Origin of the sequence: Nocardioides albus (genome assembly GCF_014648255.1) — a bacterium.
In the GTDB taxonomy this organism is placed as follows: domain Bacteria; phylum Actinomycetota; class Actinomycetes; order Propionibacteriales; family Nocardioidaceae; genus Nocardioides; species Nocardioides albus.
On sequence record NZ_BMQT01000005.1, the window covers coordinates 1 to 56,544 of the forward strand.

The 56,544-nt window shown below is 69.0% G+C and carries 55 protein-coding genes and 1 riboswitch (1 of these 56 only partly in view); of the genes, 36 read left to right on the forward strand and 19 right to left on the reverse strand.

The window, feature by feature from the left end; genetic code table 11:
- Window positions 1-106: 106 nt before the first annotated feature.
- Entirely contained in the window at window positions 107-1,570 is a 1,464-nt protein-coding gene (gene mqo / locus IEY84_RS11375) for a malate dehydrogenase (quinone) (protein WP_183547159.1), read from the reverse strand.
- A gap of 185 nt (window positions 1,571-1,755) precedes the next feature.
- Between mqo and cds1 the strand changes: the two genes are divergently transcribed.
- Entirely contained in the window at window positions 1,756-2,856 is a 1,101-nt protein-coding gene (cds1, locus tag IEY84_RS11380) for an L-cysteine desulfhydrase Cds1 (RefSeq protein ID WP_183547161.1), read from the forward strand.
- On the opposite strand, the gene IEY84_RS11385 is transcribed toward cds1, so the two are convergent.
- Together IEY84_RS11385 and IEY84_RS11390 are read right to left on the reverse strand one after the other, a co-directional pair.
- Window positions 2,820-3,518 carry a YwaF family protein gene (locus tag IEY84_RS11385; protein ID WP_183547163.1) on the reverse strand — a complete coding sequence of 233 codons (699 nt, stop codon included), beginning with the start codon at window positions 3,516-3,518 and terminating at the stop codon, window positions 2,820-2,822. The two genes, cds1 and IEY84_RS11385, sit on opposite strands and share 37 nt — an antisense overlap.
- A gap of 192 nt (window positions 3,519-3,710) precedes the next feature.
- Window positions 3,711-4,499, reverse strand: a complete 789-nt coding sequence (locus tag IEY84_RS11390; protein ID WP_183547166.1) for a putative protein N(5)-glutamine methyltransferase — start codon at window positions 4,497-4,499, stop codon at window positions 3,711-3,713.
- Between the two features lie 16 nt (window positions 4,500-4,515).
- Here IEY84_RS11390 and IEY84_RS11395 point away from each other — a divergent pair, with 16 nt between their 5' ends.
- The 3 genes from IEY84_RS11395 to IEY84_RS11405 are packed head-to-tail and all read left to right on the forward strand — an operon-like array spanning window position 4,516 to window position 6,327.
- Window positions 4,516-4,872: a hypothetical protein gene (locus tag IEY84_RS11395; protein WP_183547168.1), complete on the forward strand. Its 357-nt coding sequence runs from the start codon at window positions 4,516-4,518 to the stop codon at window positions 4,870-4,872.
- Complete coding sequence (locus IEY84_RS11400; protein ID WP_183547171.1) at window positions 4,869-5,312, forward strand: hypothetical protein; 444 nt, start codon at window positions 4,869-4,871, stop codon at window positions 5,310-5,312. The genes IEY84_RS11395 and IEY84_RS11400 overlap by 4 nt, the downstream gene beginning before the upstream one ends.
- The gene (locus IEY84_RS11405; protein ID WP_183547173.1) at window positions 5,278-6,327 is read left to right on the forward strand and encodes an MBL fold metallo-hydrolase; all 1,050 of its coding nucleotides are present in this window, start codon (window positions 5,278-5,280) and stop codon (window positions 6,325-6,327) included. Before IEY84_RS11400 ends, IEY84_RS11405 begins: the two co-directional genes overlap by 35 nt.
- On the opposite strand, the gene IEY84_RS11410 is transcribed toward IEY84_RS11405, so the two are convergent.
- Entirely contained in the window at window positions 6,317-6,745 is a 429-nt protein-coding gene (locus tag IEY84_RS11410; RefSeq protein WP_183547175.1) for a GNAT family N-acetyltransferase, read from the reverse strand. The genes IEY84_RS11405 and IEY84_RS11410 overlap by 11 nt on opposite strands.
- 17 nt (window positions 6,746-6,762) lie before the next feature.
- Between IEY84_RS11410 and IEY84_RS11415 the strand changes: the two genes are divergently transcribed.
- From IEY84_RS11415 to IEY84_RS11450, 8 genes are all read left to right on the forward strand, one after another.
- Window positions 6,763-6,999: a FitA-like ribbon-helix-helix domain-containing protein gene (locus tag IEY84_RS11415; RefSeq protein WP_183548112.1), complete on the forward strand. Its 237-nt coding sequence runs from the start codon at window positions 6,763-6,765 to the stop codon at window positions 6,997-6,999.
- Window positions 6,999-7,400: a type II toxin-antitoxin system VapC family toxin gene (locus IEY84_RS11420; protein ID WP_183547177.1), complete on the forward strand. Its 402-nt coding sequence runs from the start codon at window positions 6,999-7,001 to the stop codon at window positions 7,398-7,400. The genes IEY84_RS11415 and IEY84_RS11420 overlap by 1 nt, the downstream gene beginning before the upstream one ends.
- 31 nt (window positions 7,401-7,431) lie before the next feature.
- A riboswitch (TPP riboswitch) is annotated at window positions 7,432-7,540 on the forward strand.
- Complete coding sequence (locus tag IEY84_RS11425; RefSeq protein WP_229788597.1) at window positions 7,538-8,599, forward strand: thiamine ABC transporter substrate-binding protein; 1,062 nt, start codon at window positions 7,538-7,540, stop codon at window positions 8,597-8,599. (Overlaps the previous riboswitch by 3 nt.)
- Window positions 8,596-10,275 (forward strand): ABC transporter permease, encoded by a 1,680-nt coding sequence (locus IEY84_RS11430; protein WP_229788599.1) that lies wholly within the window; start codon window positions 8,596-8,598, stop codon window positions 10,273-10,275. Before IEY84_RS11425 ends, IEY84_RS11430 begins: the two co-directional genes overlap by 4 nt.
- A gap of 177 nt (window positions 10,276-10,452) precedes the next feature.
- Complete coding sequence (locus IEY84_RS11435; RefSeq protein ID WP_183547181.1) at window positions 10,453-11,496, forward strand: ABC transporter ATP-binding protein; 1,044 nt, start codon at window positions 10,453-10,455, stop codon at window positions 11,494-11,496.
- A gap of 11 nt (window positions 11,497-11,507) precedes the next feature.
- Complete coding sequence (locus IEY84_RS11440; protein ID WP_183547184.1) at window positions 11,508-12,575, forward strand: phosphatase PAP2 family protein; 1,068 nt, start codon at window positions 11,508-11,510, stop codon at window positions 12,573-12,575.
- Window positions 12,576-12,605: 30 nt separating this feature from the next.
- Window positions 12,606-14,519: an acyl-CoA dehydrogenase family protein gene (locus IEY84_RS11445; protein WP_183547186.1), complete on the forward strand. Its 1,914-nt coding sequence runs from the start codon at window positions 12,606-12,608 to the stop codon at window positions 14,517-14,519.
- 216 nt (window positions 14,520-14,735) lie between these two features.
- Window positions 14,736-15,287, forward strand: a complete 552-nt coding sequence (locus IEY84_RS11450; protein WP_183547188.1) for an AAA family ATPase — start codon at window positions 14,736-14,738, stop codon at window positions 15,285-15,287.
- 124 nt (window positions 15,288-15,411) lie between these two features.
- Here IEY84_RS11450 and IEY84_RS11455 read toward each other — a convergent pair whose 3' ends face one another.
- Window positions 15,412-15,903 (reverse strand): inorganic diphosphatase, encoded by a 492-nt coding sequence (locus IEY84_RS11455; RefSeq protein WP_183547190.1) that lies wholly within the window; start codon window positions 15,901-15,903, stop codon window positions 15,412-15,414.
- 85 nt (window positions 15,904-15,988) lie between these two features.
- Here IEY84_RS11455 and dacB point away from each other — a divergent pair, with 85 nt between their 5' ends.
- The 15 genes from dacB (at window position 15,989) to IEY84_RS11530 (ending at window position 30,511) form a co-directional block, all read left to right on the forward strand.
- Window positions 15,989-17,365, forward strand: coding sequence for a D-alanyl-D-alanine carboxypeptidase/D-alanyl-D-alanine endopeptidase (gene dacB / locus IEY84_RS11460; protein WP_183547192.1), 1,377 nt, complete (start codon window positions 15,989-15,991; stop codon window positions 17,363-17,365).
- Window positions 17,366-17,402: 37 nt separating this feature from the next.
- Window positions 17,403-18,452: an Rv3626c family coenzyme F420 biosynthesis-associated protein gene (locus IEY84_RS11465; protein WP_229788600.1), complete on the forward strand. Its 1,050-nt coding sequence runs from the start codon at window positions 17,403-17,405 to the stop codon at window positions 18,450-18,452.
- 128 nt (window positions 18,453-18,580) lie between these two features.
- Window positions 18,581-19,564 (forward strand): tRNA lysidine(34) synthetase TilS, encoded by a 984-nt coding sequence (tilS, locus tag IEY84_RS11470; RefSeq protein WP_183547194.1) that lies wholly within the window; start codon window positions 18,581-18,583, stop codon window positions 19,562-19,564.
- A gap of 10 nt (window positions 19,565-19,574) precedes the next feature.
- Window positions 19,575-20,126, forward strand: coding sequence for a hypoxanthine phosphoribosyltransferase (hpt, locus tag IEY84_RS11475; protein WP_183547195.1), 552 nt, complete (start codon window positions 19,575-19,577; stop codon window positions 20,124-20,126).
- A gap of 138 nt (window positions 20,127-20,264) precedes the next feature.
- Window positions 20,265-22,331: an ATP-dependent zinc metalloprotease FtsH gene (ftsH, locus tag IEY84_RS11480; RefSeq protein WP_183547197.1), complete on the forward strand. Its 2,067-nt coding sequence runs from the start codon at window positions 20,265-20,267 to the stop codon at window positions 22,329-22,331.
- A gap of 10 nt (window positions 22,332-22,341) precedes the next feature.
- Window positions 22,342-22,980, forward strand: a complete 639-nt coding sequence (gene folE, locus IEY84_RS11485) for a GTP cyclohydrolase I FolE (RefSeq protein WP_221208998.1) — start codon at window positions 22,342-22,344, stop codon at window positions 22,978-22,980.
- A 77-nt stretch (window positions 22,981-23,057) separates the two neighbouring features.
- Entirely contained in the window at window positions 23,058-24,029 is a 972-nt protein-coding gene (locus IEY84_RS11490; RefSeq protein WP_183547200.1) for a hypothetical protein, read from the forward strand.
- Between the two features lie 9 nt (window positions 24,030-24,038).
- A complete protein-coding gene (gene folP / locus IEY84_RS11495; protein WP_221208999.1) occupies window positions 24,039-24,875 on the forward strand; it encodes a dihydropteroate synthase in 837 nt (278 codons plus the stop codon).
- On the forward strand, window positions 24,872-25,252 hold the full coding sequence (folB, locus tag IEY84_RS11500; RefSeq protein WP_183547203.1) for a dihydroneopterin aldolase: 381 nt from the start codon (window positions 24,872-24,874) through the stop codon (window positions 25,250-25,252). The genes folP and folB overlap by 4 nt, the downstream gene beginning before the upstream one ends.
- Window positions 25,249-25,815, forward strand: a complete 567-nt coding sequence (gene folK / locus IEY84_RS11505; RefSeq protein ID WP_183547206.1) for a 2-amino-4-hydroxy-6-hydroxymethyldihydropteridine diphosphokinase — start codon at window positions 25,249-25,251, stop codon at window positions 25,813-25,815. The genes folB and folK overlap by 4 nt, the downstream gene beginning before the upstream one ends.
- Before the next feature lie 112 nt (window positions 25,816-25,927).
- The gene (locus IEY84_RS11510) at window positions 25,928-26,335 is read left to right on the forward strand and encodes a DUF3180 domain-containing protein (protein WP_229788602.1); all 408 of its coding nucleotides are present in this window, start codon (window positions 25,928-25,930) and stop codon (window positions 26,333-26,335) included.
- 15 nt (window positions 26,336-26,350) lie between these two features.
- Window positions 26,351-26,944, forward strand: a complete 594-nt coding sequence (locus IEY84_RS11515) for a hypothetical protein (protein ID WP_183547212.1) — start codon at window positions 26,351-26,353, stop codon at window positions 26,942-26,944.
- Between the two features lie 225 nt (window positions 26,945-27,169).
- Window positions 27,170-27,850 carry a glycosyltransferase family 29 protein gene (locus tag IEY84_RS11520; protein WP_221209000.1) on the forward strand — a complete coding sequence of 227 codons (681 nt, stop codon included), beginning with the start codon at window positions 27,170-27,172 and terminating at the stop codon, window positions 27,848-27,850.
- Window positions 27,841-28,215: a hypothetical protein gene (locus IEY84_RS11525; RefSeq protein ID WP_183547215.1), complete on the forward strand. Its 375-nt coding sequence runs from the start codon at window positions 27,841-27,843 to the stop codon at window positions 28,213-28,215. Before IEY84_RS11520 ends, IEY84_RS11525 begins: the two co-directional genes overlap by 10 nt.
- A complete protein-coding gene (locus tag IEY84_RS11530; protein ID WP_183547218.1) occupies window positions 28,208-30,511 on the forward strand; it encodes a glycosyltransferase family 2 protein in 2,304 nt (767 codons plus the stop codon). Before IEY84_RS11525 ends, IEY84_RS11530 begins: the two co-directional genes overlap by 8 nt.
- Before the next feature lie 179 nt (window positions 30,512-30,690).
- Here the strand turns inward: IEY84_RS11530 and IEY84_RS11535 are convergent, their stop codons facing one another.
- The 5 genes from IEY84_RS11535 to IEY84_RS11555 are packed head-to-tail and all read right to left on the reverse strand — an operon-like array spanning window position 30,691 to window position 35,953.
- Complete coding sequence (locus IEY84_RS11535) at window positions 30,691-32,325, reverse strand: hypothetical protein (protein WP_183547221.1); 1,635 nt, start codon at window positions 32,323-32,325, stop codon at window positions 30,691-30,693.
- A complete protein-coding gene (locus tag IEY84_RS11540) occupies window positions 32,322-33,161 on the reverse strand; it encodes a hypothetical protein (RefSeq protein ID WP_183547224.1) in 840 nt (279 codons plus the stop codon). Before IEY84_RS11540 ends, IEY84_RS11535 begins: the two co-directional genes overlap by 4 nt.
- Window positions 33,162-33,198: 37 nt before the next feature.
- Window positions 33,199-33,951: a class I SAM-dependent methyltransferase gene (locus IEY84_RS11545; protein ID WP_183547227.1), complete on the reverse strand. Its 753-nt coding sequence runs from the start codon at window positions 33,949-33,951 to the stop codon at window positions 33,199-33,201.
- Window positions 33,948-34,958: an NAD-dependent epimerase/dehydratase family protein gene (locus IEY84_RS11550; protein WP_183547230.1), complete on the reverse strand. Its 1,011-nt coding sequence runs from the start codon at window positions 34,956-34,958 to the stop codon at window positions 33,948-33,950. The genes IEY84_RS11545 and IEY84_RS11550 overlap by 4 nt, the downstream gene beginning before the upstream one ends.
- Window positions 34,955-35,953 carry a glycosyltransferase gene (locus IEY84_RS11555; protein ID WP_183547233.1) on the reverse strand — a complete coding sequence of 333 codons (999 nt, stop codon included), beginning with the start codon at window positions 35,951-35,953 and terminating at the stop codon, window positions 34,955-34,957. Before IEY84_RS11555 ends, IEY84_RS11550 begins: the two co-directional genes overlap by 4 nt.
- Before the next feature lie 73 nt (window positions 35,954-36,026).
- On the opposite strand from IEY84_RS11555, the gene IEY84_RS11560 reads away from it, so the two are divergent.
- Complete coding sequence (locus IEY84_RS11560) at window positions 36,027-38,339, forward strand: hypothetical protein (protein WP_183547236.1); 2,313 nt, start codon at window positions 36,027-36,029, stop codon at window positions 38,337-38,339.
- A gap of 19 nt (window positions 38,340-38,358) precedes the next feature.
- On the opposite strand, the gene IEY84_RS11565 is transcribed toward IEY84_RS11560, so the two are convergent.
- The 4 genes from IEY84_RS11565 to pseB are packed head-to-tail and all read right to left on the reverse strand — an operon-like array spanning window position 38,359 to window position 42,454.
- Window positions 38,359-39,504, reverse strand: coding sequence for a hypothetical protein (locus tag IEY84_RS11565; RefSeq protein ID WP_183547239.1), 1,146 nt, complete (start codon window positions 39,502-39,504; stop codon window positions 38,359-38,361).
- 60 nt (window positions 39,505-39,564) lie between these two features.
- Window positions 39,565-40,299, reverse strand: a complete 735-nt coding sequence (locus IEY84_RS11570; RefSeq protein ID WP_268244444.1) for a cytidylyltransferase domain-containing protein — start codon at window positions 40,297-40,299, stop codon at window positions 39,565-39,567.
- Window positions 40,296-41,417, reverse strand: coding sequence for an aminotransferase class I/II-fold pyridoxal phosphate-dependent enzyme (locus tag IEY84_RS11575; RefSeq protein ID WP_183547244.1), 1,122 nt, complete (start codon window positions 41,415-41,417; stop codon window positions 40,296-40,298). Before IEY84_RS11575 ends, IEY84_RS11570 begins: the two co-directional genes overlap by 4 nt.
- A 2-nt stretch (window positions 41,418-41,419) precedes the next feature.
- Window positions 41,420-42,454 (reverse strand): UDP-N-acetylglucosamine 4,6-dehydratase (inverting), encoded by a 1,035-nt coding sequence (gene pseB / locus IEY84_RS11580; RefSeq protein ID WP_229788603.1) that lies wholly within the window; start codon window positions 42,452-42,454, stop codon window positions 41,420-41,422.
- A gap of 111 nt (window positions 42,455-42,565) precedes the next feature.
- Here pseB and IEY84_RS11585 point away from each other — a divergent pair, with 111 nt between their 5' ends.
- From IEY84_RS11585 to IEY84_RS11595, 3 genes are all read left to right on the forward strand, one after another.
- Window positions 42,566-43,639 (forward strand): PseG/SpsG family protein, encoded by a 1,074-nt coding sequence (locus IEY84_RS11585; protein WP_183547247.1) that lies wholly within the window; start codon window positions 42,566-42,568, stop codon window positions 43,637-43,639.
- 238 nt (window positions 43,640-43,877) lie between these two features.
- On the forward strand, window positions 43,878-44,201 hold the full coding sequence (locus tag IEY84_RS11590; protein ID WP_183548114.1) for a hypothetical protein: 324 nt from the start codon (window positions 43,878-43,880) through the stop codon (window positions 44,199-44,201).
- A gap of 37 nt (window positions 44,202-44,238) precedes the next feature.
- Entirely contained in the window at window positions 44,239-44,511 is a 273-nt protein-coding gene (locus tag IEY84_RS11595; protein ID WP_183547250.1) for a hypothetical protein, read from the forward strand.
- Between the two features lie 61 nt (window positions 44,512-44,572).
- Here IEY84_RS11595 and pseI read toward each other — a convergent pair whose 3' ends face one another.
- Together pseI and IEY84_RS11605 are read right to left on the reverse strand one after the other, a co-directional pair.
- A complete protein-coding gene (gene pseI, locus IEY84_RS11600; RefSeq protein ID WP_183547253.1) occupies window positions 44,573-45,628 on the reverse strand; it encodes a pseudaminic acid synthase in 1,056 nt (351 codons plus the stop codon).
- Window positions 45,628-46,164 carry a GNAT family N-acetyltransferase gene (locus IEY84_RS11605; protein WP_183547256.1) on the reverse strand — a complete coding sequence of 179 codons (537 nt, stop codon included), beginning with the start codon at window positions 46,162-46,164 and terminating at the stop codon, window positions 45,628-45,630. The genes pseI and IEY84_RS11605 overlap by 1 nt, the downstream gene beginning before the upstream one ends.
- Window positions 46,165-46,264: 100 nt before the next feature.
- Here IEY84_RS11605 and IEY84_RS11610 point away from each other — a divergent pair, with 100 nt between their 5' ends.
- The 5 genes from IEY84_RS11610 to IEY84_RS11630 are packed head-to-tail and all read left to right on the forward strand — an operon-like array spanning window position 46,265 to window position 50,927.
- Window positions 46,265-46,516, forward strand: coding sequence for a phosphopantetheine-binding protein (locus IEY84_RS11610; protein WP_183547259.1), 252 nt, complete (start codon window positions 46,265-46,267; stop codon window positions 46,514-46,516).
- A complete protein-coding gene (locus IEY84_RS11615; RefSeq protein WP_183547263.1) occupies window positions 46,513-47,739 on the forward strand; it encodes an AMP-binding protein in 1,227 nt (408 codons plus the stop codon). Before IEY84_RS11610 ends, IEY84_RS11615 begins: the two co-directional genes overlap by 4 nt.
- A complete protein-coding gene (locus IEY84_RS11620; protein WP_183547266.1) occupies window positions 47,732-48,478 on the forward strand; it encodes an SDR family NAD(P)-dependent oxidoreductase in 747 nt (248 codons plus the stop codon). Before IEY84_RS11615 ends, IEY84_RS11620 begins: the two co-directional genes overlap by 8 nt.
- On the forward strand, window positions 48,478-48,873 hold the full coding sequence (locus tag IEY84_RS11625; protein ID WP_183547269.1) for a 4'-phosphopantetheinyl transferase family protein: 396 nt from the start codon (window positions 48,478-48,480) through the stop codon (window positions 48,871-48,873). The genes IEY84_RS11620 and IEY84_RS11625 overlap by 1 nt, the downstream gene beginning before the upstream one ends.
- Before the next feature lie 8 nt (window positions 48,874-48,881).
- Window positions 48,882-50,927: an acyltransferase family protein gene (locus IEY84_RS11630; RefSeq protein WP_183547272.1), complete on the forward strand. Its 2,046-nt coding sequence runs from the start codon at window positions 48,882-48,884 to the stop codon at window positions 50,925-50,927.
- Between the two features lie 90 nt (window positions 50,928-51,017).
- Here IEY84_RS11630 and IEY84_RS11635 read toward each other — a convergent pair whose 3' ends face one another.
- The 3 genes from IEY84_RS11635 to IEY84_RS11645 form a co-directional block, all read right to left on the reverse strand.
- The gene (locus tag IEY84_RS11635) at window positions 51,018-53,423 is read right to left on the reverse strand and encodes a polysaccharide pyruvyl transferase family protein (RefSeq protein WP_189129302.1); all 2,406 of its coding nucleotides are present in this window, start codon (window positions 53,421-53,423) and stop codon (window positions 51,018-51,020) included.
- 114 nt (window positions 53,424-53,537) lie between these two features.
- Window positions 53,538-54,635: a glycosyltransferase family 2 protein gene (locus IEY84_RS11640; protein WP_183547278.1), complete on the reverse strand. Its 1,098-nt coding sequence runs from the start codon at window positions 54,633-54,635 to the stop codon at window positions 53,538-53,540.
- Window positions 54,626-56,544, reverse strand: the 3' portion of a protein-coding gene (locus IEY84_RS11645) for a bifunctional glycosyltransferase/CDP-glycerol:glycerophosphate glycerophosphotransferase (protein ID WP_183547281.1). It continues 1,627 nt past the right edge of the window; only the last 1,919 of its 3,546 coding nucleotides appear in the window; its start codon lies beyond the right edge, outside the window — the gene reads right to left on this strand; the stop codon is at window positions 54,626-54,628. The genes IEY84_RS11640 and IEY84_RS11645 overlap by 10 nt, the downstream gene beginning before the upstream one ends.

A 56,544-nucleotide genomic window follows, 5' to 3' on the forward strand; every position in this document is an offset into this window, starting at 1 on the left:
GGAGGTCTTCGCTAGGTCAACAACCGACCCGGAGTGTCACCAACCTCTTGGCTGAGTACACCTAGCGGCTCCGGCGGCTCGACCAGCGGAGGCAGGCGGGGCGGGGTCAGCCGAGGTGGAGCTGGCGGTCCGTACGCGCGAAGGTCTCGGCAGCGAGCTCGGGGTCGGCGCTGAGCTCGGGACCGGTGGCCGGGATCATCGTCTTGAGCTGGGGCTGCCAGGCGTCCCAGCGGTCGGGGAAGCAGCGGCGCAGGACGTTGACCATGATCCCCGGGGCGGTCGAGGCGCCGGGGGAGGCGCCGAGGAGGCCCGCGATGGTGCCGTCCTCGGCGGTGATGACCTCGGTGCCGAACTGGAGCACGCCGTCGGGGCGGATGACCTGCACCCGCTGGCCAGCGATGATCCGGTCCCAGTCCTTGCGGTCGGCGGCGGGGAAGAAGTCCAAGAGGTCGTCGAACTTCTTGCGCGGCGAGCGCAGCAGCTCCTTGACCAGGTAGACGGTGAGGTCCATGTTGGTCAGCCCGGCCCGCAGCATCGGCACCAGGTTGTGGGGGCGGACCGAGAGGAACAGGTCGGTGAGCGACCCGGACTTGAGGAAGCGCGGGCTCCACCCTGCGTACGGACCGAACATCAGGTGGGTCTTGCCCTCGACATAGCGGGTGTCGAGGTGGGGCACCGACATCGGCGGAGCGCCGACGGCGGCCTTGCCGTAGGCCTTGGCGCGGTGCTGGGCGACGAGCTCCGGCTTGGACGTACGCAGGAACTCACCGGAGACCGGGAAGCCGCCGAAGCCGCGGATCTCCGGGATCGCGGCCTTCTGCAGCAGCGGCAGCGCGTAGCCGCCGGCGCCGACGAAGACGAACCGTGAGCGCAGGTGGTATTTGCCGGTTTCGTTGCGGCCGTAGATGTGCCAGAAGCCGTCCATGGTCTGGTGCAGGTCGGTGACCTCGGACCCGGTCTCCAGGTCGGCGCCCTTGTCCACGAGCGTGCGGGTCAGCATCGAGGTCAGCGAGCCGAAGTCGACGTCGGTGCCGGCGTTGGTCCAGGTCGCCGCGACGGGCTCCTCGGCGAGCGACTTGGCGGAACGACCCTCGAGCAGCAGCGGCGCCCAGCCCCGGATGACCTCGGGGTCGGTGGAGAACTCCATCCCGGCGAAGAGCGGGTGGACCGACAGCGCCTCGTAGCGCTTGCGCAGGTAGTCGACGTTGTCCGCGCCCCAGACGAAGGACATGTGCGGGACGGTGTGGATGAACTTGTCGGGGTCCGGGATGCGGCCGTTCTCGACCAGGAAGGACCACAGCTGCCGGGAGAGCTGGAACTGCTCGTTGACGTTGACGGCCTTGGAGATGTCGACCGAGCCGTCGGGCTTCTGCGGGCTGTAGTTGAGCTCGCACAGCGCGGAGTGACCGGTGCCGGCGTTGTTCCACGGGCCGGAGGACTCGACGGCGAGCGAGTCGAGCCGCTCGATCATCTTGATGGACCAGCTGGGTTCCAGCTCCTGGAGGAGCACGCCCAGGGTGGCGCTCATGATGCCGCCGCCGATCAGCACTACGTCAAGAGGTTCGTCCACAGGTCTTTTGTCTCGCTTTTAGGGCCGCAATGGTTAATCGGGGTCCTTAGATCGGTCTAACTTGTGGGCAACTTCACTGCCCGCCACCCACCGGCATCCGATGGTCGAGCTGGTCGAGACCCCGGCTTTCATTGTGGCGCACCGCACATGTCGGGGGTAGTTCAGGGTGGAGTTACGCTCTGGCCGTGCCCCGCCTCTCTGACTCCCATCGCGCCTGGATCGACGAAGCCGTACGCCGCGTCGAGGCCGATGCTCAACGCTCGGCCGACACCCACCTGCATGCCGTGCCGCTCCCGGTCCGCGACGGTGCGAGCAGCGGGATCGATCTCTATCTGAAGGACGAGTCGGTCCATCCCACCGGCTCGCTGAAGCACCGCCTGGCCCGGTCGCTGTTCCTCTACGCGGTCTGCAACGGCTGGCTCCACGAGGGCTCGACGGTCGTCGAGGCGTCCTCCGGATCCACGGCGGTCTCGGAGGCTTACTTCGCCGGCCTTCTCGGACTGCCGTTCGTCGCGGTCATGCCGCGCTCGACCTCGGCGGAGAAGGTGCGCCTGATCGAGTGGCACGGCGGCCGCTGCCACTTCGTCGACCGCGCCCCCGACGTGTACGCAGAGGCTGAGCGCCTCGCCCGCGAGTGCGGAGGCCACTACATGGACCAGTTCACCTACGCCGAGCGGGCCACCGACTGGCGCGGCAACAACAACATCGCCGAGTCGATCTTCGACCAGATGTCGCAGGAGCGACACCCGGTGCCGACCTGGATCGTCGTCTCGGCAGGCACCGGCGGCACCTCGGCGACGATCGGCCGCTACCTCCACTACCGCCGCCACCCCACCAGGCTGATGGTCGCCGACCCGGAGAACTCCGCCTTCTACGGCGGCTGGGAGACGGACACCTCCGACTACGCCACCGGCATGCCGTCGCGCATCGAGGGGATCGGCCGGCCGCGCGTCGAGCCGTCCTTCGTCGGCGGGGTCGTCGACGACATGGTCCAGGTCCCCGACGCGGCGTCGATCGCGACGATGCGCTGGCTCTCGGCCCGGATGGGCCGCTCCGTCGGCCCCTCGACGGGCACCAACGTGTGGGCATCGCTGGGTGTCGTACGCGAGATGTCCGAGGCCGACACCGAGGGCAGCGTCGTCTCGCTGCTGTGCGACTCCGGGGAGCGCTACCGCTCCTCCTACTACGACGACGCCTGGGTGGCCGAGAAGGGCATCGACCTCGCTCCGTACGCCGCGGCCCTGGCCGACTACGAGCGCACCGGTGTCCTCGTCGACCCGTCGTGACGCGCCCAGGTCCGTAGCCCGAGCGTGAGCAACGCCCAGATCCCTGCGACCAGCAGGATCTCGTTGAGGATGTAGACGGGCCACGGACCGAGGAGATCGAGCATCGAGGCCGATTCCGGCTTGTAGCGCAGGTAGCCGTAGTTGGCGTCGACGACGAGATTGAGGACGTACGCCGCGGCGGCCCACCCCGCCGTGGTCGCGACCACCCGGCCGTAGTCGGCCCAGGTCGGAAGCAGCTTGAGCCCGAAGACCAGGTAGACCGCGGCGAGCACGATCATCAGGTGCAGCCCCCAGAACGTGAAGTAGCTGACGTCCGGGATGTCCTTCACGTCCGGTGTGAGCACGCCCTGGGTGGTCAGCGTCAGGCCCCAGAAGCAGGTCAGCGCGGTCGGGTAGGGGTGGTGGGTCCACAGCGCGATCGCGGCGGCGATCGCAGCCAGGTCGCACAGATGGATCGGCAGATCGATGAAGAGATCGAAGTCGGTGACCCACTCGTGGGCCTGCAGCGGGATCGTCGTGAGCGGGATCGTGAGCGCGAAACCCCGGGAGAATCTCGACGGCTTCACCTCGGACCGCTGCTGCCTGCCCAGCCAGAGCATGGCCACGATCCCCGCTGTGAGCAGGGACAACGGCACCAGATGGGTCAGACCGTAAGCCTGCATATCGGAAGTCTGACGGGGTTCTCGAAAAAATTCTTCTGAACCCGCGTCATGGATCCGGGGGTGGCCCGTTTCATCGGCGTGAAGGTCGTCCACCGGTGGGGGGTGGACGACCTCACAGGATCGCGGATGTCCCTCTGAATGCGCACTGCGGGGGTGGTGTGCAAGCAGGGGGACGCCTCGCTTTTCGGCGCATCAGCGGGCGGTCCCGGTCACAGCGGTCGCGTAGAGGTCGTCGTCGTGATGGATCTCCGCGATGAGCCCTTGCGCCCGCATCAGGTCTGCCGTGACAGGCGCCTGTTCCTGGCTGGCCTCGATGACGAGTACGCCGCCGGGGGCCAGATGCTTCGGCGCCTGCTCGATGACGCGGCGCTGGATGTCGAGCCCGTCCACGCCGCCGTCGAGCGCCACCCGGTGCTCGTGGTCGCGCGCCTCCGGTGGCATGTCCGCGATCCGCTCGGTAGGGACGTACGGCGCGTTCGCCACCACGACGTCAAACGCGAGCCCCTGCGGTAGCGGCGAGAAGAGATCGCCGAGCAGAACGTTCGAAGACAAGTTGGCCTGAGCACATTCCACCGCAGCCGGATCGATATCAGTAGCCCAAACCTCAGCAGGCCCGACTCGTAGAGCAAGCGCGGCCGCAAGCGCCCCAGTCCCACACCCGATATCCACGATCCGGGGTGTGCTGCCAGGAGTGCGCTGGAGCGCACTCTCGGCAGCACACGACGCCAGTTCCAACAACAACCTCGAGCGTTGTCTTGGGACGAATACGCCGGGGGCCACCTTGATTCTCATGCCGTCGAACTCGGCCCAGCCCAGGATCAGCTCCAGTGGCTCACCGGCCTCGCGGCGTACGACCATCTCCTCTCGCTCCTGCGCGGAGACGGGCTCGGCCTCGAGCAGGGCGGCCTCGTCCTCGGCGAAGACACAGCCGGCGGCGCGGAGGCGGGCGACGAGCCCCGGATCGGGAGATGTGGAGGTCATTGGAGAAGATTGGCACGTGGACGCCGTGACTCTGATCGGATTTATCGTGGCCGGGTATGCCGCGTTCGTCACGATCGCGGCCGTGCTCGGTGTGGCGCTCAGGGCGCCGCGGCCGAAGTGGCTGGACCAGGTGGCGTGGATGCTGGAGATCCTGGCGGTCGTGCTCGCCATCGGGGCGCTGGCGGCCTGGTCGGGGGGACGCAAGCCGGAGTCGCTGTCGACTTTCCTGGGCTACCTCGGCGCACTGGTGTGCCTGATGCCGCTGGCGCTGCAGACGATGCGCGAGGACCGCTCGACGTGGTCCTCGGGGGTGGTCGCGGCGGCTGCCCTGGCGACCGGGGTCGTGGCCGTACGCGTCATGATGGTCCGGTGATCGCGACCGCACCTGCCAAGACTCGTTCCGGTCCGCATCTGGTCCTGCTGACGGTCTACGCGATCTTCGCGCTCGCCGCCGGCGCTCGATCGCTGGTGCAGGTCTTCACCCGTTTCAACGAGGCCCCGATCGCCTACTCGCTCTCGGTGGTCGCCGCGGCGACGTACGTGGCGGGCTGGTTCGCGATCCGCCGCGCGGCTGCTGGGTCGGAGGGCTTCGCGAAGATCATGCTCTGGCTCGAGCTGGCCGGCGTGGTCGTCGTCGGTGTCCTGTCCTTGGCCGTGCCGTCCTGGTTCCCGGATGACTCGGTATGGTCGAAGTTCGGGAGCGGATACGGATTCGTTCCTGCCCTGTTGCCGATCCTGGGCCTGCTCTGGCTCTGGAAGGTCAACCCGAAGGAGACGGATGAGTCAGTCGACAGCCACCGCGATCTCGCCTGACTCGGGGGAGCACTGGTCCGCTCCGGGCGCGTGGACGGTCGCCGACGGCGTGCACCGGATCCCGCTGCCGCTGCCGATGGACGGGCTCAAGGCGGTCAACATCTACGTCCTCGAGGGCGACGACGGGCTCTCGCTGGTCGACGGTGGCTGGGCGATCACCGAGGGACGTACGGCGCTCGAGGCCGGACTGAAGAAGCTGGGCTTCGAGTTCGGCGACATCCGGCGTTTCCTGGTCACCCACGTGCATCGTGACCACTACACGCTCGCCTCGGTGCTCGGTCAGGAGTTCGGCGCGGACGTGCTGCTCGGCGCCGGCGACCGCCCCACCCTCGAGCTCACCAACGGCGACCTCGACGGCTGGGTCTCGACCGACCGGCTGCTCGCCTACGCGGGCGCCCACGACTTGGCGGCGAAGTGGGCTGCCAACCCGCCGCCCGCGCCCGATCTGTCTCACTGGCGGATGCCCGACCGCTGGCTCGAGGGCGACGTACGCCTGGACGTGGCCGGCCGCGATCTCGACGCGGTGCACACGCCTGGGCACACCCAGGGCCACTACGTCTATGCCGATCTGGCCGGCTCGGTCCTGTTCGCCGGCGACCATGTGCTGCCGACGATCACGCCGTCGATCGGCTTCGAGCCGGTGCCGGTCATCGACCCGCTGGGCGACTTCATGGCCTCCCTGACCAAGGTCCGGACCCTGCCTGACCTGCGGCTTCTCCCCGCTCACGGGCCGGTCGCCTCGTCGTCGCACACCCGCGTCGACGAGCTCCTGGCCCATCACGAGTCGCGCCTGGCCCAGTCGCTGGCGTCCTTGCGCGCCGGTCGGCGCTCAGCGCTCGAGGTCGCCAACGACCTCGGCTGGACCCGTCACGAGCGCGCCTTCGCCGAGCTCGACTACTTCAACGCCGGCCTCGCGGTCATGGAGACCAAGGCTCACCTCGAGCTGCTGGTCGCCCGCGGTCAGGCGACCCGCGAGGAGACCGAGGCGTGCGTGCTCTTCGCCGCTATCGGCTGAGGCGCATCGGGGTGTGCGGGATGCCGTCCTCGAGGAACTCCTCGCCGTCCTTCACGAACCCGAACTTGGCGTACCAGCCGGCCAGGGGGGACTGAGCGTCGAGGACGATGTCGCGGTCGGTGACGGCCTCGACGGCGGCCTTCATGATCACGTCGGCCAGGCCCTGGCCACGGTGGGAGGGGGCGAGGACGACGCGGCCGATCCGCCACACGTCACCGTCGTCGAGGATGCGGGCGGTCCCGGCGAGATCGTCGCTGTCGGTCAGTACCACGTGACGCGTCCCGGGCTCGAGGTCGCGGCCGTCCAGGTCTAGGTAGGGGCAGTCCTGCTCGACGACGAACACCTGCTGGCGCAGCCGCCACAAGGCGTACGCGGTCTTCGGGGGGAGTTGATCGAAAGCGAGGATCTCGATGACCATGCATGTATTATGCATGCATGGTGGCGATGCAGATCAGAGACGTGCCCGAGCCGGCCCGCGACGCATTGGCGAGGCGAGCGCAGGCCAAGGGGCAGAGCCTGCAGGCATACCTTCGCGAGATGGTCCTTCGGGAGGCTGCCTTCGCGAACAACCTCGACGTCCTTGACGAGGTTGCCGAATGGCGCACGGGTGGCGAGGCGACCCTCGACGACGTTCTGGCGGCGCGAGACGACGCTCGGCGCGACGTCGGCTGATGATCGTCGTCGACGCGTCGGTGGTGGCGCTGACATTCCTGGACCCAGCCACGGAACCGAGGGCGGTCCAGGCGCTCGAGGAGATGCGGGCAGACCCCGCTTGGTTGGTGCCCGCGCACTGGCATGTGGAGGTGCTGTCGACGGTGCGCGGTCTGCTGCTGGGTGGCAAGATCGACAAGGAGAAGGCAGACCGCGCGGCCGCCGCTATCCAGCAGATGACGGTTGCGGTGACGCCCAGCGGCCCGCTGATGCCGCGGATGTGGGAGCTCCGAAACAACCTGTCGACCTACGACGCTGCCTACGTCGCCACCGCGGAGAGCCACCACATCACCTTGGTCACCGCTGACGTACGAATCGAGAAGGCGGGAGTTGCGCGCTGTCCGGTTCGGGTGGTCGGCTGAAGGCCTCCGCGCTGGGGCGAGTAGTGTTGGCGGGAACAGACAGGGGAGGCCGGAAGGCCTGAGAGTGCGGCGAACAGCGCCGCAGACCCTCCGAACCTGCTCCGGTTGATACCGGCGAAGGGAGTCAGAGAATGCGCATGCGTACGCCTGCCATCGCTGCCACTGCTATCTCGGCACTGCTGCTGTCCGCATGCGGAGGTTCGCCCGCTGAGCCGGATGCCGAGAAGTCGAGCGGCTCCGACGAGAAGACGGTCGTGCTGCTGACCCACGACAGCTTCACGCTGCCGAAGGAGGTGCTGGCCGAGTTCACCGAGAAGACCGGCTACACCGCCGAGATCCGGCACGCGGGCGACGGTGGCGAGCTGACCACCAAGATCGCCTTGGACACCGGCAACCCCGACGGCGACGCGGTCTTCGGCGTGGACAACACATTCGCCAGCCGGGCGATCGACCAGGGGGCGCTGGAGGCGTACACGCCTTCGGAGGTGCCCGCGGGCGTCGACGAGTTCAACCTGCCGGGCGACGAGGAGCACCACCTCACGCCGGTCGACAACGGCAGCGTGTGCGTCAACATCGACACCGAGTGGTTCGCCGCGAAGAAGCTGACGCCGCCGGAGTCGCTCGACGACCTGGCCGAGCCTGCGTACAAGGACCTCTTCGTGACCCCGGGCGCGGCGACCTCGACGCCGGGGATGGCGTTCCTGCTGGCGACCGTCGCCGAGTACGGCGAGGAGGGCTGGGCGGACTACTGGGGCAAGCTGATGGACAACGGCACCAAGGTCGTCGACGGCTGGGGCCAGGCCTACTACTCCGACTTCACCCAGGGCGGCGGCAAGGGGACGCGGCCGATCGTCGTGTCGTACGACTCCTCGCCGGCCTTCACCGTCAAGGACGGCAAGAGCTCGACCAAGGCGCTGCTGGACACCTGCTTCCGGCAGGTCGAGTACGCCGGCGTGCTCAAGGGCGCCGACCACCCCGAGGGCGCCCAGGCGCTGATCGACTTCATGCTCTCCGACAGCGTGCAGGGGGCGCTGCCGGAGAGCATGTACGTCTTCCCCGTCTCCTCGAGCGTCGAACTGCCGGCCGACTGGGCGAAGTTCGCCCAGCAGCCGACCTCGCCGCTCGCCGTCGAGCCGGAGGAGATCGAGAAGAATCGTGAGGCCTGGCTGGCGACCTGGAGCGACACGATCGCGAAGTGACTGTGTTGGTCTCGCCACGAGTTCGCTCGTACCTCGCGAGCTCGGCTCGACCAGCCGTGCTGGTCGCCCTCGCCGCCCTCCCGGTGGCGGTGCTGGCGGTCTTCTTCGTCCTGCCGGTCACCGGGATGGTGCAGCGTGGCCTCTTCGCCTCGGGTTCGTTCGACCCTGCGGTCGCGATCCGGGTGCTGCAGCGATCGGAGGTCCAGCGGGCGCTCTGGTTCACGCTGTGGTCCTCGGGGTTGGCGACGGTGCTGAGCGTGGCGCTGGGGCTGCCGGCCGCCTTCGCTCTCCACCGGCTGAGCTTTCCGCTGCAGCGAGTCATCCGAGCAGGGCTGCTGGTGCCGTTCGTACTTCCCACCGTCGTCGTCGGGGTCGCCTTCCGCGAGCTCATCGGTGAGGCCGGGTTGCTGGCCGGGCTGGGGCTCGACGGCACCCCGACCGCGATCATCCTGGGCCTGGTCTTCTTCAACGCCTCGGTCGTGATCCGGGCGGTCGGGGCGGCGTGGGAGTCGCTCGACCCGCGGCCGGGGGAGGCCGCTGCCGCGCTGGGGGCAGGGCCCGCGCGGGTCTTCTGGACGATCACGCTGCCTGCGCTGCGCCCGGCGATCGTCTCCGCGGCGTCGGTGGTCTTCCTGTTCTGTGCCACCGCGTTCGGGATCGTGCTCACCCTCGGCGGGGTGCGCTACAACAGCATCGAGACCGAGATCTACAAGCTCACCTTCACCCTGTTCGACCTTCCCGGTGCCGCGGTGCTGTCGGTGCTGCAGCTGTTGGTCGTCATCGGGTTGCTGGTTGTGGCCGGCCGACTGCGTTCGGTGCCGGATCCTGCGCAGTCACGGGTCGTCGTACGCCGCCGGCGGGTCTCGCTGCGGGACCTACCGGTCCTGCTGTCGACGTCGGTGCTCGTCCTGCTGGTCGCCGGGCCACTGCTGGCGCTGTTGCTCGGGTCGCTGCGGGTCGATGACCGGTGGAGCCTGGGGAACTACGCCGCTCTGCAGACGCCCGGGTTTGACCCGCCGTTGCCGGTCCCGGTCACCACCGCGCTGATGACGTCGCTGGCGGTCGCGGTGCAGGCGTCAGTGATCGCGCTCGTGCTCGGGCTGCTGGTGGCGTTCGCCGTGACCCGGCGGTCGCAGACCCGGGCCGAACGGCGGGTGCGGGGCGTCCTCGACGGACTCTTCATGGTGCCGCTCGGGGTCAGCGCGGTCACGTTGGGCCTCGGGCTCTATCTGACCCTCGGGTCGGGCGCGCTCGACTTCCGCGACGAGCCCTGGCTGGTCCCGCTGGCGCAGGCTCTGGTCGCGCTGCCACTGGTCGTACGCACCCTCGTGCCGGTCCTCGCGTCGGTCGACGATCGCCTGCGCCAGGCCGCAGCCGGGCTCGGGGCGGGGCCGCTGCGCGCGGTCATGACCGTCGACGTACCTGCCGTCTGGAAGCCGCTCCTCGCCTCCGCGGGCTTCGCGTTCGCGGCGTCGCTGGGGGAGTTCGGCGCGACGTCCTTCCTCGTCCGCGAGGAGCGCCCCACCCTCCCGGTCGTCATCCTCCGGCTGTTGTCCCGCCCCGGCTCCGACAACTACGGCATGGCCCTCGCCGCCGCCTGCGTCCTCGCCGCCACCACCGCCGCGGTCATGCTCCTCGTCGAGCGTCTCCGTGTCCCGTCGATCGGAGCACTGTGAACCCACGCCGAGAAGTCACTCGCGTCGGCCGAAGCGTCACGTACGTCGGTCGAGACGTCACGTACGTCGGTCGAGACGTCACTCGCGTCGGCCGAGATGGCACGCCGGTGCCATCTCGGCCGACGGGGCTGACGCTTCGGCCGACCGGAGTGACGCTTCGGCAGGATCGAGGTTGCGATGCTGTCGCTGCGTGAGGTGTCGGTGGCGTACGACGGGAAGGGCGCCGTCGAGGACGTCAGCCTGGAGCTGGCCGACGGGGAGGTGCTGGCGCTGCTCGGGCCGTCGGGGTCGGGGAAGTCCACCCTGCTGCGGGCGGTGGCCGGACTGGAGCCGGCGACGGGGACGATCAGCTGGGACGGGCGGGACCTGCGCGGGGTGCCGACGCACAAGCGCGGGTTCGCGCTGATGTTCCAGGACGGCCAGCTGTTCTCGCACCTGACCGTCGCGAACAACGTCGCCTACCCGATGCGGCTGCGCCGGATTCCGGGCGCCGAACGTGGGAAGCGGGTCGTCGACCTGCTGGAGCTCGTCGGCCTGGGCGGTTATCAGGACCGTCTTCCCGGCACGCTCAGCGGCGGCGAACGGCAGCGGGTCGCGCTCGCGCGGGCGCTCGCGGTCGAACCCCGGCTGCTGCTCCTCGACGAGCCGCTCTCCGCCCTCGACGCCGGGCTGCGGGAACGGCTCGCGGGCGACCTGCGGCGGATCCTGCACGAGGCCGGCACCACTGCGCTGATGGTCACCCACGACCAGGAGGAGGCGTTCGCGGTGGCCGACCGGATCGCGCTGCTACGTGACGGGCGTCTGGTGCAGGAAGGATCCCTGCAGGACGTGTGGGCGCGGCCGGTCGACACCTGGTCGGCCCTGTTCCTCGGCTATGCCCGCGTGCTCGAGGGGCCGGCGGCGTACACGGTCCTGAAGGCCGCCAGGATGGATCCGGCCGGAGCGGTGGCGTTGCGCCGCTCAGCCTTCGTCGTCGACCCGGCCGGTCCGCTCACCGGCACCGTGGTCTCGGCCAGGGCTACGCCGGAGCAGCATCGGCTCGTCGTACGTCTCGACGGTGTGGGTGAGGGCGTCGGTGAGGTGGACGCTGTCGCCGACTCGGCACCGGCTCCCGGGGAGGCGGTCGGGCTGAGGGTCGAGCCGAACCGGCTGGCCATCCCCGGATCGAGCTCCCCGGCGCAGGATGTCCAGGAATGGGCAGAGCCACCCCCGGCCACTTAGAATTAACGGCTATGTATCGCCGCGCTCAGATCTTCCTCGTCAGCAGCGCGCTGATCTTCGGTCTGATCGCAGTCGTGACCGCGCAGATCGTCGACAAGCGCATGCTCGACCCGGAGGGCTTCCTCGGACCGTCCTGGCTCCGGCTTCCCCTCCTGGTCGGAGCCGCCATCCTCGTCGACCTGGTGCCGCGTACGCTGTGGCAGGCGAAGTTCAAGTGGAAGGCAATGGGCCCCATCTTCAAGGAGCGGGTCCGCACCCACTGGACCCGTGAGCGGCTGACGCTCGTGGCGATGGGCATCGTCTGCTTCTACCTGGTCTACGTCTGCTACCGGAACCTCAAGTCGTTCCTGCCGTTCGTGGTCCCGGAGACCTACGAGTTCGACCACGAGCTGCACCTGATCGACAAGGCGGTGCTCTTCGGCGCCGACCCGGCGATCCTGCTCCACGACCTTCTCGGCACCGGCTGGGTCGCCTGGTTCCTCTCCTACATCTACATGTGGTTCCTGCCGCTGGTGCCGTTCGCGGTCGCCGGCTGGCTGGTGTGGTCGCGCAACCTCGCCTACGGCTACTGGTTCGTGTGCTCCCAGTGCATCGCCTGGATCCTCGGCACCGTCTCGTACTACTGCCTGCCGACTGTCGGCCCCGGCCTTCAATATCCGTATCTCTATGCTGACCTGCCCGAGACACCAGCGAGCACACTGATGGAATCGCTGGTCTTCACCAGGCAGCATGTCCTCTTCGACGTCGACGCCAACGTGGTGCAGTCGGTCGGTGGCTTCGCCTCGCTGCACTGTGGCATCACGCTGCTGATGGCGCTGATGATCCAGGCCACGATCAACAATAAGATCGCCCGCTGGGCCGGCTGGATCAACTTCGGGATCACCGTCGTCGCGACCATCTACTTCGGTTGGCACTACCTCGCCGACGACATCGCGGGCTGCATGATCGCGCTCGTCGCCTACTACCTCGGCGGCCTGGTGGCCAACCAGAAGTTCCAGCGCAAGGGCGTACGTCGGCTCGTCTCGGAGTCCGACGAGATCGCCGACCGCGAGGCGAAGGTCGCCCACGAGCTGACCTGATCCGGGTGTGGTCGGGCATAGGGTGGCGACGTGAACGCCATCGATGCCGCATCACTGACTTCACTTCTCGACGGGCGCTACGCCGAAGTCCGGCAGGACGTACGCAGAGCGCTGGCCGAGCGGGCCGACTTCCTCGACGAGGTCGAGGAGATGCCCCGCGCGGAGTATCGCGAACGGGTCCGGGAGGTGCTCCTCGACGTCTCCGCGACCGGTCTGACCGGGCTCGGGTTCCCGAAGGAGTACGGCGGTGACGGTGACGTCGGCGCCTCCATCGCCGCCTTCGAGGAGATGGCCGCAGGCGACCTGTCGCTGCTGGTGAAGTCGGGGGTGCAGTTCGGGCTCTTCGGCGGCGCGATCCTGCAGCTGGGGACGGCCCGTCACCACGACCGCTACCTCGCCGACGTCGTCGCCGGTCGGCTGCTCGGCTGCTTCGCGATGACCGAGCACGGTCACGGCTCCAACGTGGCCGCGGTGGCGACGGTGGCCACCTACGACCCGGCCACCCAGGAGTTCGTCATCGAGACGACCCGGGAGGATGCGTACAAGGACTACATCGGCAACGCCGCGGCCCACGGCGAGCTCGCCGTCGTCTTCGCACAGCTGGTGGTCGGGGGTGAGGAGCGCGGGGTGCACGCTCTCGTGGTGCCGATCCGGGTCGCCGGCGTGGCCGCTCCTGGGGTGCGGATCGAGGACGACGGGCCCAAGATGGGGCTCAACGGCGTCGACAACGGACGGCTGTGGTTCTCGGGCGTGCGGGTGCCGCGTACGTCTCTCCTGAACCGCTTCGCGGACGTCACCGAGTCCGGCGAGTACGTCTCCGAGATCGAGTCGGCCGGGCGGCGCTTCTTCACCATGCTCGGCACGCTCGTGCAGGGTCGCGTCTCGGTCGGTGGGGCCGCGATCCGGACCTCGGAGGTCGCGCTGACGATCGCGGTCCGCTACGCGCTGCGGCGCCGACAGTTCGAGGCGTCTGCGGAGGCGGAGGAGTCACTGCTCCTCGACTATGGCCAGCACCAGCGACGGCTGCTGCCGCTGGTCGCACGGACCTACGCGCTGCGCTTCGCGCAGGAGGTCGTACGCGACGACCTGCACGACGTCTTCTCCGGCGTCGCAACCTCGGAGCACGCCCGGCGTGAGCTCGAGTCGCGAGCCGCCGGCACCAAGGCGCTGGCGACCTGGCACGCGACCCGGACGATCCAGGAGTGCCGGGAGGCGTGTGGAGGGGCGGGCTACCTGGCAGTGAACCGGTTCGCTGCGCTGAAGGCCGACACGGACGTCTTCACGACCTTCGAAGGTGACAACACGGTGCTCCTGCAGCTGGTCGCCAAGGGGTTGCTCACCGGCTACTCGAGCGAGTTCGAGGAGATGGACCAGCTGGACCTGGTCCGCTTCGTCGCCGGTCTCGCCGTCGAGACGGTTCTGGAGCGGACCGCCGTGCACAAGCTGCTCGAACGCGTCCGCGACGTGGTGCCGATCGCGGGCGAGCGGGAGCCGGACATCCTCGACTCCGACTACCACCTGGCCATGCTGCGCTTCCGCGAGGAGCACATGCTCGCCGGCGTCGCCCGGCGCCTGCAGTCCGGGTTGAAGGACGGACGCGAGCCCGGGGAGGTCTTCTCGACCGTGCAGGACCATGTCATCGGGGTCGCTCACGCGCACGTGGAGCGGCTGATCCACGAGGCGTTCTGGGAGAAGGTGCGCGGGATTCCGTCGGGTGTCGTACGCGACCTGATGGACACCCTCTGCGACCTCAGCGCGCTCTCGGTGATCGAGGCCGACCGGGCCTGGTTCATGGAGCACGGCCGCCTCTCCTCCGAGCGCTCCAAGGCCATCACCGCCGAGGTCAACCGCCTCTGCCGCGAGCTTCGCCCCCACGCGCGGCTGCTCGTCGACGGGTTCGGGGTGCCGGATGAGCTGCTGCGGGCGAAGGATCTGCTGGGCTGAGGCGTGCGGCGGCAGGGTGGGATGTTCACCGAGGTAACTCGGTCGGGGGTCACTTGCTTCGTGGAGTTCCGCGAAGGCAGTGTGCGCTCGCTGAGTTACCTCGGTGAGCATCCGCCGGCGCAGCATGGGTGACATGGGCCGCTGACTCTCCACAGGTGGCGCCGGGGAGAGGGTGCGGCTCGCCGGCAGAACGTCGTCTGGTGGTTGACTGGCCACGTGGCCAGGCTGATCCTCATCAACGGAATGCCCGGAGTGGGAAAGTCGACGCTCGCCAGGCGCCTTGCGGCCGACCACCCCGGCATGCTGGTGTGCGACGTCGACCTGCTGCGCACGTTCGTCAGCGGGTGGAGAGACGACTTCATCGATGCTGGCGCTCGGATCCGCCCTGCGGCACTGGGGCTGATCCGCGGCTACCTCGAGGAGTCTGGCGACGTCGTGCTGCCACAGCTGTTCGCCCGAGTCAGCGAGCTCCAACGCTTCGAGAGGGCGGCGCACGAGGTGGGTGCGGAGTTCGTGGAGGTCATGCTCGAGGCCGTCGAGGAAGATGCTCTGGTTCGCTTCCACAGGCGCGACGACGGCAACGACCCATGGCACCCGATCGTGAGGGAGATCGTGGCGGAGTCCGGTGGAGACGAGCACCTGCGCGCCTACGCCTCCAAGCTCACCGAACTGGTAGCGCAACGCCCCGCGACGAAATTTGTCCCGAGCGTCGCGGATGAGGTCGACGCGACGTACGCCTCGTTGCGCGCCGCGCTCGGTGGATGCTGACCGAGTTATCTCGGTGAACCAACACTTCCTTCGTGGAACTCCGCGAAGGAAGTGCGCCTTGACCGAGTTACCTCGGTCAGCATCCGCACCCCGACCGAGTTACCTCGGTCAGCGAGCAACGGACTCAGTGAGCGGTGTTCTTGAACCGGTCGATCGAAGCGGCGATCTCCGCCTCCGCGGCGGCACGGCCGACCCAGTCGGAGCCCTTGACGGTCTTGCCGGGCTCCAGGTCCTTGTAGTGCTCGAAGAAGTGCTTGATCTCGTTGAGCGTCCACTCGTCGACGTCGCCGAGGTCCTGGATGTGGTCGAAGCGGGGGTCGCAGGGGACGCAGAGGACCTTCTCGTCCTGGCCCTTCTCGTCCTCCATGACGTACATCGCGACGGGGCGGGACTCGACCAGCACCCCAGGGAACAAGGGATACGGGGTCAGGACCAGCGCGTCGAGCGGGTCGCCATCCCCACCGAGGGTGTCTTCGATGTAGCCGTAGTCTGCGGGGTACATCATGGAGGTGAACAGCACGCGGTCGAGTCGAAGCCGGTTCGACTCGTGGTCCACCTCGTACTTGTTGCGGGATCCCTTGGGGACCTCGATCAGTACGTCGAACTCCTGCGTCACTTCTCTGCCTCCAGACAAACCCAAAACGGAATGCCGGACAGTCTGACATCGATCAGCGTCAGATCCGGCATCGAGGAGGATATCCGTGGAGCCACAGAGCGAGCCGAAGTGGCCCTCCGAGGAGCCGGAGGGACGCGGGAAGCTGGTGGTCGTGGTGCCGCTGGTGCTCGCGCTCCTGGTCGGAGCGGCGGCAGCGGCGTACGCCTTGGGATGGGTGCGCTACGCCGGCGGCAACGTCGCGCCGACCCCGCCGCCGGCGCCGCTGAACATCGCCACCGTCAGCCCCGCGGCGGTGGCGGGCGAGCAGACGAGGGCCCCGGGAAGGCCTGATCAGGCCGCGCTGGAGCAGGTGATGCGGGAGATGGTCCGCGACAAGCGGCTCGGCAAGCACCTGAAGGCCGCGATCGCACCGCTCGAGGGCGCCCCGCTGGTCACTCACGGCACGGGCGCGGCGACCCCGGCCAGCGTCACGAAGGTGCTGACCAGCGTGGCGGTGCTGGAGGCGTACGGTCCGGAGCGCCGGTTCGAGACCAGCACGACGCTCCAGGGGAGGACCGTCACCCTCGTCGGGGGTGGTGACGCATCTCTCAGCAGCGGCGACCTCGACACCCTCGCAGCCACGACCGCCCGCGAGCTCGGCTCGACGAAGACGGTCAGCCTCGCCTACGACGACAGCCTCTTCGAAGGCCCGACAGTGAGTCCGACCTGGCGACGCATCTACCTGGGTGAAGAGGTCGGCGGGATCACCGCGCTGCTGGTCGACCACGGCGGCTCACAGGCCAGGGGCTACAGCCAGGACCCCTCTTTGCAGGCCGCCACCCAGTTCAAGAAGGCCCTGGCGAAGCACGGCGTCAAGGTCGTCGGCAAGCCGATCAGAGGGACGAAGGCAGGAGCCCAGCTCGCCGTGCACCGGGGCGACACTCTGCGCGAGATCGTCGAATACACGTTGGAGTACAGCGACAACCAGCTCGCCGAGGTGCTCGCCCGCCACGTCGGTCTCGCGGCCGGGAACCCGACGTTCGACGGCTCCACCGCAGCGATCACGGACACGCTGAAGGAGCTCGGCATCGACACCACCGGCCTGGTCCTTCTCGACGGGTCCGGTCTCTCCCGGCAGAACCGGATCCCGCCGGCGCTCCTGGTGAGCACGCTCCAGACCGCAGCCAGCCCCGACCGTCCCGAGCTCGCACCGACGACGACCGGCCTTCCGGTCGCCGGCTGGATCGGCTCGCTCTCACGGCGGTTCGTCTTCGACGCCGAACCCGGCCGAGGCCGGGTCAGGGCCAAGACCGGCACCCTCAGCGGGGTCTCCGGGCTGTCGGGCATCGCGATCGACTCCCGCGGCACCCCGTTCGTCGTCGTACTCATGGCCGACGGGTTCAAACCCGAGGAGACCCTGGACGTACGCGACGCCCTCGACGACGCGATGACGGCGGTCGCGACGTGTCGATGCTCGGCATAGACAGCGCACGTGGGTCGGGTCGGCTACGGTCGTACGCATGACCCATCGTGCTGAGGACCCCAGGCCCGCTGGAGCAACCATGGTCGACTGGGACCTGGCCGTACGTCTCGGCGCGAAGGTCGCCGGCGACGGTCCGATCGTCTCGCGTGACGAGGCCAGGGAAGCCGTCGAGGAGCTGCGCGCCGACGCTGCCAAGGCGACCGAGTTCGTGCGCGCCTTCACCGGTCTGGACGCGCCCCGCGACACCGCGCCGGTCCTGGTGGTCGACCGCCGGGGCTGGATCCAGGCCAACGCCGACACCTTCGCGACGGTGATCTCGCCGGTCGTCGATCGGATCACGGCGAAGCGCGCGCCCGGAGCACTCACCCAGGCGGTCGGCTCCAAGGTCAGTGCCGCCGAGGTCGGCGGTCTGCTCGGGTTCATGTCCTCGAAGATCCTCGGTCAGTTCGACCCGTTCTTCGAGCCGTCGGGCCGGCTGCTGCTGGTCGCGCCCAACGCGGTCCACGTCGAGCGCGAGCTCGGGCTGGACCCGACCGACTTCCGGCTGTGGGTCTGCCTCCACGAGGAGACCCACCGCGTCCAGTTCACCGCGAGCCCATGGATGCGCGACCACCTCTTCGCCCAGATCGAGGGCCTCTCCGACGCGATGGATCCCTCCTCGATCTTCGACGGCGGGCTGCAGCGCGTCACCGATGCGCTCAAGGGCAACGGCAGCATCGTGGACGCGTTCGCCAAGCCCGAGCAGAAGGAGATCATCGACCGGGTCACCGGGATGATGTCGCTGCTCGAGGGCCACGCCGACGTGGTCATGGACGATGTCGGCCCCGGCGTGATCCCGAGCGTCACCACGATCCGCAAGGCCTTCAACAAGCGCCGCCAGGGCATCGGCGTGCTCGACCGCGTGCTCCGCCGTCTCCTCGGCCTGGAGGCCAAGATGGCCCAGTACCGCGACGGCGCGAAGTTCGTACGCCACGTGGTCGACCGGGTCGGCATGGAGGAGTTCAACGCCGTCTTCGCCGGCCCCGAGAACCTCCCGACCAAGGCCGAGATCGTCGAGCCGGACGCCTGGGTGACCCGCGTCCTGTGACGGCGTCGGCGGGGGCGACGTTCATCTAGGTATGTAGCCGATCCGTCACTTCCCATGCGGAGTTCCACGAGGGATGTGACGGTTGGTCTGCATACCTAGACGAACATCCACCCGGCTAGGCTGGCAGCGTGAGCCTGCACCCATCAGTCGCGGCGGTACGTCGGCCGGTGCGGGCGAGCCTCGCGGAGCTGCAGCCTGGGGACAAGATCGTCGTGGCCTGTTCCGGAGGCGCAGACTCACTGGCGCTTGCCTCGGCGGCGATCTTCGAAGGTCACAAGCTGGGCCTGTACGTCATTGGCGCCACGGTCGACCACGGCATGCAGCGTGGCAGCGAGGTGCAGGCGGCCAAGGTCATCGCTCAGCTTGCCGAGATGGGCGTGGACGAGACGGTCACCGCGACGGTCGAGGTCAAGACCGACGGTGACGGCCCCGAGGCAGCGGCACGACAGGCCCGCTACGCGGTCCTCGACCAGCTCGCCGAGCGCCTCGGCGCGAGCGTGATCCTGCTCGGCCACACCCGCGACGACCAGGCCGAGACCGTACTGCTCGGCCTGACCAGGGGATCGGGCGCCCGCAGCCTCTCCGGGATGCGAGCCAGCTTCGACCGCTATCGGAGACCGCTCCTGACGACAACGAGGATCGACACCGAGACGGCTTGCCAGGTCGAGGGCCTCGACGTCTGGCACGACCCGCACAACCGCGACTTCGCCTACACCCGCGCTCGCATCCGCCACCGAGTCCTGCCGACGCTCGAGGAGGACCTCGGCCCGGGGGTCGCCGACGCGCTGGCCCGCACCGCCGAGCAGCTCCGCGAGGACGCCGACTTCATCGACGACATCGCCGAGGCGATGCACCGAGAGCTCGACGGGACCCTCCCGGTCGAGACCCTCGCCGGGTATCCGTCCGCCGTCCGAACGAGGGTCCTCCGGATCGCGGCGCTCGAAGCCGGCAGCCCGCCCGCAGAGCTCTCCCGTGAGCACGTCAAGGCCGTCGACGAGCTGATCACCGGCTGGCGCGGCCAGCGGTGGATCGACCTCCCAGGACACCTGCGGGCGAAGCGTACGAACGGTCTGATCGCCTTCGAATCGGGACCGTTCACGCCGAGCGCTTAGAGTGAGTGACATGGACACCGAGTACGTCGGCGACGACCTCGTGAAGACCCTGTTCACCCACGACGAGATCCAGGCGAAGGTCGAAGAGCTGGCCCGCCGGATCGAGAAGGACTACGAGGGTGAGGAGCTGTTGATCGTCGGCGTCCTGCGGGGCGCGGTGATGATCATGGCCGACCTCGCTCGTGCGTTGAACCGTCACGTCGAGATGGACTGGATGGCGGTCTCCTCCTACGGCTCCGGCACCAAGTCGTCCGGCGTGGTGCGGATCCTGAAGGACCTCGACACCGACGTCACCGGCAAGCACGTGCTGGTCGTCGACGAGATCATCGACTCCGGCCTGACCCTCACCTGGCTGACCTCCAACCTCACCAGCCGCGGCCCGGCGAGCATCGAGATCGCCACCCTGCTGCGCAAGCCCGAGGCGGTCAGCATGCCGGTCGACGTGAAGTACGTCGGCTGGGACATCCCCGACGAGTTCGTGGTCGGCTACGGCCTCGACTTCAACGAGAAATACCGCAACCTGCGTGACATCTCGACCCTCGCTCCGCACGTCTACTCCTGACCTTCCGGAGCCGTGCTGTTACGCGGACAGCGGAACCGCACAGATGGGGCGGGCACCATTTGGCGTGTACCGTCGTTCTATATGGCAGGCACGCTGACCTGCGTGCATGTCTGACCCCGTAACGGTTGAAAGAAGCCTGTGAAGCGCATATTCAAAGGTCCCTGGCTGTGGATCATCCTGGCAGTGCTCGGTGTGATCCTGGCGCTGCAGTACCTGGCCCCTCGCAACGGCGGCGACGAGATCACCACGAGTCAGCTGACGTCGTACATCCAGGCCGACAAGGTCAAGGAGATCACGTTCGTCGACGGCGACCAGGAGATCGAGGCGACCCTGGTCAAGGGCACTCGCGACGGAGGCGCCGAGGTCACGACCTCGTGGGTCGACGGCGACCAGGAAGCGCTCATCGAGATGGTGCGCAAGACGCAGGCCGAGGGCGAGAACCTCGAGAAGTTCAACTCCGAGGTCGCCAAGCCCTCCGTGCTCGGCTCGATCCTGAGCTTCGTGCTGCCGTTCGCGCTGATCATCATCCTGTTCCTGTTCCTGATGAACTCGATGCAGGGCGGTGGCGGCCGCGGGGTCATGCAGTTCGCCAAGTCCAAGGCGAAACTGATCACCAAGGACATGCCGAAGACGACCTTCGCCGACGTCGCCGGTGCTGACGAGGCGGTCGAGGAGCTCCAGGAGATCAAGGAGTTCCTGCAGGAGCCGGCCAAGTTCCAGGCCGTCGGCGCCAAGATCCCCAAGGGCGTGCTGCTCTATGGCCAGCCCGGAACGGGTAAGACCCTGCTCGCGCGTGCCGTCGCGGGCGAGGCCGGCGTGCCGTTCTACTCGATCTCCGGTTCGGACTTCGTCGAGATGTTCGTCGGTGTCGGTGCGAGCCGTGTCCGCGACCTGTTCGAGCAGGCCAAGGAGAACGCTCCCGCCATCGTCTTCATCGACGAGATCGACGCCGTCGGCCGTCACCGTGGTGCCGGCATGGGCGGTGGCCACGACGAGCGCGAGCAGACGCTCAACCAGCTCCTCGTGGAGATGGACGGCTTCGACGTACGCGGCGGGGTCATCCTGATCGCGGCCACCAACCGTCCCGACGTGCTCGACCCCGCGCTGCTGCGCCCGGGCCGCTTCGACCGCCAGATCCAGGTGGATGCTCCCGACCTCGCCGGTCGCGAGAAGATCCTGCAGGTCCACGCCCGCGGCAAGCCGCTGGCCGGCGACATCGACCTCGACAGCGTCGCCCGACGGACCCCCGGGTTCTCCGGTGCCGACCTGGCCAACGTGCTCAACGAGGCCGCGCTGCTGACCGCTCGCAGCGACGAGAAGCTGATCACCAACAAGGCTCTCGACGAGGCCATCGACCGCGTCATCGCCGGTCCGCAGAAGCGCACCCGCCTGATGAGCGAGACCGAGAAGCTCATCACCGCCTACCACGAGGGTGGCCACGCGCTGGTCGCCGCGGCCCTGCCGGGCCCGGACGTGGTTCAGAAGATCACGATCCTGCCGCGCGGCAAGGCGCTGGGCTACAACCTGGTGATGCCCGACGACGACCAGTACAGCCAGACGCGCTCGTCGATGCTCAACAAGCTCTCCTACATGCTCGGCGGTCGCGCTGCGGAGGAGCTCATCTTCCACGACCCGACCACGGGCGCCGGCAACGACATCGAGAAGGCGACCAACCTCGCCCGTGCGATGGTCACCCAGTTCGGCATGACCGAGCGCCTGGGTGCGATCAAGCTCGGGGAGTCCAACGGCGAGCCGTTCCTGGGCCGAGACATCGGCCACCAGCGCAACTACTCCGAGGAGGTCGCGGCCGTCGTCGATGACGAGACCAAGAAGCTCCTCGCGACCGCGCACCAGGAGGCCTTCGACATCCTCGAGGAGAACCGGGACGTCCTCGACAGCCTGGTCCTGGAGCTCCTCGAGAAGGAGACGCTCTCCAAGCACGAGGTCGCCGCGATCTTCGAGCCGCTGCGTCGCCGCGACCCGCGTCCTGCCTGGACCGGATCCGACACCCGTCGTCCCTCCGACCGCCCGGCGGTCGAGATCCCGCAGTGGATCGTCGAGCGCGACAAGGAGAATCTCGCCAAGGCGATCCGTGCCGCCGGTCGACAGTCCGGTGTCCAGTCCGGAAACCAGCAGCCCGCCAACGGTGTCGACCTCAGCAAGCCGACCGAGGCCGGCTCGCCCGAGGGCACCCCGCCCGCCTGAGACGGATCAGATGTCTGAGAGCTATGACGACGTAGCGCCCGTCCACGTCCCCGAGCGGGACGTGGCGGACGTTCCGGTCTTCGACCAGAAGCGGGCCGAGGAGGCCGTGCGTGAGCTGCTCTACGCGATCGGGGAGGATCCCGACCGCGAGGGGTTGATCGAGACCCCTGCCCGGGTCGCCCGGGCCTACCAGGAGGTGACCCGCGGGCTGCACCAGACGCCCGAGGAGGTCCTCACCACGACCTTCGATCTCGGCCACGACGAGATGGTCCTGGTCCGCGACATCGAGCTGTGGTCGATGTGCGAGCACCACCTGGTCCCGTTCACAGGGGTGGCCCACGTCGGCTACATCCCGGCGACCTCCGGCAAGATCACCGGCCTGTCCAAGCTGGCCCGGCTGGTCGACGTCTACGCCAAGCGGCCGCAGGTCCAGGAACGACTCACCACCCAGGTGGCCGACGCGCTCACGGATCTCCTCGACGCGCGCGGCGTCATCGTGGTCATCGAGGCCGAGCATCTGTGCATGACGATGCGCGGCGTCAAGAAGGCCGGGGCGCGCACGATCACCAGTGCCGTACGCGGCACGATGCGCTCCAACGCCACCACCCGGGCCGAGGCGATGGCCCTCATCCGGGGCGGAACGCGCTAGCTCCTGGCCGGTCTCGGTCGCCAGCGCCATGGAGTCCTAGGATGCGTGCCGTCTGACGGCTCACGAAAGGCTCGGGTATGGCTCAGGTCGGCACAACATCAGAAACCGAATCGAGCGACGGTGTCTGGGGCACGTTGGGTTGGTCCTACCCCGGACTCGGCCTCGGCGCCTTGATCGGAGCGGCGTTCGCAGGACCGTCGGCGATCGGGGTGTGGGCGCCGTGGGAGCAGCTCGGTCGGATGACGTTCGGGTTCAGCGCCGCGTTGGCGATCGGCGGCGGCGCCCTCGCCCTGTGCATCGGCTGGGTGGTCGAGTCCCGGAAGCGCCCGGCGCAAAGTCCTGAGGCGTCGGATACGACCGCCAGCGCTGGAGATGGTGTCGGCGAGCGCACCCCGGCTGCCGACCAAGCTGCGGAGGCCGTCGACCCCACAGCGGCGCTCTTGGGACGACTGTCGAGCACGCGGATCGTGCTCTGGGTGATCTCGGGCGGCCTCTGCGTCGCCATGGGAATGTTGGGCGAAGTGTCCCGGAGCCGAACGAACCGGCTGCCCGTCGGCACGAAGACCGGCGACGCGGTCTCGGCCGAGATCTGGACCGCAGCGATGATCGCTGTGGCGTTGGCGGTGGCTGGGCTGGTGATCCTGTGTCTGGTCGAGGACCGGGTGAGGGGTTCGCAGCGAGACTGGCTACGGGCGCAGCTCCGCGAGCCGATGCCGCCGGCGAAGCGGGCCCGCCAGTTCTATCGGAGCAGGAGCACGCCGCACGCGTCGCGCGCCTGCGCGTTGCTGGCGGCTCCGTTGATTGCCGCAGGGCTCGCCGTACTGGTTGTCGGGTCCGTCGACCTCGGCGGGGCGTTCGCCGGCAGCACGGCCACGTACGCCGGTCTCCGGATGTGGGGGATCGTGGCCGTCCTCATGGGACTGCTCCTGGTGGCTCTGGGTGTGAGGCGAGCGACGAGGTGGCATCGGGAGAACTCCGAGCTGCGTGCCGAGCTCGTGGAGCGGTGGCCGCTCAAACCTGCGTCGCGTCCGGCTGAGGCTGCTGGATAGGGTCGATCCATGCAGGTGATGGGGATCGTCAACGTCACGCCCGACTCGTTCAGCGACGGCGGGCGATTCTTGGCGACCGACGATGCGGTGGCCCACGGGCACGCCCTGCTGGCGCAGGGTGCGGACCTGCTCGACATCGGCGGCGAGTCGACCCGGCCGGGGGCGACCAGGCCGCTGGCCGCCGACGAGCTGGCTCGGGTGGTGCCGGTCATCGAGACGCTGGCCCAGGAGGGCGCGACCCTCTCGGTCGACACCATGCGACCCGAGGTCGCCGCAGCTGCGCTGAAGGCGGGCGCCAAGATCATCAACGACGTCTCGGGCGGTCTGGCCGACCCGGAGATCTTGAAGGTGGCGGCGGACCACGGCGCGACGTACGTCGTGATGCACTGGCGCGCGCACGGCGCGGAGATGCAGCACGTGGACCATCTCTTCTACGCCGACGGAGTCGTCGCCACGGTCAAGCAGGAGCTGGAGCAGCGGATCGAGTCGGCGCGGGCGGCCGGGATCCAGGACGACAACATCGTGGTCGATCCCGGGCTCGGCTTCTCCAAGACGGCCGACGACAACTGGCGGCTGCTGGCCGGGGTGGAGGAGCTCCACAAGCTCGGCTTCCCGGTGCTCGTCGGGGCCAGCCGCAAGGCGTTCCTCGGCCACCTGCTGGCGGCCCCCGACGGCACACTGCGTCCGGTGACCGAGCGGGAGAGTGCCCACGATGCGATCACCGTCTTTCTCGCGCAACGCGGTGTGTGGGCCACGCGTGTTCATGACGTACGTGCCGCCAAGGACGCCATGGCGGCAGCAGCGAGACTGGGCGTGACCGAACGGAGCGAGGAGACGGTTCGATGAACAACGCAGAACCTGCAGACGAAATTCAGATCCTCGGTCTGGAGTGCTTCGGCCACCACGGAGTGTTCGACTTCGAGCGCCGAGAGGGGCAGAAGTTCATCATCGACCTGGTCATCGGCACCGACTCCCGCAAGGCCGCGGAGACGGACGACTTGCAAGACACCGTGGATTACGGAAGTCTCGCGATGGCGGTCAAAACTACTGTTGAGCGCGACCCGGTGGACCTCATCGAAACGCTTGCCCAGCGGATCGCGGACATTTGCCTTGCAGACATCCGCGCCCTTTGGGTACGTGTTACGGTTCACAAACCGGGGGCGCCTATCGAAACGACGTTCAAAGACGTCACCCTGACGATCACCCGGAGGCAGAGCACGTGACAGAGGTACCCAACCCGTACATCATCGACGCCGACACGCTCACCGGGGAGATGCGGCCGATTCGACGGGCGGTGCTGTCGTTGGGCTCCAATCTCGGGGACCGGTTGGCAAACCTGCAGGACGCGTTGAACACCCTCGCTGAGACCCCGGACGTCTGGGTGACCACGGTCTCGCCTGTCTACGAGACCGAGCCGGTCGACTCGCCCGAGGGCGCTGAGCTCTACCTCAACGCGATCATCCTCGCTGACACCACCCTCACGCCGACGCGCCTGCTCGACCGCGCGCTCACCATCGAGGACGCCTACGGTCGCTCGCGCAGCGGCATCTTCAACGAGCCGCGCACGCTCGACATCGACCTCATCTCGGTCGGCGACAAGATCCTCGAGGAGGAGTCGCTGACCCTGCCGCACCCGCGCGCGCACCAGCGGGCCTTCGTGCTCAAGCCCTGGCTCGACCTGGAGCCGAACGCCGATCTGCCGGGCGTGGGTCCGATCGCCGAGCTGCTGGAAAGTTCCGACCAGAGCGGCATCACTCGCCGCGACGACCTCGTGCTCGAGCTCTGAGCCGAGTCTGAGCACAACACCCGAGGACCCCGACGAGGGTCCTGAGAAGGACCCCGCCGACGACGAGCGCCGGCTCCGCCCGATGTCGGGCGGAGCCATCACGGCGTGGGCCGTGGCCGGGATCGTTGGCGGCTGGCTCGCTCACCCGGTGCTGGAATCGTGGCGCGGCGTCGCACCGGTCGTCACCTGGGCGCAGCCGACGGTGCTGCTGCTGATCGCAGCGGCGCTGGGCGTGACCGCGTGGATCACTCATCGCCAGCTCCAGGTACGCGGCGTGCGGATCGAGGCTCATCGGGCCGTCAACCGGCTGGTGCTCGCCCGCGCCTGCTCCTTGGTCGGAGCGCTCCTCGCCGGCGGTTATCTGGGCTACGCGGTGAGCTGGCTGGGCTATGACGCCAGCACGACAGCGGGCGACAGGCTGGTGCGCTCGGCCGTGGCAGCGGTCGCTGGGACCGCGATCGTCATCGCCGCTCGACTCCTCGAACACGCGTGCCGGGTCCGCAAACCCGATGAAAACTAGCCGTACCGTGGAAGCATGCCTTCCCCATCCGCAACTTCAGTCACACGCAGGCGTCAGCGCAGCACACGCCTGACGGTTGCTGTAGCCCTGCTGGCGCTGGCCGCCATCACGATCACCGCTGCGGTGGCCTCCGGGTCCTGGCTGGTTGTCGTGCTTGCTGCCGTTCTCGGGCTCGCCTGTGGCGCAGCCGCAACCAAGATCACCCACTCCGAGCTTCTCCAGACCCGCCGCGACTGGGCGCGCGACCGCGCCGAGCAGGCTCAGGCCTTCCGTGTCGAGTCCGAGAAGCGAGCCGAGGAGAATGCCGAGTTCCGCGAGCACATGGACGCCAAGCTCGCCGACCGCGTCCAGGCCGTCGAGGAGCTCGAGGCCGCCTTGGCGGCCGCTCACCAGCGCGCAGCGGAGGCGGTCCGCCGCCGCGGTGAGGAAGCTCGTCGGGCAGCCCAGGCCGAGCTGCGCGGAGAGCAGCTGGAGGAGAGGCTCCAGGCGGTCGAGGCGGATGCCGCGGAGGCGGCCATCCGGGTCTCCGAGCTGGAGTCCGAGCTGGACGCCGTCCGTGCCGAGCTGGAGGCCGAGCGCACCAGTTGGAGCGGGGCCCAGTCCGCCTGACCGGCGTACGACTCATAGATGTACAGATGGTGACGAGGTCCCTACAGCGTCGCCGCAGCTCGATCCGGCGCGCGTGAAATAGCGCCCCGATACCCAAACAGGTACTCGGGTGGGTAACTGCCGGGCGACTGGCTCGTTAGGATTTTCCGGAACGGGTAACGCATCTGTCGCGTCCCAGCGAACTGTGGTGACGCTGCGACGAGAGTCGTTGGAAGGGGGACACCGGTGACGTTGATCGCCGAAAGGGCAGTCACGATCACTGAAGGCCTCGTCCACCTACGCGACCTGATGGCCTCCTACGCCAGGAACACCCCCGTCACCTCGGTCGCCGTCCTCGGAAATGCTCCGCTGGCCCCCAACGACGTCCGGGCGCAGACGATCGACGACTCGGATCTGGTCATCCGGGTCAACAGCTTCGTGCTGGACGCTCCCGGCCAACCGCGTGTCCAGGGATCGCGGACAGACGTGGTGGTCTGGAACCGGATCACCCGCCCGACGCAGTTCACCTTCGATCGCTATCGCGAGCGTCTCTACCTCCTCGCCGAGCCGATGCGCTTCCACGGTCGTCCCGAGGTGTGGCCGATGTCGTGGCCGCCCGATCTGGGGTTCGTGCCCCTCCCCAACGCGGAGGTGCTTCCCCGTATCGGCGATGAGCTCGACATCCCCTGGCGCACCGAGAAGCTGGCGCCGACCACGGGCTTCACGGCCGCATGGCTGGCGGTCAATCTGTTCCCGGAGGCCGACATACGACTGGCCGGATTCTCGTTCGTCGACGATCCCGCGCAGACGGAGTGGACCTATCAGGTCGGCGGGTCCTCGCCGGTGGCACGGGAGCACCGGATCGAGGCAGAGGCGCGTGTGATGACCGAATGGCTCAAGGAGGAACGGGTATCTCTATGGCGTTGAACCGACTGCGCGGCGAGGTCATCAAGAAGGTCAGATCCGCTGCTGAGGCGGAGGAATCACGGGCCATCATCGAGGAGCTGCGGGCGATCACGGACCGACAGCGGGTCCGCATCGGCGACCTGGAGCGCGAGCTCGCTCGGGTCAGCCCGCAGGTGGCGGCTCTCGAGGCGCGTCTGGAGAGCCTGCGCGAAGTCGTCGAGCGCGGTCACCTCGGGACGACCGGACCGTCGGGCGGGAACGTCGACACCGCCTCGATCTGGGCCGAGATCCAGCGTCAACAGGAGCAGGTGCGCGCCCGCATCACCGCAGCCACGCGTTTCGAGGAGCGGTTGCGACGACTCGAGGACGGCAATCGCGTTGGCTGAGGACAGGTCGCGGCCCGGACTGAGCGTCGTCATTCCGTTCCACAACGTGGAGCCGTACTTCCAGACGTGCTTGGAGTCGCTGCGGACCCAGACCTTCTCGGACTTCGAGGTGGTCATGGTCGACGACGCGTCCACTGACGGATCCGCCGAGATCGCGGACCGGTTCGCTTCGATCGATCCCCGGTTCCGGGTGGTCTCCTCGGCGAAGGTCGGCGTCGGCGTCGCCCGGAACATCGGCGTCGAGAACAGTAGCGGCGACCTCCTGGCGTTCGTGGACGCCGACGACTACGTGCCGGAGTATGCGTACGAGCTCATGACCGAGACGTTGGCCAAGACGGGCTCCGACTTCGTCGCGGGCAACGCGCGCCGTTTCGACTCGGTGTCGGTGTGGCAGTCGTGGTCTCACCGGCGGCCGTTCGTCACCACCCGCCTGGCCACGCACTGCCGCCGGACCCATGTCCTGGGCATCGATCGCTACATCTGGAACAAGGTCTATCGGCGCGACTTCTGGGACTCGGCCGGCCTCAGCTACCCGGACATGCTCTACGAGGACTATCCGGTAGCCCTGGCCGCGCACATCCGCGCCCGGCAGGTCGATGTCCTCGCCGAGCCGATCTACTACTGGCGGCACCGTGACGGCGGAGAGGCGTCGATCACGCAGAGCCACTGGCATCTCGACAACCTCGAGGACCGCGTACGTTCTGCCGAGATGCTGTTCGAGATGGTCGAGGAGCACGCTCCCTACCTCGCCGACCTGGTGAAGTCGCACCTCACCGCGACGGACGTCCAGGTGCTCGCCCGGTCGATCGAAGACCATCCGGCCGACGAGGCCGGCCGCATCTTCGACCTCGCCGCGCGCTACCTGGCGCGGATCGACGACAAGATCCTCGACCGCCAAGGACCGTACGAGCGACTCGTGTTCGACCTGCTGAAGCGTCGTCGACGTGGCGCGCTCACGGAGCTGACCCGCTACCGAGCCGAGAACGGCACCCAGGCGCCTCTGGCCCGACGGAGGGACGGCTGGTACGCGAAGCTCCCTTCCTTCGAGGACCCCGCAGTCGGGGCCCCCGACTCGCTCTTCCGCCTGGCCCCGGCCTACCTGAAGCCCAAGGCCGTGGCGACGGAGGCATGGTGGAGCGGGTCCCGGGTCGCTGTCCGGGTCAACATCGGTGTCAACACCCTTCCGCTCGCGCCACGAACGCGCTTCAAGGTGTGGCTGCAGAGCCCTGCCGGCGTCAAGGTCCCGGTCGACCACGTGTCGAGGCCGCGGGCGATCGCGTTCGGGCAGACGGACAGGTCCACGCTCGAGCTGAGCATCGACCCATCCCGCCTGTCGGGCGACCGCCAGTGGCGTCTCATGGTCAGCCTCCGCAACCGCGACGTTCGCGACGTGATCCAGGTGGCGACGTCGGGAGACGGGCGGGAGCGGTGGCAGGGCTGGCGGCGTATCGGCAACCGCTGGTGCCGCCCCGGACGGCTCCCGGGTGGTTTCGGGATCACGGTTCGCGACCTTCCGGACGCGTGGGTGGACCACACCACGGACCTCGGCGACGAGATCGAGATCCGGGGTGCGTTCCGCGGACACGCGCCCGAGCATGCAGAGCTGACGCTCACCGACCGCAGCGGTTCGGTGGCGACTCATCCGTTGACGATCGGCGACCGGGGCGACCGAGGCATCACCCCGTGGCGGTTGACGGTGCCCGTCGACGCCGTCCTGGAGAAGTCCGGGATGGACATGCCCATGGAGGAGATCGTGCCGACCCGGGTGAAGCTGGTCCGGAAGGGGCGTACGTCGCCACTACCCGTTCATCCGGACTTCCTCGGTTCTCGATCCCTGATGAAGGGCCGCGCCGTAAACGCCACCCGCGACCCGAACGGCTCCTTCGTCATCACCGCGGCCCACGACCGTCCGGTCGTTCACGACGCGTGGTGGCAGGCCGATGAGCTGATCCTGCGTGGTCCGGACGGTCCCCGGCTGGAGTCCACCGGAGCGGTGCTCCGGACCTGGCCGACTCCGACGAAGCCCCTCGATGTCTCGCTGGACGTGGTCGATCGGGACGGGGTCTTCCTGATCACCGTGCCCGTGGAGGCGGTACGCAGCGCCGCGGCCGATCACGGTGGGTGCGCGACGTCGTCGTGGTCGTTGCTGGACGCCCGCGAGCACAAGCCGATCGTGGTGTCCCGTGAGCTCGGTGAACGGGTGCCTCAGCCCGCCGCTCACGAGCCCGCGAAGCTCGAGTTCGGCTGGTCGGACGAGATCCATCTGAGGCTAGTGGCGCGTCCCGGAAGTTCCTAGGCGCTTCGCGCCGCCATGGCACGCACGTCGCGGCGTTGGCGCCGCTCGGAAGACGCCCGGTATGACTTCGCGACGCCTGCCTTGCGATGCACGCACCCTGACGACGCCAAGCATCCAGGAACTTCCAGGACGCGCCACTGCGCCGGCCACGCCCGCCGAGGTGTGACCGGCACGAGCGGCTAACGCCGGATCGCGCGCCGGAGCCGGCCGAGGGCCCGTCGGAGCAGCCGAGCCGCGCGTCGAGCCCCGGGGAGGCGTCCGAGGCGAGCACGGGCCCGCCCGGGGACGGTCGAGGCGCGCTGGGCGACCCGGCTGATCGAGGTGGCCTCGCGAGCGCTCAGCTGCTCCTCCAAGTCCTTGATCCGGCCGTTCAGGGCCGCGACGTCGCGTCGGGCTGCTGTGCGGACCTCATGGGTCATCGTCTGGCGCTGACGCATCTGCTGCTTGAACCAGGTCACCTGACCGCGAAGCGCCTCGTTCTCGTCCAGCAGCTTCCGCAGCTCGCTGGTGTCTGCCTCTGCCGGCGACGTCCGGCGTGCGAACACCGGAGTCATCCCGTTCGACGAGAGCGCGGCCTCGCGCCGGCCGCGTACCTGACGTACGTCTGCCGGGGTCGTCACCGTCTCGACGGTCGCGGCGAGCAGGACGGTGAGCTCGTCCCGCCCGCGGCCGGCGGGCCAGGGGTGACGCCACCCGGCGACACAGAGGTAGGCAGCGAGCTCGTCCAACAGCCCCAGGAAGATCTCCTCGGCGGTCTCACCGAGCTTCACCGCCGAGTCGTGGAGAGGGACGACCTGGCCGGCATCGAGGCCGATCTCGTCGGCCTGGAGACCGCGCCATCGCTCAGGGTCACCGTCGACCGCGTCGCGCAGCCGGCGTACGTGGCGGCGGAGTCCTGCGGCGTCCCGTCGTGCCGAGTCGCGCATGGCCTCGACCAGCCAGGACCGGTCGGGAGCGGTCCAGGACGTCTCGTTGCCGCTCCGATCGACTCCCAGGACCGCGGGGATCGCGTCGGCGGTTCGCGTCACCAACCAACCACCGGCCGCTGCCGCGGTCCCCAAGGTGTCCAGAGCCTGCGCCAGGACGGGCTGGAGCTCGCGCAGCGTGGGGGTGTCGACGGGGCGGCCGTGAGCGATGGCGAGCGCCACCGTACAGGCGTCAGGCGTCGCGGCCAGGGTGGGCGCGTCCACGTCGGGCCACAGGGTGTAGCCGCGACCTGCGAACCGCGCGCTCGCGTCCGCGAGGCCGCGCGGGTGGGCACGATCGTGGATCGGGAACGACCAGTCGGCGTCCTCGTTGGAGGCTTCGGGTGTGACGGCCCTGAGCTGTGCCAGCGGGGACCCGGGGTTGGGGACGACCACGCTCAGACGAGCGTCGCGTGTGGTGAGACGGGCGAGGTGCACCGAGATCGTGTGCCAGTCCACCGGGGCCGCGTCGATCGTCGTGACCCGTCCCAACCCGTCCAGCGCGAGCACGGCGTCGGCCGGCTGGTCGGGGGTCCAGGAGCGGAGGTCGCCGCAGACGACGTCGACCGTCCTGTCGGCGTACCGCTCGGAGACGAGCTGCGCATCGGTGTGTGTCCGGAGGACGAGGGTCGTCCTCGAGGCCAGGCCGACGACGGCATCGAGCAGGTCGAGGTGGTGCGGACCGACGACGAGGAGGTGCGCGGCATCGCTCGCGGTCGCGACGGCGAATCGGGTCAGGACCGGCCCATGAGGGAGCGCTCGTGCATCGGTCAGGTCCGACCAGTCGTACATGTCTCCCGAGACGACCTCGTAGGCGGCGCTCTTCGCGACGGTGTCGATGTCGTTCATCCAGTGATCTCCCATCCGAAGAGTGCGCGCAGCTCGGCCGGAGACGCCATCGCGTCCAGCCCGAGCTCGCGCACGGTGGTGGCGCGTACTTCCTCTGCGTCGGTCTTTACGCCGTGGAACTCCGGAAACAGCCGTCTGGCCTGCTCGTTCCCGTCCCTCACGCTGGCGTCCCTGACGTCGGAGAAGGTCATCGGGTCGCCGTAGACCGCGACCTCGGAGCCGACCGAGGCGCCGTAGAAGATCGCCGTGGTCAGCCGGTTCGAGGCGACCCGACGGTGACGGATCTGCTCGGCGTACTGCTTGTGCAGGAAGCGGGTGTCCGTGCCCTGCCGCAGCGTCCCGCGGCGGCCGTGGCAGATGACTCGGAAGCCGGCGTCCTCGTAACGGCGACGGACCTCCGGCATCTCGTACTCGATCCAGTAGAGGCAGACGGTCACCGGACCGTCCTCGGTGTCCCGGATCTCAGCGATCAGCCGGTCGTGATCGCCGCTGACCTGGCCGTGGTCCCAGGTGTGGAACGGGTAGAAGATCGTTCCCTCACGTTCGGCGGCCTCTGGGACTGGCTCGGTGTCCTTCTTGAGCTCGAGCAGGTAGTTCCACGGCGCGCCGATCACGGCGTAGTCACGCCAGCCGATCGCCTGCGCTCGGCGCAGGTTCGCGTGCGACCAGACGAACTTCGGGAACCCGTAGGGCGGAGCATGACCCGGACCGAACCCATGGAGAAGGTTCCAGCCGTGCTGGAGCACACCCCAGATCGGACGCGGCTCCTCGAAGGAGAGGCCGCAGTACTCCGACAGGATGTGGGCGTGTCCGTACCAGTGATTGCTCGTGTCCAAGTGTCAGTCTCCGAGAGCTAGCGAACGTCGTGCAGGTTCAACGATGAGGTTTGAGTGCCGTTACCAGCACCGAGGAACCGAACGGAAGATCGAGCGCGGGCAGGAGCCGCTCGTCGATGCGGGTGGCACCCAGCAGGAGCCGTTCGATCGCGGGGGAGACCTCGGGGAGCGGGGCGACAGCGCCGTCGGGAAGCTGCTGGACAGCGCCTGCGTCGCGCTCCTTGAACCGCGTGACCAGGCGCTGAGCGGCGAACATCGGGAACGTGCCGGTGAAGCCGTACGTCGCGCGCAGCGGCACGAGTCCCGCGCCCCGGACCGCTTCGACCGCCCGCCGCCGGGTGTAGCGCCGGTAGTGGTGGTTGTGGTCGTCGTGGCTGGTCCAGGCCCAGGCGTACGCCGGCACGGACATCAGGAAGCGGCCGCCGGGAGCGAGGACGCGCTCGATCTCGGCCAGCGCGGTGGCCTCGGGGTCGCAGTGCTCGATGACGTCGAAAGCGGCCACCACGTCGAAGGAGCCGTCGGCGAAGGGCAGCCCGGTCGCGGAGCCGCACACGCCGCCCTCAGCCAGCCCGCGCGGGTCGACATCGAGCGAGACGTGCTGCTCGGCGGTGCCTTCGAGCCAAGTCACGCTGGGTCCGTCGGCGCTGCCGACGTCGAGCAGGCGGCGCGGGGTCCCGACGTACGGCTTCATGACGGTCTCGAGGATCCGGGTGCGCGCCCGGTACCACCAGTAGTCGCTCTGGGCGATCGAAGGGGACCCGCCGACTGCCTGCTTGTCCGTCTGGATCATCGGATGGAGATCTCGCTCACGTGGGTCGGGAGTGCGGAGGTGCCGGCAGCGTAGGCCGCCGCGATCTCATCGGCGGTGCGACGCACGCCGACGGAGAAAGGTGTCTGCGACCGCTGCCCGAGCTCCGGCCAGACGACGCTGCGGACCCGCAGGTCGCGGGTGTGGCTGGGGGTGCCGGCCCCCGGGAGCCGTAGCCTGGCGCGGCGTCTGAAGACTCGGTTGGTCTCTCCGACGACGGCTGCGAGGGTCACCCCGGTGCCGGTGGCGAGGATCTTGACGACCGCGTTCGTCCCGGAGCGCCGGGCCTGCTCGGGAAGGCCGTCGAGGGCGCTGACGACCATCTCGGCGCAGTCACCGACGTAGAGATAGTCCCGGATCGTGTCGAAGGAGACCCAGACCGGCAGCGGGGTGCCCCGCAGGTGAGCCAGGCACAGCTGCGAGACGAGACCCTGGGGCTTGGAGAGCGCCTGGCCGGGCCCGTAGAGGTTGGTGATCCGGCCGAGCAGCGCGACGGCTCCGGTCTCGGCGCAGAACTCGGTCAGCGCCTCCTCCATCGCCAGCTTGGCCCTGCCGTACGCCACCAGCGGCCGAGGCTCGGAGTGCTCGGTGAACGGGGGATCGGACGAACCAGCGTAGACGCCTCCGGCCGAGGAGGCGAAGAAGAACCCGAGGCGGATGTCGGGCCGCAGCGCCGTACGCAGGTCCCCGAGCACCTCGCGGAAGAGCGACACCTCGGTCGCGAGCTCGTCCGCCGGCGTGGCCACGATGCCGGCGCCCGCGCACCAGGCGATGTTCACCCGGCCGCCGGCCGCGGACGCCGAGCCGAGGAACTCGGTGAGCTCGGACCTCAACACGTCGCGGGCAGCGATCGGGTCGTGCCACGGCACGCTCACCGTGCTGACCGGTGCCCCCGACCGCTCCAGGGCGGCGCGCACGTGACGACCGAGCAGGCCGCCACCACCGACGACGAGCGTCGGCGGTCTGCTCGAGGAGCCGGCTTCGGTCATTCGAGGCGACCGGGCACGGGGCCGTCGCGGAGCGGACCGTTGGCCGGGTCGCTGACGACCACGTACAGCGGTTTGCCCATGGCCATGTTGACGGCCATGCCGAGGTATTCGGCGATCACCCCGAGGGTGAGCATGATCGCGCCGGAGCAGACCAGGATGGCCGCCATCAGGGAGGTCCAGCCCTGGACGTCGACGCCGCCGGCGAGACGAGCGACGACGAGGGCGACCGCGAGCACGATGCCGGAGGTGGCGAGCAGCGCCCCGCAGACGCTGACCGTACGCAGCAGACGCGTGCCGCCGGTGAGCACCATCCGCCAGAAGTGGGACATCAGCGAGCGGTAGCTGTAGCCGGAGGGCCTCTCGCCCTCCTCGCGCAGCTCCACCGGGCACGTCGCCACGTCGGAGATGACCCAGCTCAGCGCGACGTCGAGGTAGACCCCGTTGGCCGCGTAGGCGGACACGCTGCGGCCGTACTCGCCCAGGATCAGCCGGAAGCTGTTGAACTGCCGGGCGCGTCCGCCAGGCATGACGCGGTCGATGAGGACCTTCGATCCGCGCGAGGCCAGGTTGCGCACCGGCCCGTGGGGTGCCGGGTTGGTGGGGCGGGCGTAGACGAGCGCGGCCTGCTCACCGAGCGCGGTGTCCAGCATCGGCAGGATGTACGCAGGGTCGTGCTGCCCGTCCTCGTCCATCGTGACGATCCAGTCCGAGCCGGAGGAGGCCAGGCCGGCCAAGGTGGCGGCGTGCTGGCCGAAGTTGCGGCTCAGCCAGACCGGGCGAACGATGTCGTACTTCTCGGCGAGCTGTCGCATGGCCACGTCCGAGCTGTCCGGACCGTGGTCGTGGACCAGCAGGACCTCGGTGACGCGTCCCTCGTGGCCGTTCGGGGTGACGAACGGTTCGGCGAGCTCGACGATCTCGCTCACCACGTCCGGAAGTGTCTCGGCACCGCGGTAGACCGGGATGACGACGGAGACGGTGTGGGTGAGGGACATCGCTAGGAAAATAGCGCATCCGGAGGGGGTTCGGTGTACTTGGTGTAGGCGATTTGTTGGCATGATCACCCGCGTGACTGCTGACCCGGCAACCGTAGGCGCCGCCCCAGAGACGATGTCGTCCTCGGACCGCAGGTCGTCGGGGAGGTCCTGGTCCGGGCTTCTCCCGGGCACGCTGGTCGTCGTCGCGACGCTCGTCCTCGCGATGCGCGTCGCCGGAGTCGGCCTCGGCGACGCGCTGCTCTTCACCGCGTACGTCCTGGCATTCCTCACCTTCCCGGGCACCGTGGTGTGGCGAGCGGTCGCCAAGCCCGGACCCGGTCTCGGCAACGACCTGATCCTCGGCACCATCCTCGGGCTCGTCCTCGAGGCTCCGCTCTATGTGCTGCTGCGGCTGTTCGATCTCACCCAGCTGATCTACGGCTATCCGGTCGCCGTGCTCGTCGGCGCGCTGATCGTCGTCTGGCGCCGGCGCCGGGTCGGGCCTGTGGTGATCGGACGGGCGAGCCTGTGGTCGTGGGCAGGTGCGGCGGTGGCGGGCGTACAGCTCCTTCTGGTGACCAAGCAGATGTGGACCTACCGACCGCTCGACGCCTTGCGAGCGCCGTACGTCGACGAGCCCTTCCACCTCGCGATCGCCGGTGATCTGCTGCACCATTTTCCCGCCCAGATGCCGTGGGTGGAGGGCACGCCGCTCTTCTACCACTGGCTGGGCTACGTCCACCTGGCCTCGGCGGCGACGGTCACCCACATCGAGCTCGTCGTGCTCCTGCGCAGCCTGTCGATCGCGCTGCTCGTCCTGCTCACGGTCGGTGGTGCGTACGCAGCGGCCACACGTCTCACCGGACGGGCCTGGCCCGGGTTCGTCGCCGCCCTCGTCCTCGCCATGGGAGCCACACCGGACTTCTTCGGCTGGACGAGCCTGGTCAGCCCGGCGCAGCTGGCCTTCGACTCGGTCACCCGCGCGTTCTACAGCCCGACGCACGCCTTCGTGATGCCGCTCCAGATGGTCCTGATGGTGCTGATCGTCGAGATGATCCGGCGGGAGCGGTGGCAGTGGCGGCCGTGGTTGCTGACGGTCGTCGTCATGGTCGCCGTGGCCGGTGCGAAGTCGTCCGCCCTGCCGACGATCATCGCCGGACTGCTGCTCGCGCTCGTGGTCGCGGCCGTCCTCCGCCGCAAGCAGCCGGTCCGCACGCTCGGTGCCCTGCTCGGATCGGCCGTCGTCGTCTTCCTGGTTGCGCAGCAAGTTTTCTACGGCGGCGGCACCCGGGCGACGACGATCGACCTGAACGGAAGCACCGTCCAACGGCTGGGCATCTTGATGCTGCCGGAGGGCGAGACCCTCCCCGGGTCTGCGCCGGTATCGATCTGGATCTGCTTCACCGTCGGGTTCGTCCTGGCTGCCGTGCCGGTGATCATCGCCTTGGTGCGCGGCAGCTGGCGACGGCCCGAGTTCGTGTTCCTGGCGGCGCCCTGGGCTGCCGGCGCGGGGGCACTGATGGTCCTGAGCCATCCGGCGCTGAGCCAGGCCTACTTCCTCCTGGGCGCCAGCGGGTTCATCGCCGTGGCCATGGCCGTCTCCTTGTCGGACATCGTCCCCGAGGACCTGTCGTGGCGCGACGGGGCCCGGCTCGTCGGCTGCGCCGCTGTCGGCGGCCTCGCCCTCGTGACCGCGAGGCTGCTGGTGGGCGATGCGATGCCGGCGGACGGCTCGGTCTTCACCTCGACGTTGCTGACCCAGCTCGTCATCGGGCTGCTGGTGCTCGCGGTCGCCGTCGCCCTCGTGCTCGTCTATGCCAAGCGCGCGGCGATCGCCTCGCTCCCGGTCGTCGCGGCGTTGATGATGGGGGTCCTGCTCGCCGGGGCCCCGCAGACCGTCGCCCTCGCCGTGGCCGGCCCCTCGCTTCCCCGCGCTCCCGCCACCGACATCATCGGCCCCGGTGGCGTCGCCGCCGCCCGCTTCGTCCGCGACCACTCGCAGCCGGACGAGCTGATCGCGACCAACGCCCACTGCATCGGCCTGCCCGTGCCGGACTGCGACCGCCGCAACTTCTGGATCGCCGGGTACGCCGAGCGCCGGGTCCTGGTGGAGGGCTGGGCCTACATCGACCCGCTGGTAGTCGGGCAGCCGTCCACGGATCTCAACAACTCCGCGTATCTGCCCTTCTGGGACCCGGAGCTGCTCGAGGCCAACGACGCCGCCATCACGCACCCGTCACCGACGACGATCGCCACGCTTCGCGACGACCATGGCGTCGACTGGCTCGTCGTCGACCGCCGCTATCGAGCCGACCTCCCCGGCCTGCGGCGCGAGCTCGGTCAGCCGCGCTTCAAGGGCGGGCTGTACTCCGTGTTCGACCTGGACACGAGCGGCGGCCGTTGACCGGTCCGGCACGGTCCGGTCAACGGCGCAGGATGCTGCGAAGCGACCTGCGCCGCGGGGTGGCTGCTTCCCGCCGGCGAGCGCGGCCGGCCTCGACCTCTTCCTGGATCTCCTCCGGGATGGTGTGCAGGCCCTGCATGACCAGCTTCATCACCTGCATCACCTCGTCGCCCGGGATGGTCGAGTAGTCGCCGATGTTGTAGTCGGGGAAGCTGCTCTGCTCGATCATGTCGGTGAAGGAGAACCCACCGAGCTTGCCGATGGTGAGGTTGTCGTCGCGGTATTCGTCGAGGAGCTGCCGGCGGAACTCTGGGGTCATGTAGACAGCGCTGGAGTTGTTCCAGCCCAGCCGGGTGGTCAGCGTGACGTAGTCGCCCCGGATGATCTGGATCCACCTCAGCCGGGTGGCCTTCCAGGAGTCGGCGCCCCGGAGCCGGCCACGCATCGGTGCCGCTGCCACGATGGGAGCGAAGTGGCGCGCGGTCTCGACGGTGCGCCAGCCGGACCCGACGTTGCTCGTGCCGGCGCCTTCGCCCTGGATCGGGAGCTCGCACGTTTCGAGGAAGTCCGCGACGGCGTTCCCGTGACGGAGCTCCTTGCGGATGAAGGGACGAAGCCTGAGGTCGACCCCGGGGATGGCATCGGTGATGGTGTCCGCGAACTCGCCGTAACGGAGGAAGCTCATGTCGAGCGGCGACCACTCGCGGAAGTCCTCGAAGGGCAGATCGACCAGCTCGGCGTGCTCAGGGCGCATCACCATCAGCCGCTCGACGTAGAAGGCGTTGTAGAACGTGGCCTGGTCGCGAACGTAGTGGACCCAGCGGACCTTGGCGCCCGCCTGGCGCGCGTACTCGCCGATCGTCTTGATGTGCTCGGGCTTCAGCATCGAGAACGCCTCGCACGAGATCACCGTGGTCTCCGCGCTGCCGGAGGCGATCGACTCGACGAGCTGCTCCCAGGTGCCGAGGGCGGGCGAGAAGAGCACCTCGCCCAGGAGCTGGGAATAGAGGTTCTGGTGCTGAATGCTGTGCTCGCCCCGGCCGATCGTGGGGTAGGCCACCTCGGGAGGGAGTTTCCCCTCGCGGCTCGCGCGGGCGAGGAAGGTCTGGATCGCCGTGCTCCCGGTCTTGAAGGTGCCGGAATGGACGATCAGAGTCTTCTGCATGAAACGCTCCAAGTGCCGCTGCCAGGATGGAGGGTGCGACGTCCCCTGTGTGCCTGGATCTTACTGGCCGAGCTTCTTCTGCTCGATCTGAGCGTTGATCTCGACCAGCTCGGGATGGGCCTCCAGGAGGGCGACGAGGCCACTGGTGTCGAGACGGTGAGCGTCGTGGTCCTCGATGAGGGTCCGCAGCAGCCGCAGGTCCTCTGGCGTGTCGAGGGTGATCCGGTACGCCGAGGCGTCCCGCTCCCACGGCAGGTTGAGCTTGGGCCGGGCGTCGTCGGTGTAGAGCCACGGGGTGACGTGCTCGCGGTGGGCCGGCTCGGTGGCGAGCCGGTCGGCCTCCAGGAGGGCCGCCGCGGAGAAGACCTCGAAGTCGAGCCCGCGCGGGTAGGTGCGCTCCAGGGCGTTGCTGGCATAGAGCGCGGGATCGTCGGCGGCGGCCCAGGCGGCGATGCCGCGGCGTACGACCTCGCCGTCGATCAAGGGGCAGTCGCTGGTCACCCGGACGACGACCTCGGGCTGGAACTCCCGCACCGCCAGCGCGAACCGGGACAGCACGTCGGGCTCGCTGCCGCGCACGACGCCGGCGCCGAGCTTCTCGGCCAGTACGGCGACCGGGTCGTCGGCCTCGTTGGTGGTCGTCGCGACGATCACCGGAAGCCCGGCGGCGGTGAGGCGGGCGAGGTGGTGCTCGAGCATCGTGACCCCCGCCGCCTCCTCGAGCACCTTGCCCGGCAGGCGGGTGCTGGTCATGCGTGCCTGGGTGATGACAGCGGTCTTCGCAGCGGTGGTCACAGGATCCCGATCAGCGTCTCGACGACCTCGTCGACCTGGTCGTCGGTCAGGTCGGGGAAAAGCGGCAGGGAGAGCTCCTCGGCGTAGAACGCCTCGGCGTTCGGGCACATCCCGCGGCGGTATCCCAGGTCGGCGTAGACCGGGTGCCAGTAGACCGGGATGTAGTTGACCTGTACGCCGATGCCGGCCGCCCGCATCTTCTCGAACACCTCGCGCCGACGGTCCTCGAGGATGCGCACCGGATAGAGGTGCCACGCCGGGTCGACGCCCTCGCGCTGGACCGGGATCCGCAGGCCGTCGACGTCGGCGAGCGCGGCGTTGTAGCGGGCGGTGATCTCGGCGCGCCGCTGCTTGAACCCGGCCAGGCGGTTGAGCTGGGAGAGGCCGAAGGCGCACTGCAGGTCGGTGAGGCGGTAGTTGAGACCGAACTCGTGGACCTCCTGATGCCACGGCCCCTCGTCCTCGATCCGGAACCGGTCGGGATCACGCATCAGGCCGACGAAGTGGAACTCGTGGGCCCGCTGGGCGACGGCGGGGTCCTTGGCGACGACCGCGCCACCCTCGGCGGTGGTGAGGTTCTTGGTCGGGAAGAACGAGAGCGTGGTCAGGTCGGCCAGGTCTCCGACGGGACGCCCGCCGGAGAACCCGCCGATCGAGTGGGCCGCGTCGTCGAGCGTCAGCGCGCCGACCCGGTCGGCGATCGGCTGCAGCGCGGCGTAGTCGGCCGGGTGGCCGGCGTAGTCGACCGCGGCGATGACCTTGGTGCGGTCGGTCGCGAGGGCGTCCGCCGCTGCCGGGTCGATGAGGGCGGTGTCCTCCTCGACGTCCGCGAAGAGCACCTGTGCGCCGAGCAGCGAGGCCCCCGATGCGGTGGCGACGAAGGTCATCGGCGTGGTGATCACCTGGTCGCCCGAGCGGACGCCTGCAGCGGCGTACGCGATGTGGAGGGCGGCCGTGCCGGAGGTGCACGAGACCGCTCGGTGCCCGCCGACAGTCTCGGAGAGCGCGTTCTCGAACGCGGCGACCGTCGGGCCGGTGGTGAGCCAGTCGCCGCGCAGGATCGCGGTGACGGCCTCGATGTCTTCCTCGGAGACCGACTGGCGGCCGTACGGCAGCATGCTCAGATCCCCGACTCCAGAACCTTGCGGAGGTCGTCGGCGTCGTACCAGATGTCGTTCTTGTCCGAGGCGCAGTGGAAGCCGGCGGGGACCGGGACGGCGTCCATGATCGGCTTGTAGCCCCACTGCGGGTTCTCCGGCTCGATCACGTAGTACTTCCCGTCGCGGATGCTGACCGCGCGGCGGCCCTCCTCCGGACTGATCATCTCCTCGTGGAGCTTCTCGCCGGGGCGGAGCCCGATGTCGACGAGCTTCGCGTCGGGGGCAACCGCCTTCGCCAGGTCGACGACCTTGTGGGAGGGGATGTGCGGGACGAGGAGCTCGCCGCCCTGCATCAGGTCGAAGGTGTCGATCACCATCTGCACCGCCTGCGGCAGCGTGATCAGGAACCGGGTGCAGCGCATGTCGGTGATCCCGAGCGCCTCGCCCCGCTCGGCCATCGCCTTCCACTTCGGGATGATCGAGCCGCGCGAACCGGTCACGTTGCCGTAGCGGACCACGGCGAACCGGGTCTCGTAGGAGGCGGCGTAGTTGTTGCCGAGGATGAAGATCTTGTCGGCGGTCAGCTTGGTCGCGCCGTAGAGGTTGATCGGCGAGGAGGCCTTGTCCGTCGAGAGCGCGACGACCTTCTTGACACCGGAGTCGATCGAGGCCTCGACGACGTTCTGCGAGCCCAGCACGTTGGTCTTGATGAACTCGAACGGGTTGTACTCCCCGGTGTCGACCTGCTTGAGCGCCGCGGCGTGGACGACGTAGTCGACGCCGTGGAGTGCTCGGTACAGGCGGTCGCGATCGCGGACGTCGCCGATGAACCAGCGGAGCCTCGGGTCGTTGCCGAACAGCTGGCGGCACTCGTACTGCTTGAGCTCGTCACGGGAGTAGATGACGACGCGCTTCGGGTTGTGGTTGTCCAGGACGTGGCGGATGAACGCCTTTCCGAACGAACCCGTCCCGCCGGTGACCAGGATGCTTGCGCCATCGAGGGGATGGTCGATCGGGGCGTCGGACTCTTGAACGTCCGAATTGGGCACTGTCACGGGGATGCTCTCTACTCTGGGCCTCACTGGTGCGCCAACGACACGGCGCGCAAAAGGTGACACATGCCGTGCCGTCCGCCGAAACGGACGAATCCGAGAGGTTGCGCATACATGTCCGTGGGATCGGTCGAGGCCGAAGGTCTTTGCGTGGCCCTGGTGTGCGATGCCGGTCCCGATGTCGGGATCGGGCACGTCATGCGCTGCCTGGCCCTCGGTGAGGAGCTCGTCGCCCGAGGCGTACGTGTCGTGATGGTCGCGGAGCTGGACCGGGTGCCCTGGGCAGCGGAGCAGGTGCGGCAGCGGAGGATCGAGATCGCGGAGCCGGGTGACCTCCTCGACACTCTCCTCCGCCTCGAGCCGTCGTCGGTGGTCGTCGACTCCTACCTCCTCCCGGTGCCGTTCTACGCCGACCTGCGGGACCGCTGGCCCCTGCTGGCGCTCACCGACGGCGACCCGCGCGGACGCGTCGCCGACCTCTACCTCGACCAGAACCTGGGCGCGGAGACCTCGGCCTGGGTGCTCCCGGAGGGGTCCAGGCATCTCGGCGGGCTCGACTATGCCCAGCAGCGACGTGACATCGTCCGACAACGGCCTGCCGCGCCCAAGCCTGCCGTCGCCGAGCACTCGCCGCCGCGGGTGCTGGCGTTCTTCGGCGGGACGGACGCCTTCGGGGTCTCACCTCGAGTCGTGCGCCTGGTCGCGCGGACGGGCGTTCCTGTGGAGCTGACCGCCATCGCCGCCACCCCGTCGTTGGCCGAGGAGATCGCGGCCATCGCGCCGGCGCCGGGCCAGCTCATCCACGTGATCGGGCCGACCGACGCCCTGGCCGAGCTGGTCGCCGACGCCGACGTGGTGCTCAGCGCCGCCGGCACCTCGGCCTGGGAGCTCTTCTGCCTCGGGGCCGCGGTCGGGTTCGTCTGCGTCGCCGACAACCAACAGGACGCGTACGTCCGGATGGACGAGGAGTCGCTGGCCGTCGGGATCGCGACCCTGGGTGAGCTCGACAGCGATCCCGAGGGCGCTGTCGTTCGGCTGCGCGGCCTCCTGAGCGACGTACGTCTGCGGGAACGGTTGCGCGCCGCCTGCTGGGCCACGGTCGACGGCCGGGGCGCCACGCGGGTCGCCGGCGCGCTCATGGCCCTCGACCGCGAACGGGACCCGCGCCCTCGGACAGCGTGGCGGTAACAGCCCCGACGCTCCGGGGACGCGCTGCCGCCGGCCTGGCACACAGTTCGTTTATGGCGAGGCGACGTGCCGCGTGCGGCCCGCGGCCAGGGGCCCAACTGTGTGTCTCGATGCACGCAGTTGGACAAGGCCACTCTGAGTCATCGCCTGCGCCGAGCCGGTCTCTGCGTCAACTGTGTGCGCCATCGGTGCTGATCCGATCGCCGCATGCCTGTTCGCGATACGAGCACGACCGCTGTTGGCAAAGTATCTTGCGGCAAGTAATCTTGTGAGTGTGGATGGTGCCGGCGACCCGGGGAGAGACGAGGTCGAGTCCGGTGAGGAGGGGTTGCACGAGCCGATCGTGTTGGAGTCGGCTCACCGACACGGGGTTGCGGAAGAGGACATGCTGCATGTGCTTCGCTTCGCGATCCGGCAGGTGCGTCAGGACGACGACATGGTGATGTTCATCGGCCCCGATCGTGCAGGTGTGCTGTGTGAGGTGGGTGCGGTGATCTGGTGGGGTGGGGAGTTTGCGGTCGTGCACGCGATGCGCCCCGCACGCAGTAAATACCTGAGATGAAACGACGAGACCAAGACCCAGGAGGGTGGTGACAGAGATGACGAGACGATCCCTGGCCGACCTGATCGCGCATGCTGATGAGCTGGCCGACAAGTTCGAGAACGATGACCACGAACCAACCGCGGAGGACCTAGAGGCGCCGTTGCCGCCGTTGATGGCGGTCAAGCTGGCCGCCTTCCGCCGCGCAGCTGCGGAGAAGGAGCTGGCCGAGGCCGTCCGTGCCGGCCGGGACGCCCACCTATCGTGGCGTGAGCTGGGCGAGGCCATCGGCACCACCGGCGAGGCTGTCCGGCAACGCTACGCATCCTGATCGGCCAGGTCAGCCAGCCGGTCCAAGGCGCTTGCTACTCGCTGCGAGTTCCCCGCGATGGTCAGACGAGGTCCCAGCTGAGCGGCGTCCCGGCTGGGGCGTCCTTGGTGAAGGTGCGGCCGAGGACGATGTCGACGTCGGCCGGTGGGAGGCCGTCGGCGGGGCGGACGGAGCGTACGTTGTCCGGGCCGACCTTCTCCCCGGCACGCACGTCGCGGGTGACGAAGAGCGAACGACGGAAGCGCAGCCCCTCCCGCTCGACAGTCTTCGGGCCGATCCGGGCCTCGCCGAGCGCCTGCCAGGCGATCCTCGTCTCGCTGACCAGCGAGGCGAACTCGTGCGGCTCCAGGGAGAAGTCGGAGTCGACGGCGCCGTCCTGGCGCGAGAGCGTGATGTGCTTCTCGATCACGCATGCGCCGAGGGCGACGGCGGCGACCGAGGCACCGATGCCGAGCGTGTGGTCGGAGAGGCCGACGGCGACGTCGAGGCCGTCGCGCAGCACCGGGATGCCGCGGAGGTTGGAGGCCTCCGGGGGAGCGGGGTAGGACGCGGTGCAGGCCAGGACGACGAGGTCGTCGTTGCCGGTCGCCCGTGCCGTACGCACCGCCGCATCGATCTCGGCGAGCGTGGCCGTGCCGGTGGAGATGATCGTCGGCAGCCCCGTCTCGGCGATCGCGCGGACCAGCGGCAGGTCGGTGATCTCGGAGGAGGCCGACTTGAGCATGGGGACGCCGAGCCCGACCAGGAAGTCGACCGCGGTCGGGTCGAAGGCGGCACTGAACGGCACCATCCCGAGCTCGCTCGCCAGCGCGAAGATCGGCTCGTGCCACTCCCATGGCGTGTGCGCCTCCTCGTAGAGCTCGTGCAGGCGGCGGTTGGGCCACAGCGGGTGGTCCGCGGAGAGCCGGAAGGCGGGACTGTCGACGTCCAGGGTGATGGTGTCGGCGGTGTAGGTCTGGATCTTGAGCGCGTGCGCGCCGGCCTCGCCCGCGGCCCGCACGATGTCGAGCGCGCGTTCCAGGTCGCCGCCGTGGTTGCCGGACATCTCCGCGATCACGAACGGCTCGTGGCCGGGACCGATCGTGCGGTCCCCGACGGTGATCTCGTGGTGGGTCATCACTGCTCCTTGGCAGAACGTCGGGTCGGTCGGTCGTCGCGGTGCAGCCTGACCGGGATCGCGGTCACCAGGTCGTCGCCGACGGTCTGCTCATAGGGCTCGCCCTCGGTGAACCCGAGCCGGCGGTTCATGGCGCGCACGGACTCGTTGTGGGGGAGCACCTCGCCCTCCAAGACGTCGACGTCGAGCCCGTCCGGTTCGGGAGCGAAGGCGTACGTCACGGCCTCCCGCATGATCTTGGTCCACGCCATCAGCGCGGTGCCGTCGGCGGTGGTGCCGTCGTGGTCGAGGTAGAAGCCCCACGAGGCGGACCTGGCACCCGGGTCGTGGTCGAAGAAGGTGACCACGCCGAGGGGGCGGCCGGCGTACTCGAACATCAGCACGCGCCGGGTCGGGTCCTGGACGACCCGGGACCACCAGGCGGTGTGCTCGTCGGCGGTGATCAGATGCTGGTTGATGCTCACCGAACGGTTGGCCTCCTGGTTGCGCCAGGCCAGCATGTTCGGCAGGTCGGCGGCGGTCGCCCGTCGTAGCATCGGTCTCCTCAGACGTCGTGGGAATGCGCCCTCACGTTACTCACCTGTTCCGGACCCGTGGGGGATTCAACTCTCGGGCGTCACGATATGGTCCGAGGCCATGGAGACTCTCGACCGCCCGGCGATCCGTAAGCTCATGGGCGAGGTGCTGGCCGTGCAGGGGAAGACCCTTCCGGCCGACGACGCCGCCAAGCTGGCCGACATCGGGTTCCGTTCCCTCGACTTCTCCGAGCTCGCGCTCCGGGTCGAGGACGAGATCGGGGACGAGCTCAACTTCGAGGCGGCCGGGCTTCGTTCGATCGAAACGATCGGCGACGTGCTCGACCTGCTCGTGGAGATCCAGGGGCAGTGATCGGCGACAACCTCGTCATCGACGCCGGGACCGGTGCTCGGGCGACGTGGCGTGAGCTCGCGCAACGATCCGCCGGGCCGCGGAAGTCGCCGACAGCGTACGCGGTCGAGCGCAGCATCGAGGCGCTGCCCGCGGTCGCAGGCCTGGCCGACGGGGGCGAGCTGCTCGTGATCTCATCGGGACGGCTCGACGAGTCGCTTGCCGAGGAGCTGCGTGCGGCGGGCTTCGATGTCGCTGTCGGCGATGACCTGCGGGCGGCGACCAGCCCGCGTCCGGCCGACGACGGCCGGGTCTGGCTGCTCACCTCCGGGTCGACCGGCCGGCCGAAGCGGGTCGGCCACACCCTGGAGACGCTCTCGACCGTGACCGGCGAGCTGGCCCCGCGCACCTGGCTCTGCCCCTATTCGCCCGGCACCTATGCGTGGTGGCAGGTGGTCACCCTCGGGCTCGGCGTGCCCGGCCAGGACCTGGTGCTCGTCGACCCGGCCGACCTGGACGACTGGGTGTCGCCCGCGCTCGAGCACGGCGTGACCGCGGTGTCCGGGACCCCGACGTTCTGGCGACGTACGCTGATGCGTCACGGCGCCGACCTGCAGAAGCTGCAGCTCAAGCAGATCACGCTCGGTGGCGAACCGGTCGACCAGGCGGTGCTCTCGCAGCTCAGCGAGGCTTTCCCGGACGCGCGCGTCTCCTGGATCTATGCCTCCTCCGAGGTCGGTGCCTCGATCGTCGTCCACGACGGCCGCGCCGGGTTCCCGGTGGACTGGCTCGACCGTGACGTCCCCGGCCGTCCCCGGCTGGCGGTCGTCGACGGTGAGCTGGTGATCACCTCCCCGCACCACGGCACCGACGCCTCGGGCGCTGAGTTGGCCGGGGCCGTACGCACCGGCGATGCCGCCCGCATCGAGGACGGCCGCGTGCTGGTCACCGGACGCTTGGACCGCGACGAGCTCAACGTCGGCGGCTCCAAGGTCTCTGCTGGTGCTGTCCGCGACCTGCTGCAGTCCCACCCCGAGGTGGCCTGGGCGGCCGTACGCGGCCGGAAGGCGCCGCTGGTCGGCACCATGGTCGTCGCCGACGTGGTCGCCGGACCGGGCACGGACGTGAGCGCCGACGACCTGACCCGCTGGGCGGCCGAGCGACTGCCCGAGTACGCCGTGCCCCGGCGTATCAAGATGCTTGCCGAGATCCCGGCCAAGGAGACGCTGAAGAGCGATGTCTGATTTCGAACCCGTCCCGCCCGCCTCCGTCGTGCTGGTCTCCGGCGCCTCACGCGGCCTCGGCCTCGCGATCGTCGCCGATCTGCTCGAGCGCGGCGTCAAGGTCGCGGCCTTCGCGCGCACGGTGACGCCCGAGCTCGAGAAGCTGGCGTCGAAATACCCTGAGGAGGCCCACTTCGGCTCGGTCGACGTGACCGACGAGAAGGCCGCCCAGGCGTTCGTCAAGGAGGTCGAGGCGAGGCTCGGCGTCATCGACGGCCTGGTCAACAACGCCGCGATCGGGCAGGACTCGCTGCACGTGCACACGTCCTCCGACCGGATCGCGCAGATCATCGAGACCAACCTGACCGCGCCCCTGGTGCTGACCCGGTTCGTGCTGCGGCGCCTGATCGGCAAGGGTCTGAAGGGTCGGGTCGTCAACGTGACCTCGATCTGTGGTCAGCGCGGCTATCAGGGCCTGGTGGCCTACTCGGCCACCAAGGGCGGCCTCGACGCGGCGACCCGCTCGCTGGCCCGTGAGCTCGGCGGCCGGGTGCTGGTCAACGCGGTCGCTCCCGGGTTCTTCGCCTCGGAGATGTCCGCGGTGCTCGGTGCGAACCAGCTCGAGTCGATCGCGCGGCGCACCCCCTCAGGCGCGATGACCACGCCCGAGGACGTCGTCCCGACCGTACGGATGCTGCTGCTCGAGCAGACCAACATCAACGGCCAGTCGATCGTCATCGACGGCGGCGGCTCGATCTGATGCTCTCTGGCCTGCTCAGCGTCGGCAGCGATGCCGAGCTCGCGGGCCACCGCGCCCGCAGCCACCTCCACGACGGTCGGGTCGTCGCCTGGACCGGCTCCTACGACGTCCCGGTCGCCGTCGACGCAGAGGTGCCCCGCGAGGTCCCTGCTGCCCTCGCGAGGCGGTTCGGAACCGACAGGTTCTGGGAGCGATGGACCCGCGCCGAGTGCGTCGCGAAGCTCACCGGCCGAGGTGTGGTCGACCTGGTGGACCTGATGGCGGCTGGTGATGCCGGCACGGGAGTGAGACTGAGCACCGTACGCCTGTCGGGCGGGATCGTGGTGTCGGTCGGCTGGTCCTCGACGGAGGCCGGGAAGCCGCGAGTTTCCGGTCAGTTCACATACTCGCCATAATCCTCCGGGTGATTCGCACCGAGATCCAGGCGCTGAGGGCGTTCGCCGTCTGCGCTGTCGTGCTGTTCCATCTGTGGCCCAACCGACTCCCCGGGGGTTACATCGGCGTCGATGTCTTCTTCGTCATCTCGGGGTTCCTGATCACCTCCCACCTGCTGCGCAGCCAGGAGAAGGGGCGGCTGAGCCTGACCGACTTCTGGGCCAAGCGGGCACGCCGGCTGCTGCCGGCGGCGTACCTGGTCCTCGCGGTCACCGCGATCGCGACCCTGCTGTGGGTTCCGAAGGTGCAGTGGCAGACGTTCTTCCTGGAGATCGGCGCGGCGGCGATCTACGTCGAGAACTGGGAGCTCGCCCGCAACTCAGTCGACTATCTCGCTGCGCAGCATGCGGCGTCCCCGGTTCAGCACTACTGGACCCTGTCGGGTGAGGAGCAGTTCTACCTGATCTGGCCGCTCCTCGTGCTCCTCGCCGCCTGGATCGCCGCCCGCAGCGGGGCCAACGCTCGCCGGACCACCGCCGTCGTCCTCGGGGTCGTCACGGCCGCCTCGCTCGTCTTCTCGCTCTGGTGGACCGTCGTCTCGCCGGAGACCGCCTACTTCATCACCCCGGCGCGAGCCTGGGAGTTCGGCCTGGGCGCGATGCTCGCCTTCGTCCCCGTGGTCGCCGGCCGCGACGGCCTCCGGTCGCTCCTTTCCTGGGTCTCCCTGGCCGTGCTGACCGCGAGCTGCTTCGTGCTCGGTCCGGAGACGCCGATGCCGGGCACCGCCGCGGTCGTCGTCTGCGTCGCCACCGCCGCCCTGATCTGGGCCGGCAACCCGACCGTCGCCTGGTCGCCCACCCGGATCGGTGACCTCAAGCCGTTCCAGTGGCTCGGCGAGATCTCCTACTCCCTCTACCTGTGGCACTGGCCGCTGATCATCCTGACGCCGTACGCCCTCGGCGTCGACCACCTCGGCTTCGTCGAGCGGGTCCTGATCGGCGCTGCCTCCGTGCTGCTGGCGGTGGCGACCAAGCACTGGGTCGAGGACCCGGTCCGTACGCATCGCAAGCTCGTCCACCACCCCGGCCGCAGCCTGGCCGCGACCGGCGTCGCCGCAGTCCTCCTCGTCGGTGCCAGCGGCACCGGCTGGGGCTACGTCGAGAAGCAGAACCGCGAGGACGCCGAGCTCGCCGCCGCGATCACCGAGGACGCCCCGCGCTGCTTCGGTGCGGCCTCCCGGGCCCCGGGTGCGAAGGACTGCCCCAACCCCGAGCTCGACGACGTGCTGATCCCGACCGCCGCCGGCGTACGCGAGGACTGGCCCGACTACCCCGGCTGCGACGAGCAGCTGCTGCAGCGTCCGTTGGAGGGCTGTCTGATCGGTGAGCGGAAGCCCGGCCGCCCACACGTCGCCGTAATTGGTGACTCTCACGCTCGGGTACTGGCGACGTCGTTGGAGCGACTGGCCGACCGGGGCTATCTCTCGGTCGAGCTGTTCCACTCCAGCGGCTGTTCCTGGACCGCGGGGGAGCCGTTCGTGGCGACCACCGAGTTCAAGGACAGGTGCCGGGTCCTGAAGCGTGATCTGAACACCAAGCTGTCCCAGGACGCCGGTGCGTACGACTTCGTCATGACCACGGCTTGGTCGAAGCTGATCGCGGGCCCGAAGAAGAAGCGCGTCGAGCTGGTGAAGCAGGCGTGGGAGCCCGTTCTGAAGCAAGGCGTTCCCGTCGTCGCAGTCCGGGACAACCCCACCTCCGGTGAGACCCGCAAGGACCAGCCGGCGTGCGTCGAGGAAGCCGGTGTCGCACGAGCCAATGCGGAGTGCAGCCTAAACCGGAAGAAGTCGTACGACTCGATCTTCGACCCGTTCGGTCCGGCCGTGAAGCAGTCCGAGGGCGCGCACCTCATCGATCTCACCGACTTCTACTGCGACGAGGACACCTGCCCCGCCGTGATCGGCGGCGTCAACGTCTACCGCGACCGCGACCACATCTCGGTGACCTACGCCGAGACCCTCGCGCCCTACATCTGGCGGGAGCTTCGAGCGTTTGGTCTGGTCGAGAACCGCTGAGCCAACCAGCGTGGTCCCAGGTGCCAACCCGGAACCATCGCGGCTTCCTCGACGCAGAGGTCGCTGTGGTCGGCTCGACTCGGCCCTGAGTCAGCGGACCGTACGCCGCATCCACTTGCCAGTGTGCAACCGGCTGCGGCGAGTGCCTGGGAGCTGTCGGACGAAGTCCTCGCGGATGTCGTAGGGAAGAACCTCGACGAGCGCACGGGGGTCGAACTTCGATCCAGGGAGGGTGGCCTTCGAGGCGACCCGCTCCAGGTCGAGCTCGGCGGCGACCTCGGCGGTCACCGAGACCGAGGCGACCTCCTCCTTCTCCAACGTCGTGAAGAAGTCGGAGAACTTGAACCGGTCGCCGACCAGGCCCTCGTCTGCGATGCGCAGCCAGACCCACGGGATCCCGTACGCCTGGGCGAGGATCAGCCCGTGCAGCGAGGTCGACACGACGATCTCGGACTGGGCGATCTCGGCGACGACTTCCTCCGCCGAGCGCTGTACGTCGACATGGTGCCCACCGCAGCGGGTGATGAGGGAGTCGGCCACGATGTGCGTCTGCGAGTAGTGCGGGATCACGCTGAGGCCGGACCGGCCGCTGGGTCGCTCGCCCGGCTGCAGGACGTACGGCATCAGCAGGGCGGGGTCGCCGTAGACCTCGGGGACGTCCCAGCCGAGATGCTTGATCAGCTGGTTGCGCGTGCGCTTGCCGCGGACGGCAAGGATCTCGCGCGGCTCCCGGTCCTTGAGGCGCTTGATGGCGGCGTTGCTCAGCGGCGCGATCAGGCCCGATCCCCAGATCGTCATGCCCGGACGCTGCATCTCGGTGATCAAGGAGCCCACGGTCATGAGGGCATCGCCCGCGTTCGGCTGCCCGATCGTGTTGTACGACGGCCGACCGACGATCGCTTCGAGGAGCCAGGGGCCGATCTGGTCACCGAAGTTGGTGCGCTGATCCCACCAATAGGAAGCGATGGCGCGAGGCGGCTGCTCGATCGTCTGATTGAGGTCGGTGTTGCCGCGCTGGATGTGCGCGACCAGGTCGCTCACGACCTGCTCCATAGGCATCTCCGGCTTCCACCGGCCGAACTGAAGCCGTCGTGCCGACTTCGGAACCACCGTGCCGTACGGGCTGCACCGCTTGCGGACGGCGTACCAGGAGACGTCGTCACGAGCGGTGATCTGGAGGCTGACGCCCTGGGGCGTGACCCTGACGTCGTAGGCGTACCTGGCGCCGTGAACCGACTCGTAGTCGAGCACGAGGGTGTCGTCCTGCCAGTGCCAGACCTTCTGCAGGCCCTCGCCGAGGCGGCGCCGCGCGTCCAGGCCGCGCTCCACGTCGCCGAGCAGCGCGGAGATGGTGCCTGGCTCGACTATGCCGGGCACGGGGTGGATCGAGTCGGCACCGAACACGTCGGCCAGAGCGTCGGAGAGACGCATGTCGTATCGGTGCTTCGCCGCGTTGATCTGTGTGGCGCCGACACGGGCGTACTTCCAGTTGGAGGTGATCCCGGTGAAGTGGCGATGCTGGATGCGCTTGGTGGTCTCCATCGTGACGCCGTGGACGCTATGGGTCTTCCACTGCTGGGCCTCCCGCGTACGCCTGGGGGCGATAGCCCACTTGCTGGTGCTCGACCAGCGGGAGGAGTCGTAGACGGTGAAGTCCGAGAAACGCGGCGGCTCCGTGACAGTCGCCCGCGGAGTGTCGATCCAGCGGCCCGGATAGCGGATAGCGCCGGACTCGGCGACTGCGAGGAGGTCGAACACGCCGGCGGCGTCCTCGGAGACGGCTAACTCGTCGATGTCGTGGTTGAGCACCCCGGCGGCTTCGGAGAGGAATCGGTGCCGGGCGTGCTCGAGGATGCCGTACTCGCAGAAGTCGGAGTCCCACGGAGCGTCGGTCAGTCCTTCCCAACTCCCGCCCTGTGGCCCGAACTTGAAGGGCCATGAGACGACGACGGCGACCTCGATCCCGGGAACGTCGAGGGCTTTGAGGACATCCTCGGGGCGGTAGCGGTCCGACCCGTTGTCGTAGAGGAGGACGGCGTCGACGTTCTGCTTCTGCGCGTGGAAAAGGGCCCAGTCGGAGATCCACTGCAGGTCGTTGTTCTTCGACTTGGTGGTCAGTACGAGCCGGTCGCGGAACCAGTCGACCCCGCTCTCGGAGATCTCGGCGTCGCACGTCGCCTCGGCAAGGGTCACCGTGACCTTTTGGCCGCCGGTAGCGGAGGCGTCGAGCCACGACGCCTGAGTGCGGTCGAGGTCCCGGAGGTTCGCACCCACCTCGGTGTCGTCGATGCGCCAGGTGGCGTCCGCCAGGTCAGCGGCCAGGTTGAGCAGCGGCGGCCCGCTGAGACGGACCGTGTCGCCGACGGGGAAGGCATCGTAGGCCAGGGTGTCGTGGTCGAACTTGTCGAGATAGCCGGGCTGACGCAGCTCGGCGGGCCGCGGCGGCTCGCGGTGGACGGGCCAGGAATCGCTCAACCGGAGGGGTGAGACACTCACCACTCGCCGAAGATTGTTCTGCACGCGTAGCTTCTTTCGTCAACAGCAACAAGTCCCGAATGAAATCGAGCTCGTTCCCGAGGCGAGCCTGCGAAGTTTATCGACAGCAGGGCGTCAAACGCGAATGGCGTGCGGGTCGATCCCGGTCGGATCGAGTCCGGGGACCTCGAGGGCGGTGCCGGCCTCGTTGCGCGGGACGCGACCGTGCTCGGCGATCCAGGAGGCGACGTGCTGGGCCTGGGCCTGGCGGTCGTTCTCGACGAGCCAGCCGATGAGCCGCTGCCCCGGGGGCATGCTCGCGTCGGCCAGCGTGCCTTCGGACCAGATGTCGCGGACCATCTCGACGAGTAGGTACCACCACTCGTCGTCGGCCTCGGGGATCGCGGCGAAATAGCGCCGCAGGTCGCCGGGGAGGGTCTTGTTCAAGAAGACCTCGAGCACCTCGGGGTCGCCGCCGTCGGCGACGTACTTCTGCACCGTCTCCAGCGACATCCTCTTGGTGAGGTGACGGTCGCGGAGGTCGGCCACGGTGGAGCGCTGCTGGGTGATCGAGCTGCCGTCGGTGCGGATCCGCCAGTGGTAGACGATGTCGGGGATGACGTCGAAGGCGGCGGCCGCCAGGTAGGCCCGGGTCAGCGTCGGCTGGTCCTCATAGCGCAGCCCCTCGGGCCAGGAGAGCGCCGCAGAGTCCCAGAACGTACGCCGGTAGACCTTGTTCCAGGCGAAGACGTCGCCCAGGATGCGCGGGTCGGCGGCAGCGGTGGTGCCCAGTCGCGCCGGGTTGTGGAAGCTGTGCATCCACACGGGCTCGACGAGGTCGCCGTCCTCCCAGCGCTGGACCGACCCGGTCACGAAGTCGGAGCCGGTCCTCTCCAGGGTGCGGACCATGGTGGCGTACGCCGTGCGCGGGACGACGTCGTCGGAGTCGGCGAAGGTGATGTAGTCGGCACCGGCCAGGTGGGTCAGGCCGGTGTTGCGGGCCGCGCCGAGGCCGTGGTTGGCGGTGCGGCGGACGACGACCCGGGGGTCGCGGTCGGCGTACTCCTCGGCGATGACGCCGGTCATGTCGGTCGAACCGTCGTCGACGACGACCACGTGCAGGTTCTTGTAGGACTGACCGAGGATGCTGTCGAGGGCGGCGGGGAGCAGCGGCGCGATGTTGTAGGCGGGGACGACGACGCCCAGCATCGGCCGGCTGCGCCTCAGTCGCATACCTCGGGAGCCGTGGACAACAGTGCGTCCACGGCGCGGGAGGAGGCGGAGCCGTCGTCCCAGGGGGCGAACTTCTCCCGGAAGGCTGCGCGGGCATCGGCGTAGGCGGCGTCGGCGGCCGGTCCGCCTGCCAGGTGCGCGATCAGCGCGTCGTTGTCGCTGAACAGGGGACCGGGAGCGGTCTCGGCGAAGTCGAAGTAGAACCCGCGAGAGGCCTGATATTCCTCCAGGTCGGGGACCAGGAAGAGCTGCGGGCGGTCGAGGATCGCGAAGTCGAACATCACCGAGGAGTAGTCGGTCACCAGCACGTCGGCGGCCAGGAACAGGTCGTTGATGTCCGGGTAGAGCGTCACGTCGCGGATCCGGCCCGCGAGCTCCGGGGCGACCGAGGCCCCGCCCGAGGTGTTGACGTGACCGCGGACGAGCACGGTCACGTCGGGCAGCGCCGCGACGACCTGCGCCGGGTCCAGGTAGAGCACCTTGGCGAAGGTGTCGCGCCAGGTCGGGGTGTAGAGCAGGACCCGCTGGTCGTCGGGGATGTCGAGGCGCTTCCGGATCGCCGCCCGGGCCTCGTCGCGGTCATCGGCGGCGAGCACGTCGTTGCGCGGGTAGCCCGACTCCAGCACGTCGCCCTCGAACCCGAAGGCGCGCGGCAGGATCTCGGAGCAGTAAGGGCTCGGGCTGATCAGCCGGTCCCAGGCGCGGGCCTCGGCGTCCATCGTCTTCATGTAGAGGACCGACAGCCCGCCCTTGGGGTCGGTGATGTCCTTGGCGATGCGCTTGAGCGGGGTCCCGTGCCAGGTCTGGACGTACGCCTGGCCCTCCGCCTTCTGGAAGAAGAACGGCCAGTTGTCGTTGGTGACCAGATACCGCGCCCGGGCTAGCAGCTCGAACCACTCCGGCGAGAAGCGGACGACCGAACGGATCCCGTCAGGGACCAGCACCGAGCGGTCGTTGACGCTGTAGACCGGCTCCGGACCCTCTCCGGCGCGGTGGCGGGTCAACAGCTCGCGGGCCATCGCGGCGGGGGAGTCGCCGGCCATCTTGCCCTTGAACGTCTCCAGCAGGACGACCGGAAGACGTTCCTCGAGGCGCTGCTCCAGGTAGCGCTCGCGCAGCTGCTGCTGCCTGCGGCCGGAGCGTACGTCCACGGGCAGGGCGTGGGAGATGACGATCAGGCTCCAGGAGACGCTGGTGCCGATGCGCACGGGTGCACCGGCGATCTCGATGTCGATCGGCCCGTGGGCGCGCAGCGAGGTCGCGACCTTCACGTGGGCGAACTCGCGGACCTCGCCGGCCTCGTCGATGAGCCGCAGCTCGTAGCGACCCGTCGGCAGGGCGGTGCGACCGAGCTGCCAGGCGTCGCGAGCGACCGGCACCTCGACCTCGAACTCGCCGGCGGGGAGGGCGGCGCTGGCGACGGCGTCGACGCGCTCGGAGGAGAGCTGCAGACGGTGGCCGGCCGCACCGAGACTCACCCCGCGCAGCACCAGCCGCTCCTCGGTGGCGTCGATCGCGGTGATGTGCACGGACGGCTGCCGGTTGGTCACCCGGACGGTGTTGCCGCCGCTGCGCACGACGTAGGCCCTGCCGGGGTCGCCGTCCTCGGCGCCGATGACGTTGGCTTCCTCGGTCCAGCGGACCGGGACGTGAGCGCCAGAGGTCAGCTTGACCTCCAGCTCGCGTGACGTACGCGGCTGGAGCGCCACGGTCACGGCTCCGTCGCCAGCGGTGTTCTCGGCGCGGCGTACGACCTTGCCGAAGGTGGGGGCCAGGATCGGATTGCGCGCCGGGCCGACGAGGGTGATCTCGACGGTGCCTGATGGGGTGACGTGGTGGCCGGCGGTTCGGGCCCAGTCGTCATGGACATGGACGCGGAAACCGTTGGCGCCGTTACCGCCGAGACGGA

What these genes read in the sequence shown, in the direction of transcription:
- IEY84_RS11385 (WP_183547163.1), bottom strand. Translation starts at nt 3,518, where the DNA reads ATGCAGGCTTACGGTCTGACCCATCTGGTGCCGTTGTCCCTGCTCACA.
- IEY84_RS11390 (WP_183547166.1), bottom strand. Translation starts at nt 4,499, where the DNA reads ATGACCTCCACATCTCCCGATCCGGGGCTCGTCGCCCGCCTCCGCGCC.
- IEY84_RS11405 (WP_183547173.1), top strand. Translation starts at nt 5,278, where the DNA reads ATGAGTCAGTCGACAGCCACCGCGATCTCGCCTGACTCGGGGGAGCAC.
- IEY84_RS11410 (WP_183547175.1), bottom strand. Translation starts at nt 6,745, where the DNA reads ATGGTCATCGAGATCCTCGCTTTCGATCAACTCCCCCCGAAGACCGCG.
- IEY84_RS11415 (WP_183548112.1), top strand. Translation starts at nt 6,763, where the DNA reads ATGGTGGCGATGCAGATCAGAGACGTGCCCGAGCCGGCCCGCGACGCA.
- IEY84_RS11420 (WP_183547177.1), top strand. Translation starts at nt 6,999, where the DNA reads ATGATCGTCGTCGACGCGTCGGTGGTGGCGCTGACATTCCTGGACCCA.
- IEY84_RS11425 (WP_229788597.1), top strand. Translation starts at nt 7,538, where the DNA reads ATGCGTACGCCTGCCATCGCTGCCACTGCTATCTCGGCACTGCTGCTG.
- IEY84_RS11435 (WP_183547181.1), top strand. Translation starts at nt 10,453, where the DNA reads ATGCTGTCGCTGCGTGAGGTGTCGGTGGCGTACGACGGGAAGGGCGCC.
- IEY84_RS11440 (WP_183547184.1), top strand. Translation starts at nt 11,508, where the DNA reads ATGTATCGCCGCGCTCAGATCTTCCTCGTCAGCAGCGCGCTGATCTTC.
- IEY84_RS11465 (WP_229788600.1), top strand. Translation starts at nt 17,403, where the DNA reads ATGACCCATCGTGCTGAGGACCCCAGGCCCGCTGGAGCAACCATGGTC.
- hpt (WP_183547195.1), top strand. Translation starts at nt 19,575, where the DNA reads ATGGACACCGAGTACGTCGGCGACGACCTCGTGAAGACCCTGTTCACC.
- folE (WP_221208998.1), top strand. Translation starts at nt 22,342, where the DNA reads ATGTCTGAGAGCTATGACGACGTAGCGCCCGTCCACGTCCCCGAGCGG.
- IEY84_RS11490 (WP_183547200.1), top strand. Translation starts at nt 23,058, where the DNA reads ATGGCTCAGGTCGGCACAACATCAGAAACCGAATCGAGCGACGGTGTC.
- folP (WP_221208999.1), top strand. Translation starts at nt 24,039, where the DNA reads ATGCAGGTGATGGGGATCGTCAACGTCACGCCCGACTCGTTCAGCGAC.
- folB (WP_183547203.1), top strand. Translation starts at nt 24,872, where the DNA reads ATGAACAACGCAGAACCTGCAGACGAAATTCAGATCCTCGGTCTGGAG.
- IEY84_RS11515 (WP_183547212.1), top strand. Translation starts at nt 26,351, where the DNA reads ATGCCTTCCCCATCCGCAACTTCAGTCACACGCAGGCGTCAGCGCAGC.
- IEY84_RS11525 (WP_183547215.1), top strand. Translation starts at nt 27,841, where the DNA reads ATGGCGTTGAACCGACTGCGCGGCGAGGTCATCAAGAAGGTCAGATCC.
- IEY84_RS11535 (WP_183547221.1), bottom strand. Translation starts at nt 32,325, where the DNA reads ATGAACGACATCGACACCGTCGCGAAGAGCGCCGCCTACGAGGTCGTC.
- IEY84_RS11545 (WP_183547227.1), bottom strand. Translation starts at nt 33,951, where the DNA reads ATGATCCAGACGGACAAGCAGGCAGTCGGCGGGTCCCCTTCGATCGCC.
- IEY84_RS11550 (WP_183547230.1), bottom strand. Translation starts at nt 34,958, where the DNA reads ATGACCGAAGCCGGCTCCTCGAGCAGACCGCCGACGCTCGTCGTCGGT.
- IEY84_RS11555 (WP_183547233.1), bottom strand. Translation starts at nt 35,953, where the DNA reads ATGTCCCTCACCCACACCGTCTCCGTCGTCATCCCGGTCTACCGCGGT.
- IEY84_RS11565 (WP_183547239.1), bottom strand. Translation starts at nt 39,504, where the DNA reads ATGCAGAAGACTCTGATCGTCCATTCCGGCACCTTCAAGACCGGGAGC.
- IEY84_RS11575 (WP_183547244.1), bottom strand. Translation starts at nt 41,417, where the DNA reads ATGCTGCCGTACGGCCGCCAGTCGGTCTCCGAGGAAGACATCGAGGCC.
- IEY84_RS11585 (WP_183547247.1), top strand. Translation starts at nt 42,566, where the DNA reads ATGTCCGTGGGATCGGTCGAGGCCGAAGGTCTTTGCGTGGCCCTGGTG.
- IEY84_RS11595 (WP_183547250.1), top strand. Translation starts at nt 44,239, where the DNA reads ATGACGAGACGATCCCTGGCCGACCTGATCGCGCATGCTGATGAGCTG.
- pseI (WP_183547253.1), bottom strand. Translation starts at nt 45,628, where the DNA reads ATGACCCACCACGAGATCACCGTCGGGGACCGCACGATCGGTCCCGGC.
- IEY84_RS11605 (WP_183547256.1), bottom strand. Translation starts at nt 46,164, where the DNA reads ATGCTACGACGGGCGACCGCCGCCGACCTGCCGAACATGCTGGCCTGG.
- IEY84_RS11610 (WP_183547259.1), top strand. Translation starts at nt 46,265, where the DNA reads ATGGAGACTCTCGACCGCCCGGCGATCCGTAAGCTCATGGGCGAGGTG.
- IEY84_RS11620 (WP_183547266.1), top strand. Translation starts at nt 47,732, where the DNA reads ATGTCTGATTTCGAACCCGTCCCGCCCGCCTCCGTCGTGCTGGTCTCC.
- IEY84_RS11625 (WP_183547269.1), top strand. Translation starts at nt 48,478, where the DNA reads ATGCTCTCTGGCCTGCTCAGCGTCGGCAGCGATGCCGAGCTCGCGGGC.
- IEY84_RS11640 (WP_183547278.1), bottom strand. Translation starts at nt 54,635, where the DNA reads ATGCGACTGAGGCGCAGCCGGCCGATGCTGGGCGTCGTCGTCCCCGCC.